At 48.4% G+C, this 57,671-nt stretch carries 51 protein-coding genes and 2 pseudogenes (1 of these 53 running past the window's edge); 16 read left to right on the forward strand and 37 right to left on the reverse strand.

What is annotated here, in order from left to right:
- Positions 1-77 precede the first annotated feature (77 nt).
- A complete protein-coding gene (locus Q0600_RS01700) occupies positions 78-1,139 on the reverse strand; it encodes a tyrosine-type recombinase/integrase (protein WP_298756187.1) in 1,062 nt (353 codons plus the stop codon).
- Entirely contained in the window at positions 1,136-3,724 is a 2,589-nt protein-coding gene (locus tag Q0600_RS01705; RefSeq protein WP_298756190.1) for an AsmA-like C-terminal domain-containing protein, read from the reverse strand. The genes Q0600_RS01700 and Q0600_RS01705 overlap by 4 nt, the downstream gene beginning before the upstream one ends.
- Before the next feature lie 130 nt (positions 3,725-3,854).
- Here Q0600_RS01705 and mltG point away from each other — a divergent pair, with 130 nt between their 5' ends.
- The 6 genes from mltG (at position 3,855) to Q0600_RS01735 (ending at position 9,025) form a co-directional block, all read left to right on the forward strand.
- Entirely contained in the window at positions 3,855-4,805 is a 951-nt protein-coding gene (mltG, locus tag Q0600_RS01710; RefSeq protein WP_298756193.1) for an endolytic transglycosylase MltG, read from the forward strand.
- Positions 4,806-4,914: 109 nt separating this feature from the next.
- Positions 4,915-5,796, forward strand: a complete 882-nt coding sequence (locus Q0600_RS01715) for a malate dehydrogenase (protein WP_298756196.1) — start codon at positions 4,915-4,917, stop codon at positions 5,794-5,796.
- Between the two features lie 399 nt (positions 5,797-6,195).
- Positions 6,196-6,507 (forward strand): 4Fe-4S binding protein, encoded by a 312-nt coding sequence (locus tag Q0600_RS01720; RefSeq protein WP_177388316.1) that lies wholly within the window; start codon positions 6,196-6,198, stop codon positions 6,505-6,507.
- Positions 6,507-7,628, forward strand: coding sequence for a 2-oxoglutarate synthase subunit alpha (locus tag Q0600_RS01725; RefSeq protein ID WP_298756199.1), 1,122 nt, complete (start codon positions 6,507-6,509; stop codon positions 7,626-7,628). The genes Q0600_RS01720 and Q0600_RS01725 overlap by 1 nt, the downstream gene beginning before the upstream one ends.
- Complete coding sequence (locus Q0600_RS01730; protein ID WP_298756200.1) at positions 7,629-8,474, forward strand: 2-oxoglutarate ferredoxin oxidoreductase subunit beta; 846 nt, start codon at positions 7,629-7,631, stop codon at positions 8,472-8,474. It abuts the gene before it with no gap.
- Positions 8,471-9,025, forward strand: a complete 555-nt coding sequence (locus Q0600_RS01735) for a 2-oxoacid:acceptor oxidoreductase family protein (RefSeq protein ID WP_298756203.1) — start codon at positions 8,471-8,473, stop codon at positions 9,023-9,025. Before Q0600_RS01730 ends, Q0600_RS01735 begins: the two co-directional genes overlap by 4 nt.
- 118 nt (positions 9,026-9,143) lie before the next feature.
- Here the strand turns inward: Q0600_RS01735 and Q0600_RS01740 are convergent, their stop codons facing one another.
- The 3 genes from Q0600_RS01740 to Q0600_RS01750 all read right to left on the reverse strand — a co-directional run bounded on the left by Q0600_RS01740 (position 9,144) and on the right by Q0600_RS01750 (position 10,956).
- Positions 9,144-9,647, reverse strand: a complete 504-nt coding sequence (locus Q0600_RS01740) for a hypothetical protein (RefSeq protein WP_298756206.1) — start codon at positions 9,645-9,647, stop codon at positions 9,144-9,146.
- Positions 9,648-9,696: 49 nt separating this feature from the next.
- Positions 9,697-10,209 (reverse strand): hypothetical protein, encoded by a 513-nt coding sequence (locus Q0600_RS01745; RefSeq protein WP_298756208.1) that lies wholly within the window; start codon positions 10,207-10,209, stop codon positions 9,697-9,699.
- Between the two features lie 249 nt (positions 10,210-10,458).
- Complete coding sequence (locus tag Q0600_RS01750) at positions 10,459-10,956, reverse strand: hypothetical protein (RefSeq protein WP_298756211.1); 498 nt, start codon at positions 10,954-10,956, stop codon at positions 10,459-10,461.
- 212 nt (positions 10,957-11,168) lie between these two features.
- Between Q0600_RS01750 and Q0600_RS01755 the strand changes: the two genes are divergently transcribed.
- Positions 11,169-11,651 (forward strand): flavodoxin domain-containing protein, encoded by a 483-nt coding sequence (locus Q0600_RS01755; protein ID WP_298756214.1) that lies wholly within the window; start codon positions 11,169-11,171, stop codon positions 11,649-11,651.
- 664 nt (positions 11,652-12,315) lie between these two features.
- Complete coding sequence (locus tag Q0600_RS01760; protein ID WP_298756217.1) at positions 12,316-13,281, forward strand: HlyD family efflux transporter periplasmic adaptor subunit; 966 nt, start codon at positions 12,316-12,318, stop codon at positions 13,279-13,281.
- A gap of 166 nt (positions 13,282-13,447) precedes the next feature.
- On the opposite strand, the gene Q0600_RS01765 is transcribed toward Q0600_RS01760, so the two are convergent.
- Entirely contained in the window at positions 13,448-13,690 is a 243-nt protein-coding gene (locus Q0600_RS01765) for a hypothetical protein (RefSeq protein WP_298756219.1), read from the reverse strand.
- A 773-nt stretch (positions 13,691-14,463) separates the two neighbouring features.
- Between Q0600_RS01765 and Q0600_RS01770 the strand changes: the two genes are divergently transcribed.
- The 6 genes from Q0600_RS01770 to Q0600_RS01795 are packed head-to-tail and all read left to right on the forward strand — an operon-like array spanning position 14,464 to position 20,883.
- Positions 14,464-16,254, forward strand: coding sequence for an ATP-binding cassette domain-containing protein (locus tag Q0600_RS01770; RefSeq protein WP_298756222.1), 1,791 nt, complete (start codon positions 14,464-14,466; stop codon positions 16,252-16,254).
- Positions 16,241-17,104, forward strand: a complete 864-nt coding sequence (locus Q0600_RS01775) for a hypothetical protein (protein ID WP_298756225.1) — start codon at positions 16,241-16,243, stop codon at positions 17,102-17,104. Before Q0600_RS01770 ends, Q0600_RS01775 begins: the two co-directional genes overlap by 14 nt.
- Complete coding sequence (locus tag Q0600_RS01780) at positions 17,101-18,723, forward strand: ABC transporter permease (protein WP_298756228.1); 1,623 nt, start codon at positions 17,101-17,103, stop codon at positions 18,721-18,723. The genes Q0600_RS01775 and Q0600_RS01780 overlap by 4 nt, the downstream gene beginning before the upstream one ends.
- On the forward strand, positions 18,720-19,079 hold the full coding sequence (locus tag Q0600_RS01785; protein ID WP_298756231.1) for a hypothetical protein: 360 nt from the start codon (positions 18,720-18,722) through the stop codon (positions 19,077-19,079). Before Q0600_RS01780 ends, Q0600_RS01785 begins: the two co-directional genes overlap by 4 nt.
- The gene (locus tag Q0600_RS01790; protein ID WP_298756233.1) at positions 19,067-19,795 is read left to right on the forward strand and encodes a hypothetical protein; all 729 of its coding nucleotides are present in this window, start codon (positions 19,067-19,069) and stop codon (positions 19,793-19,795) included. The genes Q0600_RS01785 and Q0600_RS01790 overlap by 13 nt, the downstream gene beginning before the upstream one ends.
- On the forward strand, positions 19,792-20,883 hold the full coding sequence (locus Q0600_RS01795) for an ABC transporter permease (protein ID WP_298756236.1): 1,092 nt from the start codon (positions 19,792-19,794) through the stop codon (positions 20,881-20,883). Before Q0600_RS01790 ends, Q0600_RS01795 begins: the two co-directional genes overlap by 4 nt.
- 261 nt (positions 20,884-21,144) lie before the next feature.
- On the opposite strand, the gene Q0600_RS01800 is transcribed toward Q0600_RS01795, so the two are convergent.
- The 18 genes from Q0600_RS01800 to nikR form a co-directional block, all read right to left on the reverse strand.
- Positions 21,145-21,927, reverse strand: a complete 783-nt coding sequence (locus Q0600_RS01800; RefSeq protein WP_298756239.1) for a hypothetical protein — start codon at positions 21,925-21,927, stop codon at positions 21,145-21,147.
- A gap of 143 nt (positions 21,928-22,070) precedes the next feature.
- Entirely contained in the window at positions 22,071-22,715 is a 645-nt protein-coding gene (locus Q0600_RS01805; RefSeq protein ID WP_298756242.1) for a hypothetical protein, read from the reverse strand.
- A gap of 91 nt (positions 22,716-22,806) precedes the next feature.
- Positions 22,807-23,505, reverse strand: coding sequence for a hypothetical protein (locus Q0600_RS01810; RefSeq protein WP_298756245.1), 699 nt, complete (start codon positions 23,503-23,505; stop codon positions 22,807-22,809).
- A gap of 108 nt (positions 23,506-23,613) precedes the next feature.
- Positions 23,614-24,207 carry a hypothetical protein gene (locus Q0600_RS01815; RefSeq protein WP_298756248.1) on the reverse strand — a complete coding sequence of 198 codons (594 nt, stop codon included), beginning with the start codon at positions 24,205-24,207 and terminating at the stop codon, positions 23,614-23,616.
- Between the two features lie 493 nt (positions 24,208-24,700).
- On the reverse strand, positions 24,701-25,465 hold the full coding sequence (locus Q0600_RS01820) for an ABC transporter ATP-binding protein (RefSeq protein WP_298756251.1): 765 nt from the start codon (positions 25,463-25,465) through the stop codon (positions 24,701-24,703).
- Positions 25,449-26,429 carry an iron ABC transporter permease gene (locus Q0600_RS01825; protein WP_177388354.1) on the reverse strand — a complete coding sequence of 327 codons (981 nt, stop codon included), beginning with the start codon at positions 26,427-26,429 and terminating at the stop codon, positions 25,449-25,451. The genes Q0600_RS01820 and Q0600_RS01825 overlap by 17 nt, the downstream gene beginning before the upstream one ends.
- Positions 26,429-27,475 (reverse strand): ABC transporter substrate-binding protein, encoded by a 1,047-nt coding sequence (locus tag Q0600_RS01830; protein ID WP_298756254.1) that lies wholly within the window; start codon positions 27,473-27,475, stop codon positions 26,429-26,431. Before Q0600_RS01830 ends, Q0600_RS01825 begins: the two co-directional genes overlap by 1 nt.
- 93 nt (positions 27,476-27,568) lie before the next feature.
- Positions 27,569-27,748, reverse strand: a complete 180-nt coding sequence (locus Q0600_RS01835; protein ID WP_298756257.1) for a hypothetical protein — start codon at positions 27,746-27,748, stop codon at positions 27,569-27,571.
- Complete coding sequence (locus Q0600_RS10535) at positions 27,745-28,158, reverse strand: ABC transporter substrate-binding protein (RefSeq protein ID WP_366517531.1); 414 nt, start codon at positions 28,156-28,158, stop codon at positions 27,745-27,747. The genes Q0600_RS01835 and Q0600_RS10535 overlap by 4 nt, the downstream gene beginning before the upstream one ends.
- Positions 28,159-28,215: 57 nt before the next feature.
- Entirely contained in the window at positions 28,216-28,476 is a 261-nt protein-coding gene (locus tag Q0600_RS10540) for a hypothetical protein (protein WP_366517532.1), read from the reverse strand.
- A complete protein-coding gene (locus Q0600_RS01845) occupies positions 28,470-28,778 on the reverse strand; it encodes a hypothetical protein (RefSeq protein ID WP_298756260.1) in 309 nt (102 codons plus the stop codon). The genes Q0600_RS10540 and Q0600_RS01845 overlap by 7 nt, the downstream gene beginning before the upstream one ends.
- A gap of 271 nt (positions 28,779-29,049) precedes the next feature.
- The gene (locus tag Q0600_RS01850; RefSeq protein WP_298756263.1) at positions 29,050-29,817 is read right to left on the reverse strand and encodes a hypothetical protein; all 768 of its coding nucleotides are present in this window, start codon (positions 29,815-29,817) and stop codon (positions 29,050-29,052) included.
- 782 nt (positions 29,818-30,599) lie between these two features.
- A complete protein-coding gene (locus Q0600_RS01855) occupies positions 30,600-31,157 on the reverse strand; it encodes a hydrogenase maturation nickel metallochaperone HypA (protein WP_298756266.1) in 558 nt (185 codons plus the stop codon).
- A 112-nt stretch (positions 31,158-31,269) separates the two neighbouring features.
- The gene (gene hypE / locus Q0600_RS01860) at positions 31,270-32,475 is read right to left on the reverse strand and encodes a hydrogenase expression/formation protein HypE (protein ID WP_298756269.1); all 1,206 of its coding nucleotides are present in this window, start codon (positions 32,473-32,475) and stop codon (positions 31,270-31,272) included.
- Positions 32,476-32,654: 179 nt separating this feature from the next.
- Positions 32,655-33,752 (reverse strand): hydrogenase formation protein HypD, encoded by a 1,098-nt coding sequence (gene hypD, locus Q0600_RS01865; protein ID WP_298756271.1) that lies wholly within the window; start codon positions 33,750-33,752, stop codon positions 32,655-32,657.
- 35 nt (positions 33,753-33,787) lie between these two features.
- The gene (locus Q0600_RS01870; RefSeq protein ID WP_298756274.1) at positions 33,788-34,069 is read right to left on the reverse strand and encodes a HypC/HybG/HupF family hydrogenase formation chaperone; all 282 of its coding nucleotides are present in this window, start codon (positions 34,067-34,069) and stop codon (positions 33,788-33,790) included.
- Positions 34,069-34,890, reverse strand: coding sequence for a hydrogenase nickel incorporation protein HypB (gene hypB / locus Q0600_RS01875; protein WP_298756277.1), 822 nt, complete (start codon positions 34,888-34,890; stop codon positions 34,069-34,071). Before hypB ends, Q0600_RS01870 begins: the two co-directional genes overlap by 1 nt.
- 750 nt (positions 34,891-35,640) lie before the next feature.
- Positions 35,641-36,072 carry a nickel-responsive transcriptional regulator NikR gene (gene nikR, locus Q0600_RS01880; protein ID WP_297988291.1) on the reverse strand — a complete coding sequence of 144 codons (432 nt, stop codon included), beginning with the start codon at positions 36,070-36,072 and terminating at the stop codon, positions 35,641-35,643.
- Positions 36,073-36,485: 413 nt separating this feature from the next.
- On the opposite strand from nikR, the gene Q0600_RS01885 reads away from it, so the two are divergent.
- Positions 36,486-36,671 carry a hypothetical protein gene (locus tag Q0600_RS01885; protein ID WP_298756280.1) on the forward strand — a complete coding sequence of 62 codons (186 nt, stop codon included), beginning with the start codon at positions 36,486-36,488 and terminating at the stop codon, positions 36,669-36,671.
- Positions 36,672-37,801: 1,130 nt separating this feature from the next.
- On the opposite strand, the pseudogene Q0600_RS01890 reads toward Q0600_RS01885, so the two are convergent.
- From Q0600_RS01890 to sdhA, 10 genes and pseudogenes are all read right to left on the reverse strand, one after another.
- Positions 37,802-41,041, reverse strand: a pseudogene (locus tag Q0600_RS01890) (Sua5/YciO/YrdC/YwlC family protein); the annotation flags it as partial.
- Between the two features lie 285 nt (positions 41,042-41,326).
- Entirely contained in the window at positions 41,327-42,964 is a 1,638-nt protein-coding gene (locus tag Q0600_RS01895) for a hypothetical protein (RefSeq protein ID WP_298756283.1), read from the reverse strand.
- A complete protein-coding gene (locus tag Q0600_RS01900; protein ID WP_366517533.1) occupies positions 42,948-43,703 on the reverse strand; it encodes a hydrogenase maturation protease in 756 nt (251 codons plus the stop codon). Before Q0600_RS01900 ends, Q0600_RS01895 begins: the two co-directional genes overlap by 17 nt.
- A 27-nt stretch (positions 43,704-43,730) precedes the next feature.
- Positions 43,731-43,826: pseudogene (locus tag Q0600_RS01905) on the reverse strand (hydrogenase expression/formation protein); the annotation flags it as partial.
- Positions 43,823-44,497 carry a Ni/Fe-hydrogenase, b-type cytochrome subunit gene (gene cybH, locus Q0600_RS01910; RefSeq protein WP_297879865.1) on the reverse strand — a complete coding sequence of 225 codons (675 nt, stop codon included), beginning with the start codon at positions 44,495-44,497 and terminating at the stop codon, positions 43,823-43,825. The pseudogene Q0600_RS01905 and the gene cybH, both read right to left, overlap by 4 nt.
- Before the next feature lie 3 nt (positions 44,498-44,500).
- Positions 44,501-46,222: a nickel-dependent hydrogenase large subunit gene (locus Q0600_RS01915; RefSeq protein WP_298756286.1), complete on the reverse strand. Its 1,722-nt coding sequence runs from the start codon at positions 46,220-46,222 to the stop codon at positions 44,501-44,503.
- A 2-nt stretch (positions 46,223-46,224) separates the two neighbouring features.
- Positions 46,225-47,370 carry a hydrogenase small subunit gene (locus Q0600_RS01920; RefSeq protein WP_298756289.1) on the reverse strand — a complete coding sequence of 382 codons (1,146 nt, stop codon included), beginning with the start codon at positions 47,368-47,370 and terminating at the stop codon, positions 46,225-46,227.
- A gap of 387 nt (positions 47,371-47,757) precedes the next feature.
- Positions 47,758-48,615, reverse strand: a complete 858-nt coding sequence (sdhE, locus tag Q0600_RS01925) for an 8-methylmenaquinol:fumarate reductase membrane anchor subunit (protein ID WP_298756292.1) — start codon at positions 48,613-48,615, stop codon at positions 47,758-47,760.
- Between the two features lie 10 nt (positions 48,616-48,625).
- The gene (gene sdhB / locus Q0600_RS01930; RefSeq protein WP_298756296.1) at positions 48,626-49,600 is read right to left on the reverse strand and encodes an 8-methylmenaquinol:fumarate reductase iron-sulfur subunit; all 975 of its coding nucleotides are present in this window, start codon (positions 49,598-49,600) and stop codon (positions 48,626-48,628) included.
- Positions 49,597-51,477 (reverse strand): 8-methylmenaquinol:fumarate reductase flavoprotein subunit, encoded by a 1,881-nt coding sequence (sdhA, locus tag Q0600_RS01935; protein ID WP_298756299.1) that lies wholly within the window; start codon positions 51,475-51,477, stop codon positions 49,597-49,599. The genes sdhB and sdhA overlap by 4 nt, the downstream gene beginning before the upstream one ends.
- A 156-nt stretch (positions 51,478-51,633) precedes the next feature.
- Here sdhA and Q0600_RS01940 point away from each other — a divergent pair, with 156 nt between their 5' ends.
- Positions 51,634-52,524 carry a LysR family transcriptional regulator gene (locus Q0600_RS01940; RefSeq protein ID WP_298756302.1) on the forward strand — a complete coding sequence of 297 codons (891 nt, stop codon included), beginning with the start codon at positions 51,634-51,636 and terminating at the stop codon, positions 52,522-52,524.
- 191 nt (positions 52,525-52,715) lie between these two features.
- On the opposite strand, the gene Q0600_RS01945 is transcribed toward Q0600_RS01940, so the two are convergent.
- From Q0600_RS01945 to Q0600_RS01955, 3 genes are all read right to left on the reverse strand, one after another.
- Positions 52,716-54,332: a phosphoethanolamine--lipid A transferase gene (locus Q0600_RS01945; RefSeq protein ID WP_298756304.1), complete on the reverse strand. Its 1,617-nt coding sequence runs from the start codon at positions 54,330-54,332 to the stop codon at positions 52,716-52,718.
- Positions 54,333-54,555: 223 nt separating this feature from the next.
- On the reverse strand, positions 54,556-56,106 hold the full coding sequence (locus Q0600_RS01950; RefSeq protein ID WP_298756306.1) for a flavocytochrome c: 1,551 nt from the start codon (positions 56,104-56,106) through the stop codon (positions 54,556-54,558).
- 272 nt (positions 56,107-56,378) lie between these two features.
- Positions 56,379-57,671 carry the end of an alpha-2-macroglobulin family protein gene (locus tag Q0600_RS01955; protein WP_298756308.1) on the reverse strand. 3,876 nt of this gene lie beyond the right edge of the window, so the window shows 1,293 of its 5,169 coding nt (coding positions 3,877-5,169); the start codon falls outside the window, past its right edge; the stop codon is at positions 56,379-56,381.

A 57,671-nucleotide genomic window follows, 5' to 3' on the forward strand; every position in this document is an offset into this window, starting at 1 on the left:
GATTTTAAAGCCGCCTCAAAACGAAATTCAAAAAATCTCGCTCAAGCAAGCCTCGCGCCGCTGCAAATTTTAAAATTTCACTCCTCGAATTCCTCCGCGACCTTCGCCGCAAGGCGCAGTTTGTCGCTGTCGAAGTGGGTGTAGATGCGCGAAGTATTTAGGCTCGCGTGGCCGAGGGCTTCTTGGACGAGTACGAGGTCCTTTTGCTTTTTGTAAAGCATCGTCGCGAAGGTGTGGCGCAGCATATGAGCGCCGTTTTTTTCCTTGCGTATGCCTGCGCTCATTAAAATTTTCTCCACGATGCCGCTGACGTATGCTTGCGTAAGCGGCGCGCCGTTTTTGGTGACGAAAAGATAGCCCTCTTTGTTAGCAAAATTCGTCTCCAGCGCGTTTAGATGCTCCTCGATCAGGTGGCGTTTGATCATTACGATGCGGTATTTATTGCCCTTGCCGCGGATTCGGATGATGAAAAGATCGCCCTCTGGCGCGATATCTTTGCGCTTTAAATTTATCGCTTCGCCCACGCGGATGCCGGTGTAGATGATGATTTTTACGATCAGGCGGTTGCGATGCGCAAAGGAGCGAAACTCGCTTAGATTTATCGCGTCCAAAAACCGCTTTAACTCCTCCTCGTTCATAAACTCCGGAAGCTTTGTGCCGCGGCTGCCGCTAACGCCGCCCCAGTGTTTAAGCTCGATGCCAAAGTTGTGCGAGGTTCCGTCCTGCTCATTTTGTCGGTCGATGAAGCCGAAAAAATTTATCAGCGCGATTCGGTAGTTTTTTTTGCTCGCATCGCTCAGCCCGCCCGTAATCGAGGCTAAAATTTCGCTCAAAAGCTCCTCGTCGATATTTTTCATGCTCTCAAGGTTGTATTCTACGATCGCTTCGTAAAATTTTTTAAGCGGGTTAAAATAGGTATTGATGCCGGTAAGACCCGCGTTTCGTGCGTCTTTTGCGAGCCGTTCGAGCTCTTCGATGCATGCCACCTCGTGATTTAGCGCCAGGCTTGCGCGGCGAAACAGCGCGTCGTTTTTCAGCTCCTTATTCGATAGCGCGCTTAGCTTGTAGCGCACGAATTTTACGAGCCAAAACAGCAGCGATTTTTCAAAGCTATCCTTATAATCGAGCGGGAATTTCATTTGCTCTCCTCGCTGTCGCCGAAGATCACGAAAGGCAGCATTAGCGTGTTTTTGATGAGATTATAAGGCGTTTTTAGCACGTCGGTCGCAACGCCGGTCGAGTAGGTAGGCTTTTTCATCGTGCCGCGAATCTCGATGATCGTGGAGATCGTATTGTTTTCGCCCAAGATGATATGATTTAGCAGCGGAATTTTTGAGATTATCGAGCTTGCGTCTTTGAGGTATTTAAGCTCCAGATCGATATTTAGCGCGCCGCTTTTCATATCCACTTCGCCGTTGCCGGCGATGTCGGCGCTACTGCCGGTAAAGTTCATCGCGTTTATGTAAATTTTATCGCCGCTGCGGCGAAAGTAAATTTTACCCCTCTGCACGCTAAAGCCGCGATCGTTGAAATCGGGCGTCTTAAACGTAAGCAGCGACGGCACGGAGTTTATAAAGCTAAGCAGCCTTTGATAGATGATGTAGTCCTTCAGATAGGTGTTTTGCACGTTGATCTCGCCGCGGTAGTTGCGCGGATCGATGCCGCTTGCTTTTAGCGTAAATACCCCTCCGTCGAAGCTCTGCGAGCCTAGGAATTGATTGAGCGCCTCGCCGCTGATGTTTTGCGCAAAAATTTGAAGCAAGCTCTTTTTAAAGATCAACTTCACGTCGCCGCGTTTGAAATTCGCGTTCAGGTTCATATTTTTGCCGTCCAGTACGCCGTTAAAATGCGTAAATTTAAGCGTCTTATTTAGATCGGATAGCACGATCGCAGAATTTTGCCCGCTGAAATTTATCGGCGAGCGCTCCTTCGTGCCGCTATTAAACTCGCTGGTTTGCACGCTCGTATTGATCGCGACGTCCACGTCTTTTAAAGAGACGAAGTTGCCGCCTTTGTTGATTTTGAGAGAAATTTTACCGCTTCCGCTAGAGCCCTCCAGATCGCCCCCGCGCACTCTAAGCGCGAAAGAGTCGTTTTTATAATGGCTTCCGTCTTTGTTTAGCAGACCGAAATCAAAGATGAGATTGCTGCTGCTGATATCTAAGTTTGTAAAATTGCTGGTTAAAATTTTAAGATCTCCGCCGCTAATGCCCGCGTTTTTAAGCGTCTTAGAAAATGGCAAAATTCCGCTAATATCGGGCGAGCTGATCTCGATCCGCTCGCCGAAGCTCATCTTCGCGCCTAAAAATTGCGAGCTCAGCACCGGCGCTTTGCCGCTAAAATCAAGGCTTATATTATCTCGCGCGTCGCCAAATTTTAAAATTTCTTTGCCGTTCGGGGAGAGATTGAAGCTATGAATAACGCCGTTAAATTTAGCTTTGCGCGTGGCGATATCGATACTGCCGCTTGCAGTGGCGTTAAAAATTTCATTTTGTAGATTCGCGTCTTTGATGTCGATTTTTTTCTCGGTGATGTGCACCCGCGCGGCTTTGGAGTGAAATTTCGCTTTAGAAATCATCAGATCAGCGTCTTTTAGCGTCACATTCGCATCGACCTTAGCGCTTTCCTTTTCGACGTCCACGTCTATCAGCACGCGCGCATCGATCCCGCCGCCTAGCGGATATACGGGCTCGTCTATGCCGTAGCTTTGCAGGATCGCTACAAGGTCCTTGCCCAAGCTCTCTTTAGTCCGCAGATCCAGATATACGATCGGCTTCTCTTCAAAAAGCCCGCCGATACGCACGCCGCTTCCCTCCAGGCTTTTGCCTTTAAATTTAGGCTCGTTCAGCGTGAAGCTTAGATAATCGTTTTTGAGCGTGATGTTTGCGTCTTTTACCGTTACGGCTTCGATTTGCGGTTGAAATTTTATCGTAAGATCCTGCGCGTAGGCTGTAGCGCTAACGTTTTCGGCGATCGGGCGCGGATCTTTCAGATCGACTTTGGCATGTAGATTTTCGATGTAGTAGTTTTGCGCGACCGCCTTGTCGTAGATCCACTCGTTCGCAAGAGGATTTAGCCCCGTAAGCGCGCCCAGCTCATTCATAAAATTTTTCAGACTTAAGGCCGAGGCGCGATTTATCTCTATATTTAGCTCCGAGCCGATATTGTGCACGTCAAGCTCGCCCGCGATCTCGTGCGAAGCGAAGGTGCCGTTAAAATCATACGTATCGGCTCTGAAATTTGCCCGTGCTGTGCCGTGCAGAGTGAGATTAAAATCATTTAGTTCAAGCTCGATCGGATCGAAGTTTAGCCCGTTTGCGCTCGGCGTGATCTGCGAGTTTAGCCTAAAAAACCGCGTGTCGGCGTAAAAAATGTCGCTTTTGTATTTTAGCTTTAGACTTTCGCCCTTGATCTTCAAATTTTGCACGTCGATCTCTTCAAAAAAGGAGTTGATGAGCGAGATTTTTTTGCTAAATTCTAAAATTTTCTCGCTTTGCGTGCGTAGATCGGTGGAATTTTGCTCTAAATTTTGTGTATTATTTTGCGTAATTTCAAGATTTTTGATACGCAGCACGAGACTTTTATTTAGCTTGAGATAAAACCCCTCAAGCTTTGCAAAGCCCACATCCAGCTGCGAAATCGCAATACCGTGTTTTAGACCTACCGCGCAGATTATAAAAAGTATGGTTATGCACAAAAAAAATCTAGCCAAAGTTCTAAACATCGTCGCCTCATCAAAAAACTCCGCCCCAAAATCAAAGCGGGCGTGCCGAAAAACTGCGCTTATAATATGAAATTTATTCAAAATTTTGGCTTATTTGCCTATAATTTCAGCTAAATTTTGAAAGGAATGCATGAAATTCTTTATAAAGCTCATCAAAGCGGCGTGCATTTGTATCGAGCTTGCGGCTATCGCGCTTTTAGCCGTGGGTTTTGATCTGCACGAGCGCGTCGGCAACGCGAAAACCGTGCAGATAGGCCAGGGCAGCTCAACGAAAATTTTATCGCAACTCTCAAAGAGCTATCCAAAATTTAGTAAATTCGACGCGAGGCTGCTTTCTTTTTACGGCGGCGCAAAAACTGGCGAGCTGGAGCTTAGCGGCGAAAATTTGCCCAAATACCAATTTTTGTATGAGTTAAGCGTCGCAAAGCCCGTGATGAACGAAATTAAGCTGATCCCGGGCGAGACTACGATCGTCTTTTTAAAACAGCTTGCGAAAGATCGCGGGCTAAGCTTTAGCGAGCTTGAGCGCGAATACAACGCCACGGCGCCGTTTTACGAGGGCTTTTTGGTGCCTGAAACCTACAAAATTAGCAAAAACGAAAGCGAAAAAAATATCATCGACCACCTTGTTTCAAGCGCGCAAAAATTCCACGAAGGATTGTCGCGCGAGCTTAGCGGTGACTATAACGCCACGGCATGGAAGCAGGTGCTGATCAAGGCCTCTGTAATTCAAAAAGAGGCCGCAAACGCAGATGAGATGCCCCTCGTAGCCTCGGTCATCGACAACCGCTTAGCCAAAAATATGCGCCTTCAGATGGACGGTACGCTGAATTACGGCGAGTTTTCACACGTCAAGATCACTTCGCAGCGCATCCGCACCGACACCAGCCACTACAACACCTACCTCAACGACGGACTTCCGAAAGAGCCCGTGTGCGTGGTCTCTCGCGATGCGATACGCGCCGTTTTCGCGCCCGCAAAGAGCGAATACCTCTATTTTATGCGAAATAAAAAGACTGGGCTTCACGATTTTGCGCGCACGCAAGCCGAGCACGAGCGCAACGTAAAGGCGCAGAGGTAAAATTTAAGGTCGTTTCGGAATTAAATTTAAAAAACGAGATTTCGTCTTTAAATTTTAAAATTTAACCCCTGCAGTTATAAAAATGCGGATCGATATTTGGGAGATAACAATGAAAATAGCGATATTCGGCGCGGGAAACATCGGCGCAGCGGTAGCAAACGATCTTATCGTAAGCGATTCTTTAAGCCAAAAGCTAGATAGCATCGCGCTTGTGGATGCGGTAGAGAAGATCGCGCGCGGTAAGGCTTTAGATCTAGCTCATACGGCGGCGGTTTACGAGCGCGATCTGCGCATAAGCGGCAGCACAGAGCCCGGCGACATAGCAGATGCAGGTATCGTCGTGATCACGGCGGGGCACGCAAGAAAGGCGGGGCAGAGCAGGGAGGAGCTGTTTGGCAGTAACGCCGCCATCGTCGCGCAATGCGCGCGAGATACCGCAAAATACGCGCCTAACTCCATCATCGTCGTCGTTACCAATCCGCTTGATATGATGGTCTATGCGGCGCTGCAGGCTAGCGGGTTTGCAAAGGAGCGCGTCATCGGCATGGCGGGCGAGCTGGACGGCGCGCGGCTTAAATTTGAACTCGCGCGAGCGAGCGGCAAGGAAATTTCATCGATGAGAAGCGCGATCGTGGGCCCGCATAGCGAAGAGATGATCGCGCTTAAAAACGAGCTGGGATTTGAAATTTCGGATGAAATTTTCGAGCGTGCGGTGCAAAATACCAAACGCGCCGGCGCGCAGATCGGCGAGCTACTGGGCACGTCGGCGTATTTGGCGCCCGCTGCGGGGATCGTAAAGATCATAAAATACATCCTTTTTAATACCTGCGGCACGCTCGCCTGCTGCGTCGCGGATAGATCGGGAGTGCCTTTGGGGCGCTTCGTAAGCGTCGGTAAAATGGGCGCGATAGAGAGAAATTTCGCCTACTCGGGCGATTTCTACGCGCAGCTTGAACGGATGCGTGAGCGGATAGCGGAACTGAAGTTTTAGTGGAAATAAAGCGAATTCGACGCGACGCGGAAGCGGGATTCGTAGATTTAAAATTTCAAAGCGCAGAATTTTTGCGATAGAATTTGCAGCATCAAATTTCACTCCGGCAAGAAATTTAAGCTCGCGGAATTGTGTAGCGTAAAATTTAATTCGCTGCGGAATTTTAAAATTTGCGCAATTTCGCCTGCTGTGAAATTTCGTAGATTAAAATTTTACTTTGGCTCAGAATTCTGCGTGGCGTAAAATTTTTAAACGCCACAAAATTTTAAAATTTAAACTCTGCAAAATTTAAAAACGAGAGGACTTTAATGCGATCAAAGCAGGCTTGCGCCGCAAAATTTCAAATTTTAAATCGCGAGGCGGGATTTAGTGCGGATTTTGATAAATTAAGGAGAAAATATGAGCGAAAATGAGAGCCAGCGCGCCGTCTGGACAGATGAGAGCCGCTGTAAGGCGTGCAACATCTGCGTAAGCGTCTGTCCTAGCGGCGCGATCGCGATGAGACAGGACGAGGGCGCCGTGCAGGGCATGATGATCGACGTGGTGGATGAGGGCGCCTGTATCGGCTGTAGGGAGTGCGAGTTGCACTGCCCTGATTTTGCGATTTTCGTCGCGCCCAAAGGCTTTAAATTCGCTCGTCTAAGCTCGCAGGCTAGAGAGATGGCTGAAAAAATCAAAAACAATAATTTTATGAAACCCAAGGACGCATAATGAGAGAGGTAATTTCCACAGGCAACGCCTTAATTGCGCGTGCGGCAATTGATTGCGGCTGTAATTTTTTCGGCGGCTACCCGATCACGCCGAGCAGCGAGATCGCGCACGAGATGAGTCGCTTGCTACCTAAGGTCGGAGGCAAATTTATCCAGATGGAGGATGAAATTTCGGGCATTTCTGTAGCTTTGGGTGCGTCTATGAGCGGTGCGAAGGCGATGACGGCAAGCTCCGGTCCTGGAATTTCGCTAAAATCAGAGCAGATCGGGCTTGGCTTTATCGCTGAAATTCCGCTTTTAATCGTAAATGTTATGCGCGGAGGTCCTAGCACTGGGCTTCCTACGCGAGTGGCGCAGGGCGATATTTTGCAAGCTCGCAACCCCACTCATGGCGATTTTCAAAGCATCGCGCTGTGCCCTGGCTCGCTAAAGGAGGCTTATACACAAACCGTGCGCGCCTTCAATTTAGCCGAGCGGTTTATGACGCCGGTATTTTTGCTGCTTGATGAGACGCTTGGGCATATGCAGGCTAAGGCGGTGCTGCCTGAAATTTCGGATCTAAAAATCGAGCGCAGGGCGGAATTTAAAGGTAGTCCGAAAGATTATGAGCCCTATGATGCTGCGCCCGATAAGCCTGCGGTGCTAAATCCCTTTTTTAGGGGATACCACTATCACATAACGGGGCTGCATCACGGCGCGAAGGGCTTTCCGACCGAAAACGAGCAGATCGTGGATCGCTCTATAAAAAGGCTTTTTAATAAAATTTCGGCGCATGAAGATGAGATCGTACAATATGAGGAATTTATGCTAGATGACGCCGAAATCTGCATCATCGCCTACGGCAGCGTTAGCTTAGCAGCAAAAGACGCGATTTTAAAGCTACGAGGGCAAGGCGTGCGTGTGGGACTTTTTCGCCCGATTACGCTATGGCCAAGCCCTGCGCGCAAGCTAAGGGAGCTAGGGGAGAGATTTAATAAAATTTTGATCGCCGAGCTAAATTTAGGACAGTATCTGCTAGAGGTGCAGCGCGCTTGTTTGAGAGATGATTTTAAGACGCTTCTTAAGGCAAACGGCAGACCGATCAGCCCTAGCGAGATTATCGAGAAAGTAAAGGAGCTTTAAATGGCGTTTGATTACGACAAATATCTAAGAACGGACAAGATGCCTACGCTTTGGTGCTGGGGCTGCGGCGACGGAGTGATCTTAAAAGCGATCATCCGCACAATTGACCGCGTAGGCTGGAGCATGGACGATGTGTGCGTGGTAAGCGGTATCGGCTGTAGTGGCAGGATGTCGAGTTACATAGACTGCAATACCGTCCATACGACGCACGGACGCGCGATAGCTTATGCTACGGGTATCAAGCTTGCAAATCCAGGCAAACACGTAATAGTAGTCACTGGCGATGGCGATGGGCTTGCGATAGGGGGCAATCACACGATCCATGGATGCCGCCGCAATATCAATCTAAATCATATCTTGGTAAATAATTTCATCTACGGGCTTACGAACTCGCAGACGAGCCCTACGACGCCGCGCGGGTTTTGGACGGTTACGGCGCAATACGGCAATGTCGATCCCAGCTTTGATGCGGCGAAACTTGCGATCGCTGCCGGAGCAACTTTTGTCGGACGCGAGAGCGTGACAAATCCAGAAAAAATCGAGCGACTTCTAGCCAAGGGCTTTGAGCACGAGGGTTATAGTTTTTTTGATATTTTTAGCAACTGCCACGTAAATTTGGGTCGTAAAAATAAAATGAGCGAGGCGGTGCAAATGCTAAAGTGGCTTGATTCGCGTACGATTTCTAAAGCAAAATTTGACGCTCTTAGCGAGGATGAGCGAGCAGGGCTATTTCCGCTTGGAGTTTTACACGAAGATAATGGGCGCACCGAATACACAAAGGCGTATCAAAAGGTGATAGACGCGGCACAAAGCGGCGAAGTGATAAATTTTGAAGGACTAAGATGAATCAATTAAGATTTGTGGGAGTGGGCGGTCAAGGCGTAATCCTAGCAGGCGAAATTCTAGCTGCGGCAAAGATCGCACACGGCGGCTATGGAATCAAGGCATCTACGTATACCTCTCAGGTACGCGGCGGACCTACGAAAGTAGATATTATCTTAAGCGATGAAGAAATTCTATATCCTTACGCGAGCGAGGGCGAGATCGATTTCATGCTCGCAACAGCGCAGAGTAGCTATGATGCTTTCAAAAATGGCGTGAAAAAAGGCGGCGTGATCGTAATCGAGCCGAATTTAGTAGCCCCGAGGGATGAGGATAGGGCAAGCTTTAAAATTTATGAAATTCCAATCATCACCATCGCAAAATACGAAGTTGGAAATGTCATCACTCAAAGTGTCGTGGCTCTAGCGATCGCAGTAGAGCTTAGTCGCTGCATGGACGCAAGGCTCGTAAAAGAGCAAATGCTCCGCTCTGTGCCTGAAAAAACCCGCGCGCTAAATGAAAAGGCGTATGATTTGGGGATAAAATATGCAAGAGAGGTTTTGGAGACGGAGTAAAATTTTATGGCAGCGAAACGATAGAAGTGGGCGGTAATATTCTAGCGGCTTTATTCTTGATTTTTTTTTGCGAAGTGCATCAGCTATAAGGATGAAATTTATCGCGTTGTTAAAATTTTTATTTTGGTACAAGTATACTCATCGCTTTTCTTAAAGGATTGCACTCGCTATCGCTTAGGCAAATTTCTAATTGCTCCTTTATTTTGCAGGAAAAATCCTTCTTGTCGCTGTTTTTTCCGTAACAAACCTTGTCAAAGTAACCGATAGCCCTATGTATATTTCCGCCGTAAAATATTTCATTCCCTGCTAGCAAAAAGCAATAATACATCATATCCGCCCCGCAAGCTTTCTTTAATGCTGAAACGGAATCTTTATATCTACCCATTGTAACCAAAAGCACCGCGCCGAGCGATCCGCAGCTTTCGTAATCTCCTTCGTCGCACTTCTTGGATAAAATTTCGACTAGCTCTGTGCATGCGCTATATTTTCCATCGCCGTTATCGCACTCTAAATTTAGCTCTTTTTCCTCCCAAGTTTTGAAAAAGCTCGAATCCATGGGTCTTGCCATACTAGAGCATATTGAAAATATGAAAGCTAGAATTATAAATTTAATTTTCTGCATTTTCTCTCCTATTTAAATTTTGATATATAAAGCGGCTTTTTAAACAACATCATCTTACGCTTTTTAACAAAATTCTTGCTTTTTTTATAGGATTGCACTCGCTGTCATTTAGGCACTTTTCCAATTCCTCTTTTATCTTGCACGCTTCGTTTTTAAACAGGCTATTTGCTGCTTCACATGTCTTACCAAGATATTTAATTACCAAATTTACATCTCCGCCATAGTGTATTTCGGTCGCACTTAGCATATAGCAGTAGGTTACTACGCCGGTCTCACAAGCTTTTTTATAAGCGGAGGCGGAGTCTTCATATCTATTGGAGTCGAAAAGCGCTATGCCGAGCGATCCACAGCTTTCATAATCTCCGCCGTCGCACTTTTTGGATAAAATTTCGACTAGTTTCGTGCATGCGCTATATTTTCCATTGCCGTTATTGCAAGAGATCGCTAAATCTTTTTCCTCTTGGGTTTGTAAATGATCTACGCTTACCTTTGCCGCCGCGGGGATCGCTACAAATGCCGTTATAAACGCGAATGCTGAAATTTTAAGATAGAATTTTTTCATCGCCGCTCCATGTTTTTAAGCGGCGATTATATATTAAAGTATTTTAGCGGGCTCTTAAAATTTTGCAGAGTTAAAATTTTGATCGCCTGCTAAATTTAGCGGCACCGTCTTCAAAAACCGTACCGCTTTAAAATTTAAAACATCGTTTCTAAATTTTTAAATGCCGCTCTTAAATTTAAACATCGCGGTGAAATTTTAAAATTTCACCGCAAGCTTTGGGCGGCTTTAAATTTAACATACCGAGTTCTGTTAGCATCCCGAGTTTGGCTGAACCCGCGTTTCGCTGCCCGTGTGGATCAGCAGAGCCTTGCCGCGTCTAAATCTGCACGGCGGATCGGCTTGCACGGATGAGTATTCCTTGCCGTTTAGCTTGTAGATGACATTGGAGCCTTGCACCGTTTTTTGGGAGTTTTGGATCGCATCTCCGGCGACCGCGCCTACTACCGCACCGCCCACGAGCCCCACGGTCTCAGCTAAGCGCCTGCTGCTGCTATGTTTGCCGAGCTTATGCCCGATGACCGCACCCGTAGTTCCGCCTGCGACGCCACCTAAAATTTTACCCGTATTGCCCTCGGAGCGCTCTAAGTTGATTTTGGCAGGCAGGACATCGACGATCTCGATCCGATCGCTCTGCCTCATGCGGTTCGTCTCGCTCGCGTCATAAACATCTCCACCATATCGATCCTGCGGGGCCGCGCAACCACAAAGTGCGATCGCTGCGATCAAACATAATGTAAAATTCTTCATGTTTTCTCCTTTATAATGAGCTACGAGCGGCATTATACTATGGATTTTTATACGAGCGGTTAAGCGGCGGCGTTAAAATTTACCGGCTCGCTGCCGCTTAAAATTAGCTGGATACGAGGCATCGTGCCGTATCTGGGTGCCTTATAAAATTTTTATTTCACTCAAAATTTATCTTATTTTGTTAGAATCATTCTTATTTTTAAGGAGAGAAAATGAAAAAACTATTAGTTTACGCTACCAAAGGCGGCGACACGAAGGTCGTGAGCGAATACATCGCTTCAAAGCTCGGCTTTGAGATCAAGGAGGCCAAAGAGCTAAATGAGGAGGATTTGGCAGGAGCGGGCGCGTTTATTTTTGCGGCTTCGACGCACGGCGACGGACAGATCCAGGCTAAATTTGACGACAAATTGGAGCTTTTGAATAAAACTGATTTTGACGGACGCAAGGTCGCGCTCATAGGCGTTGGCAACATCGAGCGCCACGGCAGCGATTTTTGCAGCGGTATGAGCACGTTTTTGCCGGTGCTTAAAAAGGCCGATCTCATCGGTGCTTGGGGTGCAGAGGGATATAAATTTAAACATTCGCGCGCCTTCATAAACGGCAAATTCGTAGGTCTTACGATCGATTTTAAGGGCGACGAGCACTGGCAGGCAAGGGCCGATAAGTGGATCGTCGCGGTTAAAGGTGAGTTTTAAATATTTCAACTTTTGCACGACCGAGCGAGCATTGGGCCCATAAAGCCCAATGCTCGTTAAATTTCGCCATTAAATTCCGCGCTCCGCTTGAAAGCGAAGCCCTCTTAAATTTTACTCGCCACAGCGTTAGAATTTCCGCCACATTCAAGCGCCGCCTGCTCATGCCGCGTAAAATTTATCGCTAGCGGGAGCCGCAAATTCCGGCTCGCTGCGCCGAATAGCTCTAAACAATTGCCGCGATAAAATTTAGTTCGCGGCAACTTGCGCGCTATTCGTGCAATAAACGATAAATTTCGCCTGCGATGCTTGATGCCGCTAGCGCGATAAAATTTCGCTTTCGCGACAAAATTCCGCCCGCAGTACTAGCGCGGCACCCGCACGTTAAAATTCCACGCTCCGCTTCCGAGCAGAGCCTCCGCATTAAAATTTTAAAATTTTTAGTTCAAAAAGTCGCTGCGTTTTACAAGCCGTGCCGCTTGAAATCACGCAGATAGGCTAAATTTTATCCTCCCAAGCTCCAAAATCTAGCCCGCGCGCAGCGCTCAATTTAATACGGCAAATTTAATGCGATCGATTTATAAAATCACCGCCCGAGCCTCAAATATCAGCGCCGCATTAGAAAAGTTATTTTATAATAACCGCATATCAAAATTTAAGGCGATCTATGAAAAGGCTTCTATTTTTCGTCGTTTTTGCGCTGGCCGCTCTCGCCGCGGCGATCTACTTCAATCTCGATAGGCGCGAAGAGGTCGCGCACAAGGCCTACGGCATCATCGATATCAGGCAGAGTTCGCTTAGCTTCGAGCGCAGCGGCCGCATTAGCGCGCTTTATCGCGACGAGGGCGATTTCGTGCAGGCTGGCGACGTCTTGGCGGCTCTGGATACGGCGGATCTGAGCTATCAAAGGCGTATTCAGATCGCAAGATGCGACGGGCTTAAATTTAGCTTGCAGAAATTACAAAGCGGCTTTCGTAGCGAGGAGATCGAGATGGCGGCGGCGAACGTAAGCGCGCTGCAAAACGCCCTACAGCTCGCTACTTTGACGAACGAGCGCCTCAAGAGCCTGGGCAAAACCAACTCCGCGTCCAAGCAGCAGATCGACGAGGCGTTTTACTCGATGAAGCGCACGCAAGCCCAGCTGCAAAGCGCGCAGGCTAATCTGCGCCAGCTTCAAAGCGGCTACCGCGACGAGGATGTCGGCACTGCGCGCGCAAATTTGGCAAGCTGCGAGGAAAATTTGAAATATCTGAACTACCAAATCGAGACGCAAAGCGTGCTAAAAGCGCCCTTTAGCGGGCAGATCAGAGCGCGCCTGAAGGAGCTTGGCGACATCAGCATACCCAGCGTGGGCGTTTTTGAGCTCAGCGAAGTAAAAAACAAGCGCGCGAAATTTTATCTAAGCGAAAATCAGCTCCGCTTCCTGCGTGCCGGACAGAGCGTGCGGATCATCGCTACGGACGGCTCTAGCGCGAGCGCAAAGGTCGCCTACGTGAGCCAAACCGCGATGTACACGCCCCGCACGGTGCAGACCGAGGAGCTGCGCGCAGATCTCGTGTGGGAGGCGCGCGCCGATTTTAGCGACGAAGATGAGCAGTTTCGCTTAGGTCAGCCGATCAGCGTGGAATTTTAACGCGCAAGCGTTGCGCGCGAAATTTTAATGCATGAGCGAAATTTTAGCGCGTGGGCGGCACTTCGGACACTGCGGGCGAAATTTGAATAGCATAGCTCGCTGCCCGAGAAATTTTACGCAACGCCGCGCAAGCCGTGTATACGGCGTGTGTGGGCCTGATGAAATTTTAAAAGTGCACTTCGAGGCGGAATTTAAACGGCGCCTGTTCGGCAGGGCAGGGCGATAAATTTTTGCTGCGCCTAAAATACATCGTCTCGGCGGCGATAAAATGCTGTGCGCTTATAACGAGGTCGTACAAAGGCGGCGTAAATTTTATCGCGCGGGTTTTGCGCGAGCCGGTAACGGCTTTGGATAAAAGATCGGAATTTCGCAGCGCAGCGAGTAAAATTTCGGCGAAATTTTGGCGCAAAGCAGCGCGGGTTAAATTTTAAAATTTGCGGCTCGGCGACGACGAGGTAAAAAATCGGGCGGTATAACGGCAACGGACTTTTTTTCTAGCGAGCGTTTTGCGATAAACAAACGGCGCGATAAAATACCGATTGTGCGCGGCGGTGAAATTTCACCCCGAAAGGCGGGCGGCGGCAAAATCTCACCGAAAGAGGCGCAGCGAAGATAGAGCTCGGCGCTCACAGCTCGCCGGGCGTCTGAAAACTCCGCTTTCGTTTGCGTTTTGAAGCGAATTTATCGCGGATACTCACGGGCTGCTTCATGTTTTGGAGACCGCCCCGTCCATGCGCGTTGTGTGCGCATCGTTAGCGGCGCGGCTAGCCGATGCGATATGCACACGCTCAAGACGGATCGGGCGTCGCGCGGAATATTCGGCGCGAGCCGTAAGCAACGCCGATCGTGCGGGCACGCAAAATTCGAGCGGGCGATTGCAGGGCGCCTAGACGCGATAGGGCTTAGTTTCGCGCGCTTGCGGTAAGTTGCGTCGAATTTATGCTATGCGAGGTTTGGGCGAAATTGTTTGACGCGCGTCGCGAAGTTTAAAGCGCGCGGCGTCTGTAGAACCGAGATGCCGCGGCTGTCACAAAACTAAGACGCCGTAGCGGTCGCAAAACCACGACGTCTTTGCGGCTGCAGAAGCAAGGCGTCGCGATAAAGAGCGCCTTTTCGGCGTGCGTAGGTCTCGTTCGTCGCGCCAAGCGACGGGGCGAGTAAATATAAAATTTGGAGCTAGGCTTGGATCTACTAAATATCGTAAATTTAAAGAAATTTTACCTGCGAGAGGATCGCAGCAAAAACGTCGTTTTTGAAAATTTTGATCTGCGAATTGACGATACGCCGCGGCTCATCAGCCTCACGGGTCCCGACGGCGCGGGCAAATCCACGCTTTTAAAGCTCATCTGCGGCATCATCGCGCCCGATTGCGGCGAGATAAAATTTGCCGGCTTCACCCCTAGCGGCGAAAATAAAGAATTCGTCCGCGCAAACGGCTATATGTCGCAGAGCCTGGGGCTTTACGAGGAGCTTAGCGTCTGGCAAAATTTAAACATTTTCGCGGGCCTAAAAGGGCTCGATCTAAAAGACGGCGAGGAGTATCTGCGCGGGCTTTTGCGCCGCGTAGGGCTTTTGAAATTTAAAGATTACGCCGTGGATTCGCTCTCCGGCGGGATGAAGCAAAAGCTCGGCGTCGCCTGCGCTATTGCGGCAAAACCGCGGCTTTTGGTACTCGATGAGCCTACCGTCGGCGTTGATCCGCTCTCGCGCAGCGAGCTGTGGGCGATCGTGCGCGAGTATCTGGATCAAAGCGGCGCGAAATGCATATTTTCGACGGCGTATTTCGACGAGGCGGCGGATGCCGATCTGACGCTGATTTTGCTCGGCGGCAAGATCATAGCGCAAGATCCCGCCGTAAAGATCACCGCGGCGCTGCGGGATCGCACCTTTCGCATAGGCGGCGAGGATTATCAGAGCTTGGCGCGCCGCTTGATGTTTAAAACGCAAAGATTTTTAAAAAACTCCCCGCTCATCGACATCTGCCCCAGAGACGGCAGCGTCGATCTGCTAAGCGAAGAGCCGATAAGCCTGCGCGATCTGCAGGAGTTTTTAAACGCAAGCCTAGAGGGTGACGGCGAAAATACAGAGCGCGAAAACGGGGGCGCTAAATTTAAACTAAGCCCGCGCGAGGCGAGCCTAGAGGATGCGTATATTTTTTTAAATAAAGCAGAGATCGGCGCGGCAAACTTCGGCTACGAAAAAAGGAGCTTCGATGCGGCTCAAACCGTCATCAAAGTGCGCGACGTGAGTAAAAAATTCGGCTCATTCACCGCTGTGGAAAATACGAGTTTCGAGGTCAAAAAGGGCGAGATTTTCGGTCTTTTGGGTCCAAACGGCGCGGGCAAGACGACGACCTTTCGCATGATCTGCGCGCTTTTGGGGATGAGCGGGGGCGAGATCTCGGTCATGGGCGAGGATCTGCGCCACGCTAAATCATCGATCAGATCGCGCATCGGCTACGTCTCGCAGAAATTTTCGCTTTACAAAAAGCTAAGCTGCTATCAAAATTTAGAGTATTTCGGCCGCAGCTACGGCATCGGCGGCATGGCGCTGAAGCGGCGCATAGAGGAGCTTTTGAGCGAGTTTGGCTTGCAGCGGCTGCGAAACGAGACGTGGCAAAACCTGCCGTTCGGCGCGGGGCGCAACCTCAGCATGGCGTGCGCGCTCATCCACCGCCCTGAGATTTTGTTTCTCGACGAGGCCACCAGCGGCGCCGATCCGCTCTCGCGCAGGCTTTTTTGGAACCGCATAAATGCGCTCGCGCGCACCGGCGTGAGCGTGGTCGTGACGACGCATTTTATGGAGGAGGCGGAGTATTGCGATCGGTTTTTGATCCAAGATCGCGGCAAAATCCTGGCGCTAGGCAGTCCCGACGAAGTCTGCGTGCAGCGCGGGCGGCGGCTTAGCGTGCAGCAGGCCTTCATAAACGAGGTGCAAAAATTTAGAAGCGAGGCGGGCGATGAGGGCTTTTGATCTAAATTTTGCGCGAGCTGCGAGGATTTTTGATCTGAATTTTATGCGGGCGGAGCGAAAAGCTGCGCGCCCGCGCGGTAAAATTCTAAGCGGCGAAAGGGTCTTGCGAGGCGATGAAATTTTAAACGGCGGCGGAATTTTGAGCGGCTTGGCTCTTAATGTCGGTAAAATTCTAAGCGGCAGCAGGATTTTTAGCAGCGGCGAAATTCGGAGCGATAGTAAAATTTTAAATGGCGGCGGAATTTTAAGAGATTGCGAAATTTCAAGCGGTAGTGGAATTTTGAATGAGACGTCGCGCAGCAGGGTACGGCGCGGATTTTGTAGATGGATACTGCGCGAGCTCCGCGCTGAAGCGAGCCCGCTTCGTCTGCGCCGTAAATTTCAAAGCGCGAACGGCTCGCAAATAGATCATAAATTCAAAAGAGCGACCACTCTGCAAACAGATCGCAAATTTAAAATGGCGGTCAGTTTGCAAACAGCTTGTAAATTTAAAGCCCTAATGCAAAAATTTCATCGCGGATTTTGCGCCGCCGCGGAGCTTTTGCGTCAGAAATTACGCAGCGAGACAATGCCGCGGTGCATAAAATTTCAAAGCCCGCCGTATGTGCTCGCGCGATCAAAATTTCAGGGCGCGATGAGCGAAATGGGCGCGGGCAGTCCATCTGTGCCGTTAAAATTTCAAATCTCGGTTGCCGCACTTTTGCAATTAAAATTTGGGGGCGTGCCAAATGCGATCACGCGGCTAAAATTTCAAAGCGCGGCAGTCGCCGAATTTGCGCGATCAAAATTTAGAGGCTCGCCGCGAGCGGCGCAGCGGCGTAAAATCCAAGTGCAGGGGCAGGGCGGATGAACTTTACCTTTTTAAAAATCCTAGTAAAAAAGGAGTTTGCGCAGATCGCAAAGGACCGATCGGCGCTTGTGATCGCGTTTTTGATGCCGTTAATTTTGGTCGTGATCTACGGATACGCGATGCGGATGGACATAAAGCCCGTCAAAGTGGGCTTCGTAAGCGATCTGGGCTCCAAAATCGAGCGGGATCTGCTCGGCGGATTTTTGGGCTCAAAATACCTACAAACCCGCGTTTACACGGACTTAGAGAGCGCGAGGAGAGATTTTAAGGCGCACGAGATCGAGAGCATTTTGTATTTTGATCCGCGCTTTGCGGCGAAATTTCAAAGCACTTTGGGCGGACTCGGCGACGCGGGCGGCGGCGTAAATTTAAACCTTTCTAGCGACGACAGCTCCTCCACAGGCGGCGCGGACAATCTCCAAAATGTGAGCGGCGGCGCAAATGTCCGTCCGCTTGAGGACAGAGGCGCGGGCACGGAGAGCGACATAAACGCCTCCACAGGCGGCGCAAGCGGCGAGAGTTTGCACCGCAACGGCGCGGAAGCGGGCGGCAGCGGAGTAAATTTAAGCGGCGCGACTGTAAATTCCGGTAGCAGCGCAGGCGACGTGAGCGCAAATCAAGGCAGCGCAAATTTAATCGGCGGCGCAGGCGATACGAATACGGGCCTCATGGGCGGAGCAGACGATCTCCAAAATACGAACGGCGGCGTCAATGCAAGCCCTTCCGCTAACGGCGCTCACAGCGCGGGCGGCGTTGTAAATAACGGCGGCAGCTCAAGTAATGTAGGCGGCTCAAATGGTGCAGGAGGCGGCGCGAGCGGCTCGAATAAAGACGGCGCCGAGATTTTCCTTATCCAAAACGCCACTCAGTCGCAGCTCGCGCTTCTTAGCTACGTCTATGTCGCGGGCGTAATCGAGCAGGTTTTGGCGCAAGATTACGGCTTTTTAAACACAAATTTAAACGCCGCAGCAAAGCCCGTCAGCGTGAATTATCGCAGCTGGTTCAACGAAGCCAACGAATCGACGTGGTATCTCGTATCTGCCGAGTACGTGGGGATTTTGGGGCTCATCTGCCTGTTTATGGTCGCGGTCGTGATCTCGCGCGAATGGGACCGCGGCACGATCGCCTCGCTTTACAACTCCAATGCAAGCGCACTTGAGATCGTCACTGCCAAGGTCGGCGCGTATTATTTCCTGGCGCTTTTAGGCGGCGCGATGACGCTCGTTTACGGGCAGGTTCTTTTAGGCATCCCGATCCGCGGCAGCGTGGCGATGCTACTGGCGACGCTTTGCGTCTTCGTGCTGGAGATGACCTGCCTAGGCATGCTGATCTCGGCGATCTGCAAAAATCAATTCCTAGCGCAGGAATACGCCATCGTCATCGGCTATCTGCCCGTGACGCTGCTTAGCGGCATGATATTCGATCTGCGCGGACTGCCCGCGGCGGTCAACTTCATCGGGCACCTGCTGCCGCCCACATACGCGGTCGAGTCCTTTCGCATCTGCTTCCTATCGGGTGGACAGAGCGCGACGCTGTGGGTAAACCTCGCCATTCAGGCGCTCGGAGCGGTTTTGTTTTTCAGCTTGTGCGTGCTTAGCGTAAAAAGGGGCGCGCGATGAAATTTTTATTTTTGCTTTACGCTTGCGCGGAGAAATTTCGTGCCGCAAAAATCGACGCAATTAACGTTTCGCTTTCGCCCAAGGCATCGATGGCGGAATTTCACGCCGCCAAAAGAGAGGACGCGATGAAATTTTTAGAATTTTTTTGCAAGCGAGCGGAGCGTGGGCTTGAAATTTTAAAATTTAGCGCCGCAGAGAGCTTAAAAAGCCGCTTTGAGCTGCAAAAGCAAGCGGCGGAATTTTTAAAATTTTCGCCTATGCCGTGCAATCGGTTTGGAATTTTAATTAAAAAGCAAGCTTTGGCAGCGCGATCTTGCGACGTAGCCACGAGAGGGAGTGCGCGATGGGATTTTTAAAGTTCACGCACGCTCTAGCGCGTCTCGCGAACGCCGTGCAAAATTTTATATCGCAGCACAGATTTAGAATTTTAAAATTTGTGCCCGGATGCGTGCATTATGCACACATCGCACAAAATTTCGCATCGCAGTGCGAATTTAAAATCTTAAAGTTTATTCACGAGCCGCCGCATGCTCTGCGCCATGCTTTAACACGTGCTCCGCGTCGTATTTTGCCGCGCACAGATAAAGCCGAAGTAGGGCGCGCGGCACCGCTTACTTCGCGGTATACGTACGACGCGACAGAAAAACGGTGCGCGGTTAGATTTAATCATGCGGGCGGATATTCGAATTTTGTGCGCCGCCGCATAGTGCGACTTCGTAGCGCAGCTATACGGCGCGGCTACAAAACGGCGCGCGCGGAAAAATTTAGTAAATTTGGCCTCACAAACGCGCTTTTAAATTTCATCTCCTTGCCGCCGCGTAAATTTAAGCTTGCACTTTTAAAATTTACGCGCGAGGTGCTGCGCAATAGATCTGAAATTTTAAATTTTACGCCCAAGCTGAGTAATCGGTTTGAAATTTTAAAATTTACGCGCGCGCCGCATAAATTTAAACCCGCGTCCATTCCGTTTTTAAATTTTATCTCAAATTCCGTTCCGCCCGCCAGCGCCTCTAAATTTGAAAATGGCGCTAAATTTAAAGGTGCCGCTAAATTTGAAAGGAGCGCGCGATGAACGCTCTGCGAAAATCCCTGCTTCGAATTCGCGCGCTGATAAAAAAGGAATTTTTGGCGATGTTTCGCGACAAGGGCACGCGCATGGTGCTGATCGTGCCGGTGCTGGTGCAGGCGATCATATTCGGCTACGGCGCGAATTTCACCCCCGAGCAGGTGCGCTACGCGATTTTGGACGATGCCCGCGATGCGACGTCCACCGCGCTGGTGCAGAGCATCGCCGCTACGCCGATGTTTAAGACCGAACTTGGCTGCAAAGACCTAACCTGTCTGCGCCGCGCCGTAAGCGAGGGCGAGGCGATCATTGGGATCTATTTCGGCAGCGATTTTAAGGATACGCACGAGTTTCTGATCATCGCGGATTCGCGCAATACGACCTTGGCGAACACCGTCATCGGCTTCGTGCAGGCCATAGCGGGGGAATACAACGCGCAGCATTTTGTCAATTTAATCAGCATAAATCCGCGCTATGTTTTTAACGAAAACACGATCACGCGCTACACGATCATGACGGGGATGATTTTGGGGCTTTCGATGATTCAGGTGCTGATGCTATCGGCGTTTAGCGTCTCCCGCGAGCGCGAGGAGGGGAGCTTCGATATGATGCTGATGACGCCCGCAAACCCGCTTGAGATGCTGATCGGCAAGGCGACGCCGCCCGTGCTGATCGCGATCGCGCAGGGGCTCGCGCTGTTTTTGATCTGCGTGTTTTACTTCGAAATTCCATTCCGCGGGCGCTTTGCGCACCTTTTTGCGATCATTGCGATCTTTAGCGCTTGCAACGTAGGCATCGGCCTCGTGATCTCGACCGTCTGCAAAACCTCGCTACAATCGGTCGTGAGCTCGTTTTTGTTCCTGCTGCCGTGCATTATGATAAGTGGGCTGATAACGCCTGCGGACGCGATGCCGCGGTGGTTTTACTACATCGCGCACCTAGATCCGATGTATTATGCCAACAACTGCATGTGGCGGATCTATCTGGAGGGCGCAAGCCTGGGCGAGCTGTGGCATCTCATCGTGCCGCTGCTGCTGATCGGCGTGGGCACGTTGAGCTTTGCGGCGTCGCTTTTTAGAAATAAGCTGGATTAGGGATTTAGATCGGAATTTTAGAATTTCAGCTGGAATTTTGGCTTGGATTTTGCTTCGTAGGAATTTTCGGATTGAACCTCTGCTTAAAATTTTAAATTGATCGCGAAATTTCGGCTTGGAATTTTGCCCTAAATTTTGCGCGTTCGTAGCGGATAAAATTAAATCAAAATCCCGTGTTTCCGCCCGATGCACCGCGCGTCGCGATAAAATTCCGCGCCTTAAATTTTAAAAATTTTGCAAAATTCCATCTTGCGAATAGAGTTAGAATTTAAATCCGGGGTTGCCCGGGCGTCTTGCGGCGGTCGTATCATCTGCGCTCGCCTTGGAAGCGGGCTTTTTCGCATCGTCCGCGTCTGATTTCTTAAAAGCAGCTAGTTTACTGTAAATGCTCAGTTTTTCGCCGTCCGCGCCTAGCTTGGCGCCGTCAAGCTCGCTAGAATTTTCCGCGCCGCATAACCTTGCGGGGTTGAATTTTATCCACGCTATGATTAGCAAAATCCCCGAAAACGCCGTTACCAGCGACGCTGCGATTAGATACGGCAGAGCGAGGATTACGCCTATTTCAGCTAGCGCGCCCGATACCGCTTCGCAGGGCCATGCCACAGACACCACTATGCCGTAGATTTTAAATAAATCCACGCCGCTAAGTGTGGCTAGGCGGCAGTTTAATACGCCCCAGATTATCACCGCTGCGCACGTCGAAAGGACGTAGAGCAGGGTGTAGAGTAGACCTAGCATCGCGCCCTCTTTTAGCGCTACTACCATGGCGCAGTAGCACAAAATCGCGACGATCGGGATACTTTCTATCAGCCTATAGGTCTTAACGAAGCGCACGCCTAGCGCCTTTTCTAGGCAAACGAAGCAGTCGTAAAATATCGCTAGTGTCGCTAGTAGCGCTAAAACTCTAAAAATCGCGACCGCGTCCTCGTCTATGCTGCTTACGCCCACCGTGCCGCTTACGCCGATGCCTAGCAAAATCACGGCACCTAAAACTCCGCGGAATTTCGCCTTGCTAAGCAGATCTTGCTTTGAAATTTCTTTCATTTTTATCCTTTGAATTTTCTAAATTTACGCGCTATCTTGCGGCTTTGCTGCGTGCGGCGATGCTGCGCCGGATAGCGCGGCTTGGACGTTGCGGTTTAGACTTGCAAAAGCGCGCGGTTGCTGCAAAACGAAAGCGCTTCGGCTTAGGCGAGCTTTTCTATCTTGCTCCAGGCTAGTAGGTGCACGACGCTAGTTATTATGAGAGAGGCAAACGGCAAAAATTCCTTAAACGATGTGATGACTAAAGCCGCAACCGTATCACCAATTTGCGGCTTGGAGGTAGCCAAACCGAAGGGCCCTGCGCCACATAGCCAATTTAGCGCGAAAAAGAAGGCGCAGAGCCACACGTAGATCCGAAATATCATCACGCCGCTTACTCGCGCCAAAGAGAAATTTATGCGAAGCCACGCTACGATTATGTAGATTGCGGTTGCGGGCACCGCTAAATTCCATATAGTCTCTTCTATCATCTCTTTTATCGTTACTTCTCTGTAACAACCTGCCGGATAAAATAATAAAAGCGCCACGAAGCAGATACAGATCATCACGCAGTTGCGGTAAAGCGCCGCCGCTTTTATGCCGCTAAGCATTGAAATTTTGCGGAGCACTCTTAGCCTATAAATCACCGAGAAACAGATAAGAGTGATAAAAATTCCGCTGACTATTAAGAACATTCCGCCGGAAGCAAGGCCTATCACCTTAAAAACCGCGAGTACCGCCGCTAAAAACAGGTCGATGCCAGTGCTGATCATCCCCTCTTTTCTTACCTGAGATACGAGATCTTGCATAATAAGCCTTTTTGAAATTTATCTCGAAGTGTAAAACGCTAATCAAACCGGAAAGAGCGAAATTTCATCGTGACGAGAGGTTCGCGAAATTTCAAACCTCCGCGCTTATCTTTTCTATCTTGCTCCAGGCTAGTAGGTGCACGATGCCAGTTATTATGAGAGCGGCAAACGGCAGGAGCAGTTTAAGCATTACGACAGCAATAGCTAAAGCCGAGACCTGCTCGGTCCGCGGCTCGGAGGAAATAGCTATAGCAATAATCGCTGCATTGCATAGTATATTTAGCACAAAAAGTCCCACACAAAGCCACACATAAGTCCGAAAGGTACTCACGCCGCTTACGCGCGCCAAAGAGAAATTTATGCGAAACCATGCGACGATTATGTAAATAACGCCTACGAAAAGCGCTAGTCCAAATATCGCCGCAAATGGATTATCACTCTGCCCGCCGTCTGCGTCAGGCTCTCTCGGATAAAGGTAATTGAGCACGAGCGCTAGCGCAAAAAAGCAGACGCAGATTATTATGCAGTTGCGATAAAGTGTCGCTGCTTTTATGCCGCTAAGCACTGAAATTTTTCGGAGCGCCTGCAATCTGAAAAATACTGAAACACAAATAAAAGCAATCAAAATTCCGCTAGCGATATAATTTATCATCTCGTCGTCAAGGCGCCATGGCTCGCTGAAAGAGACATAGCCTACTACGATAAAAACCACGGGTAGTGCCACCAAAAACAGATCGATGCCGGTGCTGATCATCCCCTCTTTTCTTGCCTGAGATACAATGAATTGCATATATAAACCCTTTTTAAAAATTTGACCAGAAGTATATATAAACAAGCATAAAATATAAATTAAACCGATCAGATCGGAATTCTATCGCGACAAGATATTTGCGAAATTCTAAACTTTTACGCTTATCTTTTCTATCTTGCTCCAGGCTAGCAGGTGCACGATGCTAGTTATTGTGAGGGTCATGGGGAATATCAAATGGTATAGTGCATTTAACGGAAAAAGGATGACACAGAACCACACATACGTCTCAAAGATCCCCACGCCGCTTACGCGTGCTAGAGCAAAATTTATGCAAAACCACGCTACGATCATGTAGATTGCGCCCGCAAACGCTATTAAAATGCACAATATCATTGCCAAATGCTTGTGTGAGATCGATAAAGGAATCGATAAAAAAATGCTTGTTATGGCAATGACACAGATGCAGACAATTACGCAGTTGCGGTAAAGCGCTGCCGCTTTTATGCCGCTAGGCATTGAAATTTTGCGGAGCGCTCTTAGCCTGAAAAATACCGAAACACACAAAAGAGCAAAAATAATTCCGCCAGTGATATAGGTAGCCGTCTTGTTGCCGCTAAGCCTTAGCATATCGTTCTTAGCAATATCTAGCGCAACTAAAGTCGCAGGCACCGCCGCTAAAAATAGATCAATGCCGGTGCTGATCATCCCCTCTTTTCTTGCCTGAGATACGAGATCTTGCATATATAAGCCTTTTTAAAATTTATCTCGAAGTATACATAAATCGATGTAAAGCAGGAATTAAATAGCTAAATTTAAAATTTTTAAATTTCGTTGCGGCAAGCTTGCAAACTACGAAATTTCGGAATTCCAGGAATTCTACCAGAGCGAGAATAAAATTTCGCCGCGGGATTTAAAACGGAATTCCATCTATGGATTTGCAGGCAGAATTCTACTACAAAAATTTTAAACCACAAGCGCGGTATCTTTCATTGCGCGCTTCGAAAACCGGCAAGCCGCAGGTAGAATTCCGCTATGAGATTTCTGATCAGAATTTCTCGGTAAAATTTCACTATGGAATTTAGACTGGAATTCTAAGGCAAAACCTCGATATAAAATTTTAATCAGAATTTCAAGACGGCATTTCAAAACAAAATTTCGCGATTTAAATTTAACTCAAGACAAAATCCCACGATTTAAAATTTCACGCCGATTGATGAGTTGCTTTGTCGCGCCGCTACTTCACCTGCGCGCTGAAAATTTGCGTGATGCTGGGGATTTGCTCGCCCGCAACGTCAAATTCCGCCGTTTTGATCTGTACGCTGTAGAGCGAGCTAAGCGCGGTTTCGGTTAAAATTTCGTTGCTTGCGCCGTAGTTGTAGCTAAGATCATTTCGCAAGATCAGTGTGCGATCGGCGACTGCGAGGGCATGGTTAGGCTGGTGGGTGGTAAAAACTATGCTCGCATCGCTATTTGAGCGCAGATTCGCGATGAGGCTTAGCACGCGGTCTTGGTTTTTGATATCAAGCGCGCTTGCAGGCTCGTCCAAAAACAGCACGTCGCTGCCGCTAGCTAGGGCTCTAGCAAAGAGCACGAGCTGCCTCTGCCCGCCGCTAAGGGCGTTAAAGCTGCGCTTTTGCAGATGGGCGACGCCTAGCGTATCCAGAGCGTCAAGGCAGATTTGAATATCCTTTTTGCCCGGTTTTGAAAAGAGCGAGATCTCGCGTACCCGCCCCATCAGTACGATGTCAAGCACGCTGTAATCAAATGCGACGTTAAAGCTTTGAGGCAAGAAAGCAAATTTTGCCTTGCGCACGATCTCGCCTTCTTTAGGCTGCAAAATCCCCATCATACACGACATTAGCGTGCTTTTACCTTGCCCGTTTAAGCCCAAAATCGCTAATGTTTGAGAGCTGGCAAGCTCGAAGTTTAAGTTGCGAAAGCAGAATTTTTCCGCCTCGTAGTAAAAGCCAGCATTTTTTACCTCAATTAGATTTTGCATTTTTGGCACTCCTTTTTAGAAGTAGGGCAAAGATCGGGCTTCCGATGAGAGCGGATAGAATTCCTAAAGGAATTTCGGCGCTACTTAGCGAGCGAGATAGATCGTCGATTGCCAGCATAAAGATCGCTCCTGCGATGAAGCAGGCAGGCATTAGCTTCACGTGGTCGCTGCCTGCGATGAGCCTGGTGGCGTGCGGCACTACAAGACCTACCCAGCCGATATTTCCGCTGACGCTAACTTGTACGGCGATCAGAGCAGTGCAAAGCGCTAGGATCGTGCAGCGCAGAAACTTAACATCCACGCCTAGCACGCGCAAATCATCATCATTTAGACTGAGTAGATTAAACCGCCATCTCAGCGCGATTAAGACTGCAGAAGCGGGCAGGGCGATCGCGCACATCAAAATTACTTTATCATATCCTGCGCTTACGAAGCTTCCTAGTAGCCAAAAAACGATATTAGGCAGTACTTCCTCATCGTCTGCCAGATACTGCACCAAGCTCGTAAGTGCGGCAAATACGCCGTTAATGACTATACCTGCTAAAATGAGTGAAAAAATATCAGCGCGTGCTACGAATTTTGCCAAAAGATAGAGTAAAAATAGCGCCGCAAGTCCGAAGCAAAATGCAAAACCCGCAAGCCATAAGCCGCTCAATCCTAGCAAGATACAAAGCGCGCCGCCGAATGCTGCTGCGGTGCTAACGCCTACGATGTGCGGGCCAACGAGCGGGTTTTTAAATACCGCCTGTAAGCTCAAACCCGCGATAGCAAGCGCTCCACCGCAAAGGCTGGAGAGTAGAATGCGCGGAATTCTAACATCCAGCATCACACTTTTGGCGGCTTCATCGCCACCTCCGCTAAAGAGAATTTTAAAAATTTCTTCTAGTGGGATATGAAACTGCCCGCTAGCGAGCGAGATTAGCGCCAGCACTACCCAAAAAAGAAGTAGGATTAGGTTCAGCATTATTTTTGATATTTGACGCGGTAAAATTTCTCGTAGAATTCCTCTACTTTTTTATCAAAGTTTGCGTCCTTAAAATTTTGCGGATAAAGTTTCATCGCAAGCCATTCCTCACCAAGCGCCATCGCTTCAGCAGTCGGATGCCCCCAGGCTTTAACGAATTCAGGCATTAGATAAATTCTATCCTCTTTCACGGCGCTAAGACCTTTTAGCGCAGGGTTCGCCTTAAGTTCGGCAGGTACTTGAGGATAGCGATTTTGTACTAAGATAATCTGCGGATTCCATGCTAAAATTTGCTCCGGCGAAACCTGTTTGTAGCCCTTTATATCTGCAGCGGCGACGTTTGTCGCACCCGCTCTTGCTAGCATTACGCCAGTATATTTGCCACTACCGTAGGTCGTAAGATCGGGATTCGCCATATAAACTCTAGGTCTTTTATCTACGATAAAATTGCTAAATTTGGCATTTAAATCAGCTTGTGATTTTTTAACGAAATCTATTAGTTCAGCGGCATCCTTTTCGTGATTGCTTAGTTCGCCTAGAATTTTAACCCCCTCATAAAAGCCCTCATCGTAAGCAGCGAAGCTATCGCGCTCACCTTTAAAGGTCGGATTTAGCTTAGCTTTTTCCTCTTGTGCAGAGCTGAAAAATGAAATACCTACGACTGGGATTTTCAACTCCTCCATTTTAGCGATATATTCTTTAGGGAAGTAGTTGACCACTACGACCGCATCGGGCTTTAGACTAAGCAGAGCTTCGTAATTGACATCTTTGATATCGCCCGGATTAGGTAGGTTTTTAAAACTTGGTGCCAAACGATTATACTCTTTGCCTAGGCGCTGCTCCCAGCTTTTTAGGATGCCTACGACCTTATCTTGGGCGTTGATTTCGTTTAAGACATTGAGCGCTTCGTGGTGTAGCACGACGATGCGATTTACTTGATCCGGGATCGTGACCTTGCGGCCGAGCTGATCGGTAATCGTGCGATCTGCAAAAGTCAGGCTAGCGCAAAGCGCTGCGCCAAGAAGGATTGAGTGAAGTTTAAGCATTTTTTCTCCTTGAAAATTCCGCGAAAATATGCGGGATTAGAATAGCGGAATTATAGCCGATCGGCATAAAATCTAGATAAATTTTTATATAAATTATTTCATTTTTTCGTGGGGAATTTCAGATGCTTTCGTAGGGCAAAATTTTGTGATTTTACGCAGAATTTTGCTATAAAAATTTTTGCCCTTCTTCTCTAGGCTAATCGGATACTGCCCGATGCCCAGCGATACCGCAAATAGCAGGACCCAGAGCAGCAGCAGGGCGGAAAATTTCATTTATAGCTCGTGCGGTAGAATTTTTGATAAAATTCCTCCACTTTTTTGTTAAATTCCGCTTCGTCAAAGTGCTTCGGATAGAGCTTCATCGCTAGCCACCACTCGCCAAGCGCCATGGCTTCGGCGGTCGGATAGCCCCACGCTTTGGCATATTCGGGTATCATGTAAATTTTATCCCCTTTGACCGCGCTTAAATTTGCAAGCTGCGGGTTGGATTTGAGCTCGGCCGGCACCTGCGGGTAGCGATCCTGCACGAAGATCATCTGCGGCGCCCACGCTAAAATTTGCTCCGGCGAAACCTGCTTGTAGCCTTTGATACTATCCGCTGCGACGTTTTGCGCGCCTGCGCGCATAAACATTATGCCCGTGTATTTGCCGCTGCCGTAGGTCGTAAGATCGGGATTTGCCATGTAAATTTTAGGTCTTTTATCGACGATGAAGTCGCTAAATTTAGCCTTTAGCTGCTCTTACGAGGTTTTGACGAAGCTTATGAGCTCGGCGGCCTCTTTTTCACGGTTTGCGACCTTGCCAAGAAGCTCGATCCCGTCGTAAAAGCCCTCGGTGTAGGCGGCTTCGTCGTCTTTGAAGGTCGGATTTAGCTTGCCCTTATCGGCAGCGTCGCTGCGCTGAAAGCTAACGGCGACGACTGGGATTTTGAGCTCCGTCATTTTGTCGATGTATTCTTGCGGGATGTAGTTCGTGACGATCACGACGCCCGGCTTTAGCAAAGCACCGCCTCGTAGTTGATGACCTTCAGATCGCCAGGTGTGGGCATATCTTTGAGGCTCGGCGCTAGGCGGATGTAGTTTTTGCCGAGCGACTTTTCCCACGACTCCTGCACGCCGACGACCTTATCCAGCGCGTTTAGCTCGTTGAGCGCGTTTAGGCTTTGGTGCTGAAGCACGACTATGCGCTTAACCTGATCAGGCAGCGTGACGTCGCGACCTAGCTGATCAGTTACGACGCGATCTGCAAAAAGCGAACTCGCGCACAGCGCAAGAGCTAGCGCGAAAGAGTGAGGCTTACTCATTTTCTATCCTTTAATTTAGATTATATACTTCTTAATACGCCCGATTTGCGCGCTTTTTAGGCGGTTACGTTTAGAAAATATACTTTGAAATATTATAGATTTTTAATGATAAATTTTAGGTAAAAGATGAAATTTTAAAGTAGGGCAAATTTAAAAATTTACATCGTGCGCATGGGCTTCGCGTAGAATTTCGCGGTGCGATATGGAATTTGTGAAGCAAATTTGTAAAATTTCAAGCGCTCGCGCGTAATTTTAGATTGGATTTTATGATCTATTTTGCAGGCGTCGTCCATAAATTTTTATTCCAAAGCTCCGCGCCCGAAATTCCTTTAATCCTAATCCAGGCGATAAGTTCTAAAATTTCAGATAAAAGGATTATCGTGAGTACAATGTACGCTGCGGTTGCGCTACTCATTTCCGGTAGTTTAATAAACGAATTGATGATTTCTACAAGCACTAAAGATATAAAATATAACCACGCGTAAGCATAAAAAATTTTACTCTTAGTGGCTTCTCCTAAGTAGCAATATACTATTGCCGGTGCTATGGTGCCGATAATCTTAAACGCTGTAATCGTTACATACCAAATGGTAACAAATTGCGTCTCTTTAATTTCCATAGAGTGATTAAGTCCTATAGCCATAGCCGCTAAAATGCAATAGAATGCCTCCACGAAAGAACCGCCTCGCTCGTGTAAGGTATAATCTAGAGTCTCCAAGCTCACAATATTATTATTCATAGAGTATGGTAAAAGCGAAATAAATACGATAGTCCAAAGCACTCGGGCGATAAAGTTAATTAAATACGCCCTAAAGACCTTACTATCAGAGATACCCGAGATCATTTTGGTCGCGGAGAGCTTAAAGACCATCGAAGTAAAAATCACGGCGACGATTGCGGCTGCGGCGGCAAAAAATCCTCTCATCGTAATGTCGCGCAAAAACTCGCAACAAGCCCAAATGATCAGATAACAGCAGATCGATAAAACGCTAGAGGCTATGCCGCGAAATTTTATGGCGTCTAAAGTGTTGCGCTTCATTTTTTGCCTTTGGATTTTAAAATTTATGGCGAAGATTATACATGCCTGGTTTTGAAATTTAGATAAATTTAGAAACTGCGTATTGCTAAATTTTGAAATTCGCATCGAGCGCAAGAAAAAATTTGCTAAGAGCAATACAAGGGGAGGGCGTAAGTAAAATTTCAATGGAATTAATCTATTTTGCCTAAAAGATTAAATTCTAAAAGAGGGCAAATCAGGAATCTGCGAGTAAGCAGGGCAATTTAGCTTTTGCGCTAGTTAAATTATGAAATTTTTATTTTATCCCGCACAATGTGTCTATATCTAGAACAATTGACTTTAAATTTAAAAGCTAAATGGAACGATAAGTAAGGCAGAATATAAAACCTAATGATAGAAAATTTACATTTAATCTTTTGGGTTCTTTAGACGATATACGATAATTAGTGTTGAAAAGCGCCAAAATCCCCATAGTTTTAGATATTTTATATTGAAAACTATAATTTTCAAGTAAAAATCTAATACAAAATTCACGCATAATTATATGAATAATTTCATGTATTTTTAACGCATTTGTTGTTTTTATTAATGGTTTTTATTAGAAGAATTTTTACATAAATCTATTTTCTATATTTGATAATTTGACGCGACTTCAAATAAAATCAGCAAGACGATGTGCTTTCTGCAAGAATTAAAATAGATAAATATCTGAATTGGGCAAAAATGAAGTTTTTGAAGTTTTCTTATGCACGGAGTTTAAATTCGAAATATGGGAAGTTATTGCCCCTAGAAAATGCCCTCTTTTATTCAATAACCAGGCGCATTAGATACATATCCTCGCCGTCGATTACGCTGATTTCGGAGCTTTTGCAGCGCGGACAAGAAAAATCGTTCTGCGTCAAATCTCCGCTAAAACCGCAGTTTTTGCATTTTACGACGATTTCTTGGGTATGGATGATGAGATCCGCATTTTCGCAGACGGTGCCTGTACGAAAGACTTCGTAGCAGTTTTGCAAGTAATGTGCTTCTACGCCGCTTAGTCGCCCTATTTTTACGTGCAGCTCCCTTATCTGTGGACTTTTCGAACCAAATGCATCGTAAGACGCCTGTGGTTTCGCATCTAAATTTTTATAAAAATCGCCGTTTTTGTCGTTCGAGTCCATATTCGCAATGCCCGTATTTTCGGTATTCTTAGTGTCTATGCCGGTATTTGCGAAATCCGTATTTTCATTGGCAGTATCGGCGATGTCGCAGCTATTTTTACCGCCCTGCTCGGCCGCGCCTTTTTTCTTCGCTTTTTCGGCGTTTAACGCCTTTTCACATAGCGCCACAAGATCCGCTACGATCGATAGTTCATGCATTTTTTCCTCTAAATTTTACGGCCGCGCCGTATTATTCTATACGAAATTTTGTTGTAAATTTAAAAACGTGCTCTGAAATTTAGGCTTAAATTTGCCGAATTTGCACGCAAATTTAACAAATCCTCGGCAGCAGCTCGCCTTTCGGAAGCTCCAAAAATCGCTGCGATCCGTAGGCATTTTGCAAAATCACTCGCCCTTTTGCCACATACGGAACTTGAAATTGCCCCGCCCTATTTTCTGATACTGTGCCCGCGTCGCTCGCACCCACAGATCCATCATGTGTACTAGGTCTAGGCGTCAAAGCGCCCTTAAATTCGCCTTTGTCGTGTCCTACTTCGCGTACCTCGCCGATGATTGCGGCATTTGCGTCAAATTCGCGCAGTATCTCAAGCGCCCTATCTGCCTCGGCACCATCTTCTACGATCGCTACGAAAGTGCCTTCGTTTGCAAGCTCGTATGGCTCAAAGCCCAGTAGCTCGCACACGCCAACTACTTCGTTGCTGATTTTGATATCCTCTTCACGCACTAAAAATTCAAGCCCGCTAGAGCTTGCAAATTCGTTCAAAACCGCGCTGAGCCCGCCGCGCGTCGCATCTCGCATCGCTTGGATCTTTACGCCTTGCAAGATCAGCTTTTCGACCGCAGCGCAAAGCGGTTTGCAGTCGCTTTGTAGCTCGCTGCTTAGCGCGATCTCGTCGCGCGCCGCGAGTATCACCGCCCCGTGCCGCCCGATGTCGCCGCTAAGAAGGATTTTTGCGCCCGCTTTGATGTTTTGAACGCGCGCAGGTCGCAAAACACGGCCGATGCCGCTAGTGTTGATGAAAATTTTATCGCATTTGCCGCGCGGCACGACCTTCGTATCTCCGCAAACGATACGAACGCCGCAGCTTCGCGCGGTGCTCGCCATCGAGTCCAGGATGCGTCGCAGCTCGCTTAAGCTAAGCCCCTCCTCGATGATGAGTGCGCAGCTTAAAAACAGCGGCTTGGCGCCCACCATCGCAAGGTCGTTGACGGTGCCGCAAACGGCGATCTTGCCGATGTCGCCGCCATTAAAAAATAGCGGTGTGACGACGAAACTATCGGTGCTGAAAGCCAGCTCGCCGCCGAAACTAGCCGCCGAATTCAAAGCAGAGTTCGCCGCGCGATCAAAACCCGCCCTGGCGTCTAAATTTAAATCGTCTAAATTTAAATTTAGTATCGCGCTGTCGTTGTTCGCGCGTAAAATTTCATTATCAAACGCCGCAAAGATCGTCTCGTTGATGAGCCTATTCATCTCCTCGCCGCCGCCGCCGTGGCTTAAAAGTATAGTTTCGTTCAAATTTTTCCTTTTCACTCGGTTTTAAATTTATAAGCCCGTATTCCGCAGCCGAACAAGCCGTGCCGCTACGGCGCCGCGCAAAATTTTAAAGCAAATTTAGTGCAACGTTTTTCTTCGATTAAAATTTTAAAGTACGACTTATTTTTAAAATTTACGCTCTGCGATACCGCGCGCAAAATTTAGCCCGCGTTTTTGACGTCGCCGTATTTATAGTACGCCGCGCATGCGCCTTCGCTTGAGACCATGCACGATCCTATCGGGTTTTGCGGCGTGCAGTGCTTGCCGAAAACCTTGCAATCATAGGGGCTTTTTTTGCCGCGCAAAATTTCGCCGCAGATACAGGCCTTGCTCTCGGGAGCGCTCTGTACGCTGCAATCAAACTGCACCCTGGCATCCAGCGCCGCGTACTGCGGGCGTAACTTCATGCCACTTTTTGGAATTTCGCCGAGCCCTCTCCACGAAAAATCATAAATTTCAAAATATTTATCTATTAAATTTTGCGCTTTTTGGTTGCCGTCCTCTTTTACGACGCGCTCGTATTCGTTAAAAACCTCGTAGGTGCCGGCGTTTTGCTGCTCCACCAAATTTAACACGCCCGCCATTATATCAAGCGGCTCAAATCCGCTTACGGCGATCGGTTTTTTGTAATCCCGCGCAATGCTCTCGTAGGCTTTCGCGCCGGTGATCACACTTACGTGGCTAGGCCCCAAAAACGCGTCTATTTGCACGTCTGCGTCGTCTAAGATCGCTCGCACGGGCGCGGGCACCGTGACGTGGTTGATATGAAAAAAGAGATTTTTTAGCCCCAAGCTTAGCGCCTTATCGATCAGCACGGCGCTCATCGGCGTCGTCGTCTCAAAGCCGATCGCAAAAAATATCACCGTTTTTTGCGGATTTTCCTGCGCGATCTTTATGCAATCAAGCGGGCTATAAAGCGCTCTGATGTCGTGCCCCTCGCTGCGCAGCTTCTGTAAGCTTGTGCGAGAGCCAGGAACCCGCAGCATGTCTGCTAGAGTGCAAAAAATACTCTGCGGCATCGCGGCGAGCTTGATCGCCTCGTCGATGCGACTGCGCGGCATCACGCACACCGGACAGCCGGGGCCGTGGATAAATTTGATATTTTCGCCGACCAGACTCGGAAGGCCGAATTTCATGATCGAGTGCGTGTGCCCGCCGCAAATCTCCATAATGTTTAACGGCTTTTTGCTTTTAGAAATTATCAGCTTGCTAAGCGCTAAAATCAGCTCCTTATCCCTAAAATCCTTGATTAGATCCATTATTTACCTTAAATTTTACGGGTTTGCAAGCCGTTTTAATTCTCTGTGCCGGCTCTCGGCTCTATGCTTTCATACACCAAGCCCTCTTCCGCCTTCATCTGCTTTGCGATCTGCTCGTAAATTTCGATACTCTCCTTCGCTCGCTGCGTATCGATCTTCTCCATCGCAAAGCCCACGTGGATCAGCACGTACTCCCCGACTTCCGCGGGCTCGGGAAGCAGATCCAAGCTCACGCCGCGGCGCACGCCCAGAGTCTCCACAGTCGCGAAATTATTTTCGTCGATCGAGATGATTTTTGAAGGGATTGAAAGGCACATTAACGAAATTCCTTCTTGTATTGTAGGAATTTCAGCCATTTCTCCACGCCCTCTCCGCTTTTACTATCAAGAGCGATGACATCGGCTTTCGGATTGAGCTTGTGCACTTCGCGCACCACCACCTCCATATCGAAGTCAAAATGCGGTAGCAGCGCGGTTTTAGTGATTACGACGCAGTCTGCGCGGCGAAATATCACCGGATATTTTGCGATTTTATCGCTACCCTCGGGCACGCTTAGAAGCACTACGTTCAGGTGCGCGCCTACGTCAAATGCCGCAGGGCAGACGAGGTTTCCGACGTTTTCTATGAAAACTAGATCCAAGCCTTTCGTATCGATGTGATGAAGCCCCTCGTGAACCATAAAGGCATCCAGATGGCAGGTCTCGCCGGTGCTGATCTGATGGGCCTGCGCGCCCGCTTTTATGATGCGATCGGCGTCGCGGTTGGTTTCCAGATCGCCCTCAATGACGCCGATTTTAAATTTGCCGCTTTTGATAGTCGCCTCAAGTAGCGTCGTCTTGCCGCTACCGGGGCTCGACATCAAATTTAAGCATAAAATTTTATCCTCGTCAAAATGGGCTCTGTTGTGAGCGGCCTCCTCGTCGTTGGCGCTTAAAATTTTACTCATCACCTCGATCGTCTTGGCGTCGCTAATAGCGACATTTGCGTGGACGTGATCGTGCGCGTCGTGCTCATGATCGATCCCCGCCTCGTGCATATGAGCGTGGGAGTGGACGGTGCCGTCCGCGTGGGTGTGGAGATGCTCGTGCGAATGAGCGTCATGAGTATGGCCTACTGAACAGCCACAATCTTTACACATTTTTTATCCTTGGAAAATAAATTTTGCGCGTAAAATACCACGTTTTTGCTTTAAATGGCGTAAATTTGATAAATTTTATATCGAAGTGCGGAATTTTATGAAATTTAATGAGGCTTGAAATTTACGCGCTTCGGTTTTATCTAAATTTCATACGTTGTTTGCGAAGGCTCGACGCAAAATTTTAAAGCTCGCGAGCAAAGCGCTGCTTTAAATTTAATCGCCTACTCGCAGATTGCAGAGCCGTACGCCGTAAATTTAGATATCGTAGCTCACAACGGCTCAAAATAAACTAAAGATCGCCGCAGATAGGGGCGCGAAATTCAGGGCTTGCGAGCGGATTTTATCCCGGTGTTCTACAATCTCGCGCGTGCTCTCTCCGGCGTGCCGAACATCGTCGCGGCAGCCGTTTTCATATCGATTTTAAGCTAACTCGGGCTTTACAAATACGGCATGAAAATGCGGCTCCTTATAAAATTTAGTCGCTAGCTGTACCGATCTCGCGCCAGTGCGTAAATTTCAACCCGCGACAAGAGCGCTTTTGATTAAAATTTATAAAATTTCGCGCTTTCGTTTGCCGCGTAAATTTAAACAAATTTTATTTGCACGCCTTGCGCAGCCGCGCCGCCCGAATTCTCCACTCGATCGAGAATCGCGCTTCGTAACCTGCAAAAAGTCGCGCCGCAGCTGCGTTTAAATTTAAAGGCGCATAAATTTAGCGCGACGCGCTGTTTTCAAAAACATGCAAAAGCCCTACGCTTCGGTGATAACCGCCTTTACGAGCTTGGAAAATTTCACCCCTTTTAGCGCGCCGATTTTGGCGCTGAGCCGCTCGATCTTTGAAATTTTATCTCGCATCGTGATCTCCTCGAAACAGTGGCGCTCGTCGATGTGGAAGTGGCTAGTACTGACGATGGTGACGTTTGCGTGGTGCTCGATCTCTACGAGCTGCTCGATCAGATCGCTTTGGTGATGATCGTAAGCGATGCAAAGCACGCCCACGCAGTCATCCTCGCCATCTCCATGAAGCACGCCCTCGACCATCTTTTCCCGGATCAGATCGCGGATAAACTCGCTGCGGCTTAGGTACTGCTTGGCGCGCACCATCTCATCGAGATCCTCAAAAAGCTTCGTCGGCAGCGAAATGCTAAATCTTACGGCGCCCTCTTTTTCCTCTTTTTTCATAGTGTCCCCCTATTTCGCGTATTTTGAATGTAATTTTACCGAAATTCCGCTCAAATAGTAAGAATTTTGCGCTAATTTGGCTTATTCTTTAAAATTTAAAGCTCCAAGGCACCGCGCTTATTTTGAAATTTTGCTCGCAGTTTCGCGTTGTATTTTAGTACTAGCGCGATGAAATTTACCGGTGCTACGTTATTTTAAATTCTACCGCGAGCTTGCGTCCAAATTTTAAGAGTCAGGCGCTAAATAGCGTCTTAGCTTGGGATTTGCGCAGTATCTAGCCACGCGCCGCGGTAGAATTTTACATCGATTGCCATAGCAGTGCGCCGTAATGCTATGGCAGACAACGGCGCGCCGTTAAATTTTAAAATTTTAACATTTCGGTTGCGACATATAAAGACAAGCAAGGCGTAAATTTGTTCGCTGATTTTGCGATTTTAGAAAAGCTAGCCGCGGTGGATTTTACCACCCGTAGCGTTAGAAATTTACGCAAAGCGCAGGCAGGGCACAGAGCCATCAAATTTAGCGGCGAGATGAGACTAATAAATTTCATAAAGAGCGAGCTTAACGGCTATAATTGCGTTTTTTGTGGACGAGCTTAGCGCGAAATTTCGCTTAGATACGCCGCGAGCTGTCCGTAGGCGATGCCGCTGTCGTTACAAGGAACGGCGCGGTTTAGATGGAATTTTATCCCTCGCTCGCGCAGCTTCGCGCACGTAAGATTTAGAAGCGTGGCGTTTTGAAAGACCCCGCCGCTTAGCGCAACCTCGAGCCCGAAGCCCTCCGCAAACTCCGCGATAAAGTTTGCGATGGCGTTTATAAATTTCGTCGCGGCCAAGTGCGGCTCATCGCGCAAAGCCTGCAAAAACGCCTCTTTGTAATCGATCACGTAGCATTCGTCTTCAAAGCTCGGCGCGCAAGCTCTATTCTGCGGGGATTGATCGGCGCTAGAAGCATTTTTGCTTTTAGAATTTATTAAATTTAGGGCAGATGCTTGGTTTATAGAATTTGCGGCGGAGCTTTCATTCTTTTTGCCACTGCCTTCGGCGATGTTTTGAGCCGCTAGTCTAAGCTCATTTTTACTCGCCGCATCGTCCGCAAGCTCTTTAAAATCGCCTCGCAGTTCGCAGCTGTTTTTGGCGTCGCTATTATTTTGCACATTCAAACCGCCCTGCCCCGCTTTGCGCTGTGTTTCGTGCCGCAAATCATCGGCGCTTCGTTGCTGTGAAGCAAAACGCGCCGCGTTTTGGATAAAATTTTCGCCCGCTTTTTTCAGCCTAAATTTATAGCTCTGCTCGCAGCCCCGGGTATAGAGGTTTTCTAGCCGCATGCCGGCCTCGCCGTCGAAGCTTACGGCTCGTAGATCGCAAATAACCGCTGCAAACGCGTCGAATAGCCGCCCTAGCGAGCTTGAACGGACGGCACGCGGCGCGATTTTTTCTAAATTTGCTACTTCGCTCGCGCTAAATTTTGCCAAAAACTCGCGCGCGGCGTCCTTTGCGTTAAATTTAAACACGAGAGTAAGCGCAAGTTTGTAGATGTTTTTTATCGCATTCTCGCCGCCGATAAGCGCGATCTCGTCAAATTTTGCGACGCGTCGGTAGCCGCGCGGATCAAAGATCATCACCTCGCCGCCCCAGATCGTGCCGTCCGTACCGTAGCCGGTGCCGTCAAAGCAAAAGCCGAGGTATTTTTTGCCGCTGCTTAGCAGCTCATTTTGCGCCAGATTCGACACCAGATGCGCGAAATGGTGCTGGTAGCGCACCACTGGGTATCCGCGCTGCTCGAAAAATCGCGTATGCGAAAACTGCGGGTGCAGATCCGCGATGACGGCGTCGAATTTCAGCTCGTAGGCGCGCACGAACATATCCAAAAGCGCGAAAAATCGCTCATTCGTGGCGACGTTTTTAAGATCGCCGATGTAGGGCGAGATGAAAATTTGCCCGTCTTTGTAGATCGCAAACTGGTTCTTAAGCTCCGCCCCGAGCGCCAGGAAAGTGCCTTTGAGCCGGAATTTGCTAGGGAAAATTTTTGGATTCATTCCGCGAGATGTTCGCAAAAACAGCGCGTGATCTAAAGCGTCCGCTTCGGCGGAAAGATTTGTGTAGCTCGCCAAATTTGCGCTACTTGTCGGTTTTGCGACATTTGCGAAATTTACGGGGCTTGTGAAATTTGCTTCGTTTGCTAAATTTGCGATACCTGCGGCGCAGGCGGATTTCGTTTCGCAAACAGGTTTCGCTTCGGCGACGAAATTTGCGTCATTTTGGTTTTTTAGAGGCGCTAATTTTGTGCCGTCGCAGCTAGTTTTGGAAGTAAAATTTACGACGTCGCAATTTGTATCCGTATCGGAAGGTCTTTGCGAGCTCTCAAAATTTAGCCCATCCGTGGAATTTCCATTAAAATTTTGCGGCGCGATAAGGGTTTGTGCGGTCGCAGAATTAGTCACAAAATTCTGCGCTAGGATGGAATTTTGCGCGGAGTTTTTCATCTCGGTGCAGGTCGGAAGCGGCGCGGAAATTTTGCTTAAACTGCGAGTCGTTTTTGAAGCAGGCGCCGAAGCTCGCGCTTCAAACTGCGGTAAAAAGGCGATACTATCGTCACTCGGCGTTAAAATTTCGCGGTCGTTATCCAGGTAAAACGAGATGACGCCGCCCAGCTTCTCGCGCAACTCCTCGGCGTTAAAAATAATCGGCTCGCCGCTGATATTGGCGCTTGTGGCTACGATCGGGCGATCAAAGTATTCAAAAAGCAGCAGATGCACGCCAGTGTTGGCTAGGAAAATGCCGATTTTATTAAGGTTCGGCGCCACGCTTTGAGCGATAAAAATCGTACTTGCCCCAAAAATCGCCGAAAAGCTTGCGGGCAAACGCACGAAATCGCCCTCGCTATCGGAATGGGCGCCGCGCGCGTCCGTCGTATGCAGCTGAGTTAATGATGAGCCTTGCGAATTTAAGGTCTGTTGCAAACCAGACTCGTACGCAGCGCATTGTGAGTTTCTGTTATCAGCTGCAAGCTGTAAATTTGGCTCGTTAATTGTTTGCCGCGGTTCCAGCTCGCCTGCTACTTGCAGCAAGCTCGAATTCGCATCCGTGCTCTGTAGGTTCGCATTTGCAGCATGTCGCAAGCCCTGCATATTCGCCGAATTTTGCGAAATAGACTCGTCCGTTGCAAGCCAAGAATCAGGCTTCTTCGCCGCACATTGCGAGTCTTGGCTATCCGCTGCGTGTAAATTTAACTCATTAGCTGTATGTCGCAGCTTTAGCTCGCCTTCTGCTTGCGGCGAGTTAAAATTTTTAGCCGCGTACTGCGAACCAGACCCATTCGATACGCGTCCTAGCTCGTTTTCTGCGCTCCGCGAGCCGCCCGCAACCGACGCATCGCAGGTGAAATTACGGCGCGCCGTTTTGCTAAAAATTTGTGCACTATGCAACCCGCCCTGCTCCGCGCAAACTCCAATATTTTGCGTGCTAAAATTTTGCGCCGCGCAATTGCGTAAATTTTGTAGCGCAGAGCCCTGCCCTTGCGCCGATTCTTCTTGCTCACCCGCAAATTTCGGCGATATAGGATTTTTGCTTTGCGCCTTTAAATTTTGCGTGCCGAAATCCGCCGCAAAGCCCGCCTCTGTGCGCCAAACAAACTCGCGCTTTTTTAAAATCACGATCGGCTTGACGTTACAGTCTATCAGCGCCTCTTCCTCCGTGCTTAGGTTCGCTGCGCGCCCCGCCTGCGCCGCATCGCGACACATGATCGCAAAGGGCTTGCTCGGACGCTTTTTAAGCGTTCGCAGCATGCGTACCGCGCGCTCGTTCGTCGCATCGCAAACGATATGAAAGCCGCCCATCCCCTTGATCGCGCCGATCTGTCCGCGCCACAAAAGCTCCGCCGTGCGCGCTATCGCATCCTCGCCGCTTGATAAAATTTCGCCGCCTGTGCCGCATAAAAACAGCTGCGGGCCGCAGTGCGGGCAGGAGATCGGCTCGGCGTGATAGCGGCGCGTGAGCGGGTCCGTGTATTCGCTGCGGCAAAACTCGCACATCTCAAACGCTCTCATCGTGGTATTTGCGCGGTCATACGGCAGTGCGGCGATGATGCTAAGGCGCGGGCCGCAATCGGTGCAGTTGATAAAAGGATAGTGAAAGCGTGGATTTTGCGGGTCGTAAAACTCTTTTTTGCACTGATCGCAGATCGCAAAATCGGGCAAAATCGGGTTAAATTTACGTCCCTCCTTGGACTGCGTGATCTTAAAATCAGTAAAATATTGCGTATTTAGATCGGTGCGGATAATTTTATCGATACGACAAAGCGGCGGCGCTTCACTGCGAAGGCGCTGCTCGAAAATTTTTAAAATTTCTTCTTCGCGCGGATCTTGCTCGGCGCTTTGCGGATTGCGTTTAAAGCCCTGTAAATCCCCCTTCGCGCTTTGCAAGTCGCGCTTAGTATTTTGCAAGTCTTGCAACGATTCATTCTGCGACATACCGCGCTGCTGCGACGAATTTTGCACGATGAAATTTTGATCCGACGAAGCTGGCAAAATGGAGCCCTGCTCGTTTAGATCGGTCTCGAATAAGTTTGGTAAAAATTTCTCGCTCGCTGCGGCTTGCAAATCATCCGTCAAATCAGACACACCAGCTAAACCATTCGCCAAATCGCGCGGCAAGCCGACCGAATCATTTGGCAAGCTCGGTGTGCTCTGTGTCGAAAAGAAACTCTCGTTTAAATTTGAACTTGCAAAATTTCGTGACAAACTTACGGTTTCGCTCAAATTTAGCTCATCTAAATTTAAAAGGGCGGAATTTTTATCAATCGAGCCTTTTTGCGGCTCGGAAAGATCTGCACAAACGATGATTTTAACGCCCTCGCCGTCGTTATAAACTTCGCCTTTTAGCCCCAAATCCACGGCGAGTTTATAGACGAACGGGCGAAACCCGACCCCCTGCACTGCTCCGAAAACCTCAAATTTAGCCGCTTTCATGTATGTGCTTTCATAAATTGCGCGGTGCAGGAGCTGTTTTGCAAGCAAGTTGCGCTCGCAGCGGGCGGGTAAAACGTACCGGGCGCCTCAAAATATGCTCTAAATTTAATAAAATTTGATCCTTCACGCCCGCGTCCTTTGCCGCTTTTTTGAAATTTCGCGTGGTCTCGTTTGCGCTAAGCTTAGCCCGTATGGCGCGGCTATCGGCGCCGCAATGTCCGCGCAACTCGCTATTTTGCGGATAAGACTTAGGAGTTTTGCCAAAAATTCGCATATATGCCCAATCTAGCGAGCTTGAAGTGCGAAGCTGTCGCTAAAGCTCGCGTCAAAATTTTTGCAAAGCTTAAGCATTAAATCCGCAAATTTGCGCCCGCCAAACATCGCGCCGCCGAAGATCAAAACGTCAGAATCCTCTTTTCGCTCATCTGCCAGATCGTTTAAAAAGTAGCCCAAACTATCGAAAAATCCGAACGCAAACAGCTTTTCATTGGCGCCTGCGAGCGCATAGCTCATCGCCGAGCGCAAAATTTTATCCGCTTGCACGCAGCCGCGCTCGTCCGTGCAAAAATCAAGCCGCACCCCTTTGCCGCCCGCAAAATCCTCCGCAGCCGCGATCAAAAACGCCGCATCGCGCCCCCAGATAAGCTGCGCGGCGACGCTAAAGATGCCGTAAAATCCCGCATTTGCGCTTTTTAAAATTTCATCGATTTTCGCGGCATCTACATTAAATTTGGCGCTGAAATTTTCAAGCAGCTTAGCGCCCGTTTCGTCGGCGCAAATTTGCGCCTTAAGCTCGTCAAAACTGCGCGGCAGATCAAATTTAAGCAGAATTTTTTTGGAGCTTTCGCTATAAATTGCGATCTCATCGTCCGCGCCCACGCCCAAAAAGCAGCGCAAAACCCGTTTTTTAGGATCATCTAAAAGCCCCTTTTCGCGGCACGTAAGCGCAAAAAGAGCGGAGTTTTTGTCCTTTGAGTTTTTCAGATAAGAGCTTGCGGCGTCGCTTAAAAAGTCCTCGTTTTGCACGATCAAAAAGCCGTTTTGCAGCGGCGCGACCTTAAAAATTTTATCTTTCTGCGCTGCGCTTTCGCATTTTGCGCTTAAAAAATAGATCCCGTCGCTTGCCAAAGCACGTCCCAGCGCAAACACGAATATGTCGCCCGCAAGCTTTACGTCAAAAAATTTAGGCGCGTCCTCGTGATTTTTTCTAAAGATCGCATTGGTTTTTAGGCTTATGAGCGGCTTTTCGAAGGCTGCGAGCGCGATTTTGCTCTTTTCGTCGCTCACAAAAATCCCATCCAGCGCGCCCACTCCTGCAGCTATCAGAAAATCGGCGCTAAAATCCACGTCCGCCTTGAGCGTGAAAGTTGCGCCACCGCGCTTAATCTGCACCTGCTGAGCATGAAATAAGTTTATGCGGCAAAACTCTAGTAAGCCAGCAAAATTATCTCTGCTTACCGCTTCAAATTTTTCCTCATGAAGCACGTTAGCGTCGCTTATTATTTCGAATTCGTTTTGAGACGGCTCGGAGTGAGCGAGGTATTCCTTCATCACTCGCGGAGTGAAGTTATTAAATTTAGCGGTGTTATGGGCGTTTGAAATTTCATCCTCTAAAAATTTGCTTAAATCGCCCGAGGAGGTATCTTCAAACGTGCCGTTAAATTTCAGCGCTTTCGCTTCGGCGCTGCCCTCGTCCACCACGCGCACGGAGGATTTTGCCAAAAATATGGAGTTTGGGATCAGCGGCATCGCCTCGTCGCTAAATTTTAAAATTTCATCCTCGCCGCCGCGCACGAAAAGGCTTATTAGGCTCGCCTCTTTTTTCAGGCAAAACTCAAGTGCGCTTTTGCGAGCATAAAACAGCAAAAAGTGCGCTATTAGCGCGTTTTCATTAAGGTAGTTAAACTCATATGCTACTATCATCTCGCCCCCTTTTTGCAAATCGATCCGCGATGTCTTGGGCGCTGAGATCGGCGATTTTTTCATGCGCGAAGCCAAGATCCGATAGGTGCTTAAGCGCCATTTTTTCCATGATTTTTGAGGACTCTAATATCACAGAGCTTAGCTTAAAGCTCGCCTCTTCGATGCGCCGCGGCACGACCGCTAGAATTTTAACGTGAGGCAGATCGCCGCAAAGATCCATCATCTGCAGGGTTTGAAGCATTTCGACCTCGTGTGCCGAACCGCTCCAGCTGATCTGCTTAGGCATCGCGTCGTAGTCGAAAAAATACACCTCGCCGCCCTTTGCGCCGTCCGCGTCTATACAATCTACGAGCAAAATTTCATCAAATTCCGCCATCGTAGGCATCAAAAAGCTAGCCAGAGTCCCGCCGTCGATAAATCGGATCTGATCCGCGCTACTGCTCGGCGCGGATGAATTTACGGCGACAAAGTCCGCATTGATAGAGCTTTGCACTACGGAATTTATGACGGAATTTTGCGAAGTAAAATTTGAAGCGCAATTCTGCTTTGTGGAATGTTCTGGAGTAGAATTTCGGTCTAAATTTACTGCTGCGAAATTTTGCTCGGAGATAAAATTTTCATCCGCAAAATTTTGCAAGGGGTCGCGCTCTATGGAATTTTGCGAGGTAAAATTTTGTATCGCAGATACTTGGGCGGAATTTTGCATAAAATTCTGCGCCGTTAAATTCTCGCCCGCCATAGAATTTCGCGCGCTAGCTTTAGGATAAAATTTATAGTTCTGCGCGAGCGCGCGGACGAAGTGCACGCCTATGCCCTCGTCCGCGTAGATGACATTGCCGATACCCAGTACCAGCATCCTCAAGCGTGCTCTTCCTTTTTAAATTTATAGCCGCTTACGATCGCATCCATCGCGCCGTCTCTGCCCTTAACGGCGTTAAAGACCGCCATATAGACGTGGATCGGCACGAAGATTATGATGATATTCATGCAAAGATGATGTATCATTCGCACTTCGCTTAGACCGCCCATCGCAGCCTCCAGCGGGCGCAAGAGCCCGTATAGCGCGCCGCCGAGCCCCTCGTGATAGACGTGCACGTATAATATCATACCCGTTAGGCAGATTACGAACAGCACTAGATAAAAGCCCAGATAAGAGATGAACTGCAATGGGTTATAAACGCCGCGAAGATGCGGGTGCTCGCCCAAAAAGATATAGTATTTGATCTGAGCGATCCAGACGCGCGGGCTAAAAAAATCCTTGATACTCAAAAGCTCTTTTCTGCTCTTTTTATCGAAGAAGAAAAGATAGGTTTTAAAGATCGCCGCACCGATCATCGCAAAGCCGAAGATCAGATGCACGAATCTAAATTTAGCCTGCATGAAAAGCACCGGCTCGGGACTCACCTCGGGCGCGGTGAAAACAAAGGCGATGTAATATCCAGTGATCACCAAAAGCGTAATGCAAAGCGCGCGCAGCCAGTGCGTGAGCCTAAGACCGATGGAGAATTCGTATTCCGCAAATCTTTTTTTCATCGTTTATCCTTTGCTGGGATCTACCCTATAGCAGCCAAGCTCCGCTCCTTTAGCGTCCATTACGTGCACGGCGCAAGCGATGCAAGGATCGTAAGAGTGGATGCGGCGGATGATCTCTAGCGGCTTGGAAAGATCGGCAAGCTTAAGTCCGATCAAGCAGGATTCGTAAGCGCCCATAGCGCCGTCTTTATCCTTCGGTGTGGCGTTCCAAGTAGAAGGTACGACCGCCTGCCAGTTTTTGATGACGCCCTTTTCGATCCTGCACCAGTGGCTAAGCGCGCCGCGCGGCACGTGACCGATATAGCGACCTTTGTACTCTTTTGAGTTATCGATTACATATTTTGCGCAGGTTTCGGTATCGCCGCTTTTGATGTTTGCGATTAAATTTTCTAGTGCGATCAGTCCGTTGTCGGCAACGACTTTAGCCTCGATCATACGGCACGCCGTTCGTCCAAGCGTCGAAAATACCGCTTCAAGCGGCAAGCCGGTATCTTTTAGGAATTGATCCACAACCTTTACTACGCGCTCGTTTTTCTTTGCGTAATTTACCACGATATTTGCAAGCGGTCCTACCTGAAGCGGCTTGCCGTCGTATCGCGGAGCCTTAATCCAGGTGTATTTACCCTGGGTATCGAGCACCTTCGTATGCGCTTCTTTGCCGTGCGCGTCGATGCTCTGTCCGTCCTTAAGGCCCGTATAATTCGGCTCTTGCTCGCCGTCGTAAGGATGAAGCGCCGCATCGTTTTTATACCACGCATGCGTTGCCTCCTCGGTGATCTTGTTTTCATCCAACTCCAAAACCTTGCTAATATCGCCGTCGAGTATCATGCCGCTTTGAAATAGCCATTCGTTCTTTGAAAGCTGAAATTCTTGGTGAGTCCATAAATTTGCCACGCCGATATCGTTTAGCACGCTAGGCTCGTTGCCGTAAGCCTTCGCAGCCATTACGAGATCAGGATAGTAGGCGCGATTTACGAAGTCCGCGACCTCTTTAAATTTAGACATATATTCACCCAGTCTTGCAGGGCTTAGGATATCCATTACGCAGGTTACGCCGCCTACGGTGAGGCTTTGCGGATGAGGCTGTTTCGCACCGAATATCGCCATCATCTGAGCCGCCGTGCGCTGAATGCGTAAACACTCAAGATAGTGTGAAAGAGCGATTAAATTTTGCTCCGGACTAAGTTTATATGTTGGGTGGCCGAAGTAGGCATTAGCGAAAGGTCCCAAAGCGCCTTTCTTAACAAAAGCGCCCACGCGATCTTGCACCTCTTTTAGTTTATCCGCACCGCACGCATAAGGGGTATCGCAATATTTAAACGCCTCCTCGCTAGCCTTTTTAGGATCGGCGCTAAGCGCGCTTACTACGTCTACGAAATCAAGCCCGTGGAGTTGATAAAAATGCACCGGATGATCGTGTAAAAATAGCGCGTTAGCCATCAACGTGCGCGTTAGCAAGGCATTTAGCGGCGGAGTGATACCGAGGGCGTTTTCTACCGCGACGATGCCCGCTTTGTAATGCGAGAAGGTGCAGACGCCGCAAATTCTTTGCATAAAAAATCCCGCGTCGCGAGGATCTCTGTTTTTTACTATGGTCTCAAGCCCGCGCCATAGCGTCGAGCTACTATAAGCCTCGCGGACGACGTTTTCATCATCCACTACGACCTCTATTCTTAAATGTCCCTCTATTCTGGTTATCGGATCTATTACGATTCTTTGCGACATGATTATTCCCCTTTATCTTTCTTAAATGACGCAATCGCCGCGTGTGCCGCTACCGCAACACCCGTGATCGCTAAAATTCCGATACCTATCTTATCTGCGGTAGCATCAGCGCCGAGCCCGCCGAAAACACTTTCATAAAGGCGATCCGCCAAAGGCTCCTCAAAAGGTCCCATATGATCCCAAAAATCAGGCTCCGAGCAGCCTATGCAGCCGTGACCAGCCTGTACCGGCCAGCTAGTGTGGGAGTTGAAGCGCTCGCGCGAGCAGTTGTTAAACGTATAAGGACCCTTGCAGCCTACTTTATAAAGGCAGTATCCGTCCTTCGCGCCCGCATCGCCGAAGCTTTCTACAAACTCGCCCGCGTCGAAATGCCCACGGCGCTCGCATAGATCATGTATTCGTAGCCCGTAAGCCCATTTCGGTCGGTTATAAACATCCAAGCTCGGAAGCGTGCCGAAAAGGATAAAATTTAGCACGTTGCCGACGATATTTTTTTCGCTAGGCGGACAGCCCGGGACGTTGATGACGGGTTTGTTTATGATTTTGTCCAAACCTACGGAGCCGGTCGGATTCGGAGCTGCGGCTTGGATACCGCCGAAGCTCGAACAGGTGCCGATCGCAAATATTGCCGCAGCGCCTTCGGCCGCGTGTTTGCAGTGCTGAGCTCCGCTCTTGCCCTCAGGACCCACGGTTAGGAAAAATTCATTCTCGCCGCTTGGGATTCCGCCCTCGACCATTAAGATATAGCGCCCCTTGTATTTTTCGATCGCGCTCTCTAAATTTTCCTCGGCTTGCCAGCCTGCGGCAGCCATTATCGTCTCGTGGTATTCGAGGCTGATGTAATCGAATATGAGGCTGTCGATAGTAGGCGTGTCGGTGCGCAGCAAGCTCTCGCTACAGCCCGTGCACTCCGCCATATGAAGCCAGATCACCGGCAGGCGATCAGCAAGCTCCGCAGCTCGAGCCACGCTAGGCGCAAATGCGGCCGGAAGCCCTAGCATCGCGGTCATCGCTCCGCTCCATTTCATAAAATCGCGCCGCGAAAAACCCTTGCTCTTAAGCCTTTCTTGTATGCTCTCCTCTGCTTTTATTCGCGGTAAACGCTCAACGGCATCAAGTCTAGCCGAAATTTGAGCTAAATCAACCATAATGTCCTCCTGCAATTTAGGATATTTTTAAATGGCATTCTATCAAAATTTAAAATTCATGCACCTTAAATTTCGTTAGATTTAATTAAAATTTTATATTTATTCGTTGTCTAATGGGTTTTAAATTTAAAAATAAAAGGCGGATTAAAATTTGCTCGGCGGGCGAAACGTTAAATTACGACGGAGAAAGCATTAAATTTTATGAAGCGGTAAAATTTATAAAGCAGTGGAATTTTATCCAAGAATTTTATAGTAGCGAAAAGCAGTTCAAGATAAAGCAGGCGTAGGTTGGATGATTTTGTGCGATACTAGCAGGCGAACTACTCGTGCGCCGCAGCGAAGTATTTTTGCAAAATCATCCGTTAAATTTTAGAAAATTTCCAAAGATCAGCTTACCAATCTCGTTGCATCTTGGATATTGATGTTTAGTCCAAGCTGCTCGTTGCTTAGCCCAAGAGCAAGACCTACCAGCTGAGATAGGTGGATGATCGGCTTTCTTGCTTTAGAATTCGTCGCTTCTTGGTATCGCTCCTGATAGATATCAAGCTGCATCTGGCATAGCGGACAAGGCGTAACTACGACGTCCGCTCCATGCTCGGCAGCGTCATTTACGATCTCGCTTGACATTTTAGATACCGATTTTACCGCAGGATAGCTAGCGTGAAAGCCGCAGCAATCAAGGCGTTTTTCAAAAGGCACTATCTGAGCGCCGAGAGCCCCAACTACCGCTTCAAAGCTTTTTGGATTGGTCGAGCTTTCTTTCTTAAGCTCGCGCTCCGGTCTTAATGAGTGGCAGCCGTAAAATAGAGCTACTTTTAAATTTGAAAGCGGTCTAACAACCTTGGCTTTTAGCGTGTCTAAATTCTGATATAGCACCCAAAGCAGGCTCGTTATCTCGGTGCTTCCCTGATACTGCATACCGCCCTCTTTTAAAAAGGTATTGATATAGCTTTTTGCCCCCTTATCTAGAGTAAGTTTAGCCTTGGTTAGAGTTAGCATACAGGTGGAGCAGGTAGTTAGCAGAGGCATATTCATACCCTCGGCTAGCGCGATGTTTCTGGCATTAGCTACTAGGCTTGCCATAGGATCGACGCATTGAGCTTGACTAGCCCCGCAGCAGCTCCAGCCTTTTATCTCATGAAGTTTAATACCCAGCACCGGAGCGATCGCTTCAAGTGAAATTTTAGATTCCTTTGCAGCTTGACTTAAAACGCAACCCGGGAAAAATGCAAATTCGTTATTCATCCTCTCCTCCTTATTCTATCTCGCCGCTAGCTTGAGCCTTGCGTGCGGCCTCTATCATCTTAACGAGCTGCGCATGACCCTCGATCTCCTCTTCGCCAAAAGCATGAAGAGGATTCATCTTGCCCGCAGCCATTAAATTTGCCGCTACGTCCATCTTGCCCATATTTGCAAATACGCCTTCGCTTCTTAGAGCAAGCTTGATCTCGTTTAATCTTCCGCTTCCCTCTACGATATCTAGCAGGAATGCCTCGGCATGACCAGGGCCGCTTCCTGCAGTTAAGCCCTTTTTCATCGCTAGAGCGCGAAGTGCGGTGATATCGCTTTGAGCGCTTATGCCTTTAGGACAGCGATCGACGCACTCTTGGCAGTGCACGCATAGCCATAATCCGTTTAGAACCGCAGGCTTTAGATGAGGCATAGCGTCCTTGCTTCTTGAATCAAACGCGGCGCGGTTAGCATGCGTAAAAACAAAGGGCTGCATATAATCGCTCGCGTCAGCTTCTAGCTTATTGCATTCGCTAGCGCAACATCCGCAAAGGATGCAATCCCACTGCTTTTTGACGCGCTCCATCTGCTCCGGGCTTTGCTTACAGCCCTTCTCGGCGCTAAATTCTTTCTTAGGCGTAATGGTCGGTTTGATCTTTCTTAGATTCTCGATACTAGGCTCCCAGTCCACCACTAGATCCGAAATCACTGGGAAATTATTTAGCGGCGAGATCGTAAAGCTATCAGGGTTTTCATACTCCGCAAGCAAAGCCTCCATCTTGGTATCGCAGGCGAGATATGAGTGCCCGTTTACCCTCACGGCACAGGCTCCGCATATCGCCATACGACAAGCTGCGGTAAAATTTAAAGTGATGTCTAAATTTTGCTTAATAAATTGCAAAACTCCAAGCAGGGTCTTTCCTTTGATCTGCTCCAAACTTAACTCGTAGGCTTGCTTATAATTTTTGCTTCCGTCGAAGCGGTCTATGATAAATTTCATTGAGGTTTCCTTCCGTCAAGAGAGAATTCCGTAACGACGACCTCTTTGTAGCCCAAGCTTAGCTCGCCTGCGTCGTTCATCGTCACGATACTGTGTTTTAAGAAATTTTTATCGTCGCGCTTCGGATAGTCCTCTCTGGTATGCGCGCCGCGGCTTTCCAGCCTCTTTTGCGCAGCCAAACACGCACAACGCGCAAGCAGGATTAAATTTCCAAGCTCGACGTAGTCGGTAAATGCGGTATTCATAACTGGATTTGCATCCGCAACGTGCAGCTCGTCGTAGCGCGCTTTGATACCCTCTAAATTTTGCGAAAGCAGATCGAGCTTTTCGCCGGTTCTAAAGATACCCATATTATCCCAAAGCTGCGCGCCTAGCTCTTCGCGCAACTCATACATCTCGTTTGCCTTGCCCGAGCCGTTTGCGATCTGCTTAAATTTAGCCTGCCATTTTTGCGCGAGCTCGCTCGCTCTTTTACCCGAGCCGAATCCCTCCTGCTTCGCAGCATAATCCGCTGCGCCGAGTCCTGCGAGCTTGCCCGTTACGACGGCGTCGGTCAAAGAATTTCCGCCCAAGCGGTTCGCGCCGTGGATCGAGATACAAGACGCTTCGCCCGCGGTGTAAAGCCCCGAAATTTTAGTACTCATATCGTCAAATTTAGACACTTCGATGCCGCCCATCGAGTAGTGTGCGGTCGGACGAATCGGAATCGGCTCCTCGATAAGATCGATACCCTCAAACAAAATGGCGGTGTGTCTGATCTTAGGAAGGGCTTTTAAAATTTTATCTTTTCCGAGATGTCTTACGTCAAGCAGCACGTATGCACCTAGCCCCTCGCCGTAGCCCCTACCCTCGCGGATCTCGGTTTCGATCGCGCGAGCTACGACATCGCGCGGCGCAAGCTCCATCTTTTCGTGGTAGTTTTTCATAAAGCGCTCGCCTTTGTTATTGAGCAGATATCCGCCCTCGCCGCGCGCAGCTTCGGTAATGAGTGCGCCGCCGCTTTTGATACCGGTCGGATGAAACTGCACCATCTCCGGATCGCTAAATCCAAGACCCGCGCGAAGTGCTGCTGCGATACCGTCGCCGGTAGCGATATAAGGCACCGAGGTGCGGTTGTAAAACATCCTCGTATATCCACCCGTTGCGATTACCAAGGCTTTGCAAAGCACGGGATAAAAATCGCCGGTTTGGATATTTCGAAGCACGACGCCCTCGCATTTGCCGTCAGGAGCGCTGATCTCAAGCAACTCGTGATCGATTAAAAATTTCACGCCGTTGCTGACCGCATCGTCAAAACAGGCGTGCATCAGGATATGACCCGTCTTATCGGCGGAGTAGTTGCATCGTTTTTTAGACGCGCCGCCCATAAAGCGCTGTGCTACGCCGCCCGGGACGCCGCTTTCTTTGCCGTCCACGCCGCCGCTAGCGTTTCTGGAAAACAGCGTACCGATGTAATCCATCTCGGCAATCGTAGGGCCCGCAAGCTCGCAAAATTTAATCGCGGCGTCCTGATCTACGAGATATGCGCCGCCCTTTACGGTGTCGTAGGCGTGAAGCTTGTATGAATCGCCGCCACTGAAGCTCGTAACGCCGTTGATACCGCCTTCCGCCATACAGGTCGCGTTGCGCGAAGGCATCATCTTCGTAGCCACGACTACGCTAAGATTTGGATTACTCTTTCTTACCGCTACGGCTGCACGCAAACCCGCGCCTCCCGAGCCGATAACAAGTACGTCCACACTAGGAAGGCCGCCTTCGTTGCCGCCGCCTCCGCTTTTACTTTTGTCGGTATCCACGCAGCCGCTAAGGCTAAGCGCGCCGACGCTGATACAGGCGGATTTCAAAAAATCGCGTCTGTTGAAATTTGATTCGCTCATTTTCCTCTCCATTTGAGAAATTCTTAGCTTAAGTTTAAAGTTCTAAACTAAAAGCGTAATTTTAGTTTCATTTTTAACATAAGTCAAATATTATTTAGTGTATCATTTCATAAGAATTAAATTATCAATTGGAGAGGCTAAATGAATTTGCATCGCATGGAGCTAGTATTAAAAGTAGCAGAATTCCGTAGCTTTACTAAGGCTGCCGAGGCACTTAAAATCCCGCAACCGTCGCTATCACAGAGCATTTTATCACTGGAACGTGAGCTTGGAACGCAGCTTTTTAACCGCACGAGTAATCCCATTTCGCTTACGCACGCGGGAAAAATTTATGCTAGTAAAGCCAAAGTCATTTTTGACGCCATAAACGACCTAAAAAACGATATCTCTGAAATAAGCGGCGTAAAAAATGATAAAATTCGCATCGGTTTTTCGCAAAACGGCTATAATCTACTGCCGTCGCTACTACCGATGTTTTGCAAGAAATTTAAGGATTCGGATCTACAAATCACGCAGTTTTCTTCTGCGCTTAGTATTCGCGAAATGCTACTTCAAGGTGATCTTGATGTCGGTATGGTGATACTGCCCATCGATATGAGCGGGCTTGACGGGGTTAAAATTCTAACGCAAAAAACCTATGTCGCTCTAAGCTCCACCCATCCGCTCTCGCTTGAGTTTAAAAACGAATCTGTTCCCAAAATTGACATTTCGCGCTTAAAAGAGGAAAGATTCATCCTGCCTAATCAAAGCCTAAGAAGCGCCGAGCAGATAGATGCATTTTTTGCTGCTGCGGGATTTGCGCCGAAAGTGCTGTGCCGCACGGAGACCTTTGATATCGCCAATGCTATCGTCGCAAGTGGCGTGGGAGCGTGCTTTAGCATACCGCAGATGATAAAAGAGGATAAAGCAGGCAGGATAAAGCTCTTTGACGTAGGCGCGCGCGAGCTCGATAATACGCTGATAATTGCCTACAAAAAAGGCAAACGTCTAAACCATCTAGCGCAGGCATTTATCAAAACTGCACGTAAAATTTCTAATGAAATTTAACGCAACGATAAATGATAGATTGAGCTTTTGCAGCACTTTGCCTCTCTACTAGCTTTTACATAAAATTTTATAGCAGATTTCGCCCGAGCTTAGGTAAAATTTCAAACTAAGCTTAAATTAGAATTTTGCCAATAGAATTTTTTATTGCTAAAATTTCACTCACAATTTACGACGAAATTTAGCGCAAAATTCTAATTTTTCACTCCGCTTAAAATATCCAAATCCTTGTTATACACCTTGGTATCTACTTCAAAAATTCCAAGCAGCGTATGAAAAAGATTATCGTGCGAAAAAGCGTCGTCCTTATGCGATTTAAGTACGCTTAGATCATATCTTTCGCGCATTTTTCCCTCACCTAGCCAAACGATAGCGCCGATATGCTTTTGCGCCTCGGGAGCGAAAAGATAGGGCATACCGTGCAGATAAACGCCGCCCTCGCCGAGGCTCTCGCCGTGATCGCTCATATAGATCATCGCCGTTTCGTGCGTCTTAGAATACGGTTTTAAAAAATTTATAACCCTACTTAAAAAATAATCCGTGTATAAAATCGCGTTATCGTAGGCATTTGAAATTTCTTGCTGCGAGCAGTTCTCAAGCTCGTTATCGCGGCAAACGGGGCTAAATTTTTCAAATTCTTTCTTATAGCGCTTAAAATACGCAGGCCCGTGATTGCCCATCTGATGCAGCACGATTAATACGTCTTTGCCCGCGCTTTCGGCGACAAATTTATCAAGCCCCGCAAGCATCCCCTCATCCCTGCACTCCACATCGCAGATCGGATTATTTTGCGGAATTTTAAAATCCTGATATTTTACGCGCAGCGCCACACCCTTGGAATCTGAATTATTATCGCGCCACAAAATCGCCATGTCATCAGCGCGGCTTAGTACGTCCAATACGTTTTGCTCCTCCGCAGCCTTTTCGACGCTAAATTCCTCTCGATTTAGCAGCGAAAACATGCACGGCACGCTTTGCGCCGTCGAAGTGCCGCAAGAATGGGTATTGCTTAGGCTTACGACACCCTGCTCTTTGGCTAGTAGCGGATTAGTATCTCGCTCGTAGCCGTTTAGCGAAAATCTATCCGCTCTCGCCGCTTCGCCCACGACTACGACGACGAGCTTTTTTGGGCTTGTAGAATTTTCATCGATATGCGCGTCCATAGCGATTTGCATCAGAGGCTGTGAGCCCTGCTTTTTAGATTTCGCGGCAAATTTAACGCCGCTGTAGATCCAATATCCGGGATTTGCGTAGCTGCGTAAAATTTTATGCTCTCTGAAAAATGACGCGTAGTATTTGCTAAATCCAAAAAGCAGCGCCGCGATGATCACTATGCAAATGCCCGCTGTTTTGAGCTTAGCTAAAATTTCAAATTTAAGCGGACGGTAGCTAACGTGCGAGCGAGCAATCAGCACGCAGGGTAAGACGCCCAGCACCAGCACATAAATCGCCAGTCGCAGACTGAAAAGATCCGCGGACTCGGCAAAGTTCGTCTGGGCTGCGTTACGTATCATCTCAGAATCGATTACGACGTTATAGCTATCCATAAAATACGCTGTAAACGACGAAATAAAAAAGCAGATCATCAAAATCGGCTTGGTCGTATAACGCGAGCTAAAAATCGTAAAAAATAGCGTCAAAAAAGCGATCAAAGCCGCCATGTCGCAGACAAAATAGATAAAATTTAGCCCCGAGATTCCGTAGGCATTTATGATATTTTTAAAAAACGAGAAGTTAAAAAATGCCACAAAAGCAAGCGAGCTTAGAAAAATAAGCTTCTGCTGTGACGGATTTTTAAAAAAGCTAGGCACCAAGCGTTCCTTGAGATAAAATTTCAAGTTGAAATTTTACGGCGTTTTGGTAAATGCTCGGAAATTCCGCGCTTCGTATCTCACAAATCGCAGCAAAATTTTTGTGAAATTTTAAATACACATGCAGTATTTCGGCGCAAAGCACGCACCGCTACTCCGTGCCGAAATTTAACAAAGCACGCGTTTACGCCCGCTTCGTGCCGAAATTTCGCAGGTGCTAAATTTAAGCCCCGATTGTTTCGCCCGCGATCATTCCGAAAACCATACAATCAAGGATCGCGTAGGTTCCGAGCCTGCTCGCGCCGTGCACGCCGCCGGTTACCTCGCCCGCAGCCCAAAGCCCTGGGATCGGCTCGTGAGTAAGGCTCGAGATGACCTGAGCTTTGGTGTTGATCTCAAGTCCGCCCATCGTGTGGTGCACCTTCGGCATCGTGCGGCTTGCGTAAAACGGCGGTTTGGAAACGTCGATGCCGTCCAGTTTATCGACAACCTTGCCGAATTCCGGATCTTTGCCAGCTTTGACGTAAGAGTTATAATCCGCGACGGTCTTTAAAAACGGCTCCAGCGGCAAGTTATAAGCCTTCGCAAGCTCCTCTAACGTGTCAAATTTCTTCACGACACCCGCTTCCAGCGGCCTTGATGTATAGACCGGGTTACGCGCGGCGACGGCTTGAGAGTCGCAGACGTTTACCGGATAGTTGTCGTTTTTCTCGCTCTCGCCGATAACCTTAAAGCAGGCGTCCGCCTTGATCTTGCGCCCTGCATGCTCGTCCATAAAGCGCTTGCCCGTCTTTGGATCAACGGTAAGACCATAGGTGTTGCAGCAGTGGTTGGTGAAATTTACCGCAGCGCCGAAGCCCTTTTCATCGGGCGAGCAATATGGAAGGAACTGAATCCACGACGTAAGAAGCGTAAATGCGCCGATTCTATTTGCCGCTAGCATCGCTCCCGCCGAGCTTCCCGGATGGTTGGTGCTGTCTATGCTAGGCACTACGCGCGGATCTTGGATCTGGCGGTACCATAGATCGCGTCCGTATCCGCCCGAAGCCAGCAAAACGCCGTCTTTAGCTTTGTAGCTCTTTTTCTCGCCGCTTTTATTTTCCAGATCGTCGCTAAAGAGTTTCGGATCAAATTTATACTCCTCGCGAGCTTCTACACCAACGACACGACCGCTGTCGTCCACGATGAAATCATCAAATTTCGTGCGGGTTTTGATCGTGACGTTAGGATCGTTTTGAAGTTTACCCATCATCGGCTGGATGTAGCCCGAACCTGAGCCGTTGGTCGATTGTAAGCTTCTTGCGACGCTATGACCGCTCTCAAAGATCAGCTTGTCGCTAAATTCCGCTCCGCAGCCTACCAGAAGATCTACCGCATCGTTGCTGCGATCAAACATTACGCCCAAAAGATCGGTATGATTGAGCCCGAGTCCGTCTTTTACGGCATCGGCGATAAAAAGCTCCTTGCTATCTTTGATACCTTGTGCGACTTGAAATTTATTCATCGGAGCCGCCATATTTCCGCCGTTGATGACGGAATTTCCGCCCGCGCGACCCATCTTTTCTAAGATAAGCACTTTTTTGCCACGCCCGCTAGCCTTAATCGCCGCGGCAAGTCCCGCAAAACCGGTGCCTATGATGACGATGTCGTATTCCTCGTCGAATTTGACGTCCTTGGCGTTTTGCGCCGCGGCTGCGCTACTAGCTCCCAGCGCAAGTGCCCCCGCACCCACTGCGCTAATCTTTAAAAAACTACGTCTTGATACGTCTTGCATTTGCAACTCCTTTAATTGAAAGTGTATATTTAAAAGAAATGATAACTCGAATTTAAAGGTAAGTCAAATAGAATAACGTTATAAATAGATAGTAAAAAGCTATGAAATATAAGCGTCAATATAAAATTTTGAAATTCGGCGGACGGACGGGATTGAAATTTTAAAATTTTATCAGGCGTTCGTTTGCAAAATGCTTGTGAACACAAAAGCGCGCTCGGTACGAAAATCGCAATAAATGCAAAATCCGCGCCGAGCTTTAAAATTGCTACGCCTTAGCGAGCGACCTTAAATTTAAGCGTTTGCAGATCGTAGTTATTTACCTGCTCGTATTGCATATCCTCGATAGAGATCGCAGGAAGCGCGCACGAACCTGCCATAATCACGTTTATCGGAGTATAGATGACGCCGCTGCTATTCTCTCCGTCTCGCGGATCATAATAGAAATAGCCGCTTTTTGGGAAGCGAAGCACTCGGTCATACAGATACTCCGTGTGTTCTAGTGCCACGCTGTCTTGCATGCCCTCGACTCTAGCCTGCGCAGCCGAGCCTAGGCGCTCATTGACCGCCTCAAAGCAGCTAGGCATCGCCTCATCGATTACGAAATTATACAGATAATAATTCGCTCGCCAGCTGATCTTAGAGTAAATTTTCTGCCCTACTTTAAGCCTATTTAGATCGACTATGTTGCCGCGAGCATCTGTAAATTCACGATAAATTTCAATCCTCTTGCTATCCATAGAATGAGCGTTTAGACTCTGTATGCTCAAAGCCTCATGCTTTAAAGGCGCGCTTTCATATCCAAAGCCAAGAGCGGTAAAAAATAGCTCGCCGTTGCCGCTAATCGGCGTAAATTCTATCGAGCCGTCTTTAACCGCCAGTTTGGTATCCAGCGGCGAATTGAAATTTTTCGCCTCGCCGTCGTATTTTAATGCAAAATGGGCTTCTTTTTTCGAATCCTTAAAATACTCATCAAATCCGCGTATTACGCTTGCTCGCTCCTGCGTATTGTTTATATTTTTTAGATCGCGAATGATCGTATCGACCGTGCGAGCCGTGCTATCATCTTTGATGCCAGCCTTGCCAAATGCGTAGAGCTTAAAGGCAGCATCTCTTACGTCGCTAGCAAATGTCAAACCCGCTCCATTATCAGCGTAATCGTAATTCGCCTCATCTATTTTTTCGAGCATAAATTCAAACTCAGTCGTCATATTGTGCTTCTTAAGTATCGCAGCCAAGGCAATGCTAGCCATAGGCGAGTCTTTATAAAGATCGTTGTCGTAAACGAAATTTATCTCATCATCATTGAGCTTGCCGTATTGATCTAGCACGAAATCCGCGTATATGCGGAGCGTATCCTGATCTTTGTAGCTTGATTTTAGCGCGCTAAAAATTAGCGATCTTTGCTTATTGCTAAGGAATTTATAGCGCGCGTCAAGCTCTAGTAAAACGTCGCTTGCGTAAATCGAAGCGTAGTAATTAGTAACGCCGTGAGCACTCCAGTAGCCGAAATCGCCGTTAGGTTTGAGGCGAGATAAAATTCTACTTGCATACTCGTTTACGCGGTT

Origin of the sequence: uncultured Campylobacter sp. (assembly GCF_938041645.1) — a bacterium.
Lineage (GTDB): Bacteria > Campylobacterota > Campylobacteria > Campylobacterales > Campylobacteraceae > Campylobacter_B.

Coding starts and splice junctions, on each gene's coding strand:
- Q0600_RS01700 (WP_298756187.1), bottom strand. CDS start 1,139: ATGAAATTCCCGCTCGATTATAAGGATAGCTTTGAAAAATCGCTGCTG.
- Q0600_RS01705 (WP_298756190.1), bottom strand. CDS start 3,724: ATGTTTAGAACTTTGGCTAGATTTTTTTTGTGCATAACCATACTTTTT.
- mltG (WP_298756193.1), top strand. CDS start 3,855: ATGAAATTCTTTATAAAGCTCATCAAAGCGGCGTGCATTTGTATCGAG.
- Q0600_RS01715 (WP_298756196.1), top strand. CDS start 4,915: ATGAAAATAGCGATATTCGGCGCGGGAAACATCGGCGCAGCGGTAGCA.
- Q0600_RS01720 (WP_177388316.1), top strand. CDS start 6,196: ATGAGCGAAAATGAGAGCCAGCGCGCCGTCTGGACAGATGAGAGCCGC.
- Q0600_RS01725 (WP_298756199.1), top strand. CDS start 6,507: ATGAGAGAGGTAATTTCCACAGGCAACGCCTTAATTGCGCGTGCGGCA.
- Q0600_RS01730 (WP_298756200.1), top strand. CDS start 7,629: ATGGCGTTTGATTACGACAAATATCTAAGAACGGACAAGATGCCTACG.
- Q0600_RS01735 (WP_298756203.1), top strand. CDS start 8,471: ATGAATCAATTAAGATTTGTGGGAGTGGGCGGTCAAGGCGTAATCCTA.
- Q0600_RS01740 (WP_298756206.1), bottom strand. CDS start 9,647: ATGCAGAAAATTAAATTTATAATTCTAGCTTTCATATTTTCAATATGC.
- Q0600_RS01745 (WP_298756208.1), bottom strand. CDS start 10,209: ATGAAAAAATTCTATCTTAAAATTTCAGCATTCGCGTTTATAACGGCA.
- Q0600_RS01750 (WP_298756211.1), bottom strand. CDS start 10,956: ATGAAGAATTTTACATTATGTTTGATCGCAGCGATCGCACTTTGTGGT.
- Q0600_RS01755 (WP_298756214.1), top strand. CDS start 11,169: ATGAAAAAACTATTAGTTTACGCTACCAAAGGCGGCGACACGAAGGTC.
- Q0600_RS01760 (WP_298756217.1), top strand. CDS start 12,316: ATGAAAAGGCTTCTATTTTTCGTCGTTTTTGCGCTGGCCGCTCTCGCC.
- Q0600_RS01775 (WP_298756225.1), top strand. CDS start 16,241: ATGAGGGCTTTTGATCTAAATTTTGCGCGAGCTGCGAGGATTTTTGAT.
- Q0600_RS01780 (WP_298756228.1), top strand. CDS start 17,101: ATGAACTTTACCTTTTTAAAAATCCTAGTAAAAAAGGAGTTTGCGCAG.
- Q0600_RS01785 (WP_298756231.1), top strand. CDS start 18,720: ATGAAATTTTTATTTTTGCTTTACGCTTGCGCGGAGAAATTTCGTGCC.
- Q0600_RS01790 (WP_298756233.1), top strand. CDS start 19,067: ATGGGATTTTTAAAGTTCACGCACGCTCTAGCGCGTCTCGCGAACGCC.
- Q0600_RS01795 (WP_298756236.1), top strand. CDS start 19,792: ATGAACGCTCTGCGAAAATCCCTGCTTCGAATTCGCGCGCTGATAAAA.
- Q0600_RS01800 (WP_298756239.1), bottom strand. CDS start 21,927: ATGAAAGAAATTTCAAAGCAAGATCTGCTTAGCAAGGCGAAATTCCGC.
- Q0600_RS01805 (WP_298756242.1), bottom strand. CDS start 22,715: ATGCAAGATCTCGTATCTCAGGTAAGAAAAGAGGGGATGATCAGCACT.
- Q0600_RS01810 (WP_298756245.1), bottom strand. CDS start 23,505: ATGCAATTCATTGTATCTCAGGCAAGAAAAGAGGGGATGATCAGCACC.
- Q0600_RS01815 (WP_298756248.1), bottom strand. CDS start 24,207: ATGCAAGATCTCGTATCTCAGGCAAGAAAAGAGGGGATGATCAGCACC.
- Q0600_RS01820 (WP_298756251.1), bottom strand. CDS start 25,465: ATGCAAAATCTAATTGAGGTAAAAAATGCTGGCTTTTACTACGAGGCG.
- Q0600_RS01825 (WP_177388354.1), bottom strand. CDS start 26,429: ATGCTGAACCTAATCCTACTTCTTTTTTGGGTAGTGCTGGCGCTAATC.
- Q0600_RS01830 (WP_298756254.1), bottom strand. CDS start 27,475: ATGCTTAAACTTCACTCAATCCTTCTTGGCGCAGCGCTTTGCGCTAGC.
- Q0600_RS01835 (WP_298756257.1), bottom strand. CDS start 27,748: ATGAAATTTTCCGCCCTGCTGCTGCTCTGGGTCCTGCTATTTGCGGTA.
- Q0600_RS10535 (WP_366517531.1), bottom strand. CDS start 28,158: ATGGCAAATCCCGATCTTACGACCTACGGCAGCGGCAAATACACGGGC.
- Q0600_RS01845 (WP_298756260.1), bottom strand. CDS start 28,778: ATGAGTAAGCCTCACTCTTTCGCGCTAGCTCTTGCGCTGTGCGCGAGT.
- Q0600_RS01850 (WP_298756263.1), bottom strand. CDS start 29,817: ATGAAGCGCAACACTTTAGACGCCATAAAATTTCGCGGCATAGCCTCT.
- Q0600_RS01855 (WP_298756266.1), bottom strand. CDS start 31,157: ATGCATGAACTATCGATCGTAGCGGATCTTGTGGCGCTATGTGAAAAG.
- hypD (WP_298756271.1), bottom strand. CDS start 33,752: ATGGATCTAATCAAGGATTTTAGGGATAAGGAGCTGATTTTAGCGCTT.
- Q0600_RS01870 (WP_298756274.1), bottom strand. CDS start 34,069: ATGTGCCTTTCAATCCCTTCAAAAATCATCTCGATCGACGAAAATAAT.
- hypB (WP_298756277.1), bottom strand. CDS start 34,890: ATGTGTAAAGATTGTGGCTGTTCAGTAGGCCATACTCATGACGCTCAT.
- nikR (WP_297988291.1), bottom strand. CDS start 36,072: ATGAAAAAAGAGGAAAAAGAGGGCGCCGTAAGATTTAGCATTTCGCTG.
- Q0600_RS01895 (WP_298756283.1), bottom strand. CDS start 42,964: ATGATAGTAGCATATGAGTTTAACTACCTTAATGAAAACGCGCTAATA.
- Q0600_RS01900 (WP_366517533.1), bottom strand. CDS start 43,703: ATGGCGGGCGAGAATTTAACGGCGCAGAATTTTATGCAAAATTCCGCC.
- cybH (WP_297879865.1), bottom strand. CDS start 44,497: ATGAAAAAAAGATTTGCGGAATACGAATTCTCCATCGGTCTTAGGCTC.
- Q0600_RS01915 (WP_298756286.1), bottom strand. CDS start 46,222: ATGTCGCAAAGAATCGTAATAGATCCGATAACCAGAATAGAGGGACAT.
- Q0600_RS01920 (WP_298756289.1), bottom strand. CDS start 47,370: ATGGTTGATTTAGCTCAAATTTCGGCTAGACTTGATGCCGTTGAGCGT.
- sdhE (WP_298756292.1), bottom strand. CDS start 48,615: ATGAATAACGAATTTGCATTTTTCCCGGGTTGCGTTTTAAGTCAAGCT.
- sdhB (WP_298756296.1), bottom strand. CDS start 49,600: ATGAAATTTATCATAGACCGCTTCGACGGAAGCAAAAATTATAAGCAA.
- sdhA (WP_298756299.1), bottom strand. CDS start 51,477: ATGAGCGAATCAAATTTCAACAGACGCGATTTTTTGAAATCCGCCTGT.
- Q0600_RS01940 (WP_298756302.1), top strand. CDS start 51,634: ATGGAGCTAGTATTAAAAGTAGCAGAATTCCGTAGCTTTACTAAGGCT.
- Q0600_RS01950 (WP_298756306.1), bottom strand. CDS start 56,106: ATGCAAGACGTATCAAGACGTAGTTTTTTAAAGATTAGCGCAGTGGGT.